The sequence below is a fragment of the Vibrio sp. D173a genome (assembly GCF_030248475.1).
The window spans coordinates 1-57671 of sequence record NZ_JAHGAH010000108.1 but is presented as its reverse complement, the minus strand read 5'-3'; the positions used below and the strand labels follow the sequence as shown (position 1 = coordinate 57671).

Here is a 57671-nt window from a genome sequence, read left to right as displayed (position 1 = left end):
GTCTCTCTGATTTTGTGGTTACTTTTACATCATGACGGTTGATGCTTAACCTGTTAATGTATTTGTGTTAGGCATGTTTTGGTGATTTCTCTACCAAAGTTTTTCTAGTTTAGTTAGAGCTAATTATCTGAGGTTTTGCACAAACTCTCAGTGATACTTTAGGTTTTTCTGAATATAAAAATCGAGACTGTGGGTAAGAGAGGAATATAATTTCCCTTTTATTCAGAGTCTAACCGCTGCTTTTCATCTTATAAGGTTCTCCATACTACGTAATTTATAGAACCCTACGACTTACTAGGGATTTTCTATTCCCTCATGAAACAAAGTGAATGAGTGTCAGAACGTATTGTTGGAGAACGTAAATAACGTGACCCTTTATTTGAAAACCACTATGAAAATATTATTCGCAATTGCTCCACTCTTTTTATCAATGTCCGTTGAGGCATCGGTTTATTTTGGCCCTCCCGATGGGGAGAATATTATTGATATAGGTAGTAAAGATGGCTACCTATTTAAGGTCGAAAATGGAATCTATGTACAAGCTCATTCGGAGGAGTTCGTTCTCGGAATTGCAACTCTATTTGAAAACTTAAAGCAGACTCGTACAGGGAGAGCCATTATCAACCAAAACTCTCACTATGCCCCTATTGCACTGCCAAACAAAGAGCGTGCTTTAGCGTTCCATACCGAAGGTCTAGTTGATGGTACTATAGAAAAGATTCACGTTGTAATAAGGCCACCTAGGGGCGGAAAGCAGTTTGTCACAGAACCTCTAATCGCATCCCCTGAATTTGTTAATTATCAATCAAATGGGCTTGGTGTTCCTGCAGTAATCTATTTTGACATCGATAATGCAGTTTTAATACCAGGTAACTCAACCATTATTGAACCTTCAATAGCACTCGGGCATGAACTTATACATGCTCGTGACTATTTAACTGGCGGCTTGCCGACGGGTACGCAACGAATTCGTCATCGTGCTCCTGTCGCTGGTACAACTCATAATGGAGAAGAGTTTACAGAGGGAGAGGTGGTTGAATTTAACTTAATGAAACGTGAGATAGAAGCGACAGGCCTCTCCTACCAAAAAGGGAGTACAAGGTTAAAAACACTCACTACTACACGCCAATCGTCTATCGAAAGAAGAGAAAGCGTGATGAATGTTTGGGAAGAAGCATTAAAGAATAAATCGGTATCTAAGGCTGATTACGCTCGAGTTAAAACTAATATTCAACGTTTGAAATCTGAAGTGCCAGTATCCGAATACCATTTATCTAAAGAGTTTGGAAATCAAGCTCGTGACATGTATTGGCCGGGCTCTATGATTGAATACTCATCAACTCCGACTGATATAACGTTAAAAAGCGTAAAACAAACTACCTCCGGAGTATTGAGCTCAACAGCACTCAGTACGACAAAAGTAAGTGAAGCACTCCATAGTAGCCCTCAATCTCTTCTACTAATAAGCACAAGCTTAATTGAACGAAAAAATGGCTTCCCAAAACTCGATAAAGTGTTACGTACCGCCCTTGAATTAGCCATCAAGGCGGATCGCAAAGTTATACTTCTCGAAGGTGATAATTTTTCATCGTTAACAGAAGTAGAAAAGCGCCTAATAGTAGCAACGATTGAAAAGGCCGCGGATAGTATTAAAAAAGGCAATACGCCATCTTCTGTCATTCAAATAAAAGCTGATGAGATTAGTAATGAGGGGAGAGATTGGTTAACTCAAGCGGATCAAGTGGTCTTGATTTCGACCAATGACGATATTTCCGCGTTGACGATGTCCGAAAATATTGCTGGTAGCTCTCAAAAACTATTAGTCAATCGAATTGTGAGATCAGCTCAACCCAATCCGAGTGTGATATACGCGAACCGTTTGCGCTGGTCTAAGCTCGCAGAAAAAGACAATGTAACGCTGGTAGCGAACTCCACATTACCTAAATCGAAGAAATGTTGGAGCTTATAATGAAGATTAAAAAATTGATACTGTTCGTCGGCCTGTGTGTGAACTTAAATGTGAATGCATTGGAAATGTGCCGTCTTGGCTCTGAAACACTTGAAGAAGAGCACGAGTGGCTGGCTCGGTTGGACTATGAATTTGAGAGTGAACTGACTGATGTTAAAGAAGTTGCAGCATTGGATAAAATTCCAAGTCTAATGCTTCCCATAAGCGAGCAAGGCATGCTTGCTGAACATTGGGCTGGCGTTACAGCGGCCATAGACAGTAAAAATAGTCAGCCCAACAGTGCAAAAAGAATTGCCCAATTGGAGCGTGTTTCTGAGCGTCAAGCTCTGTGGCAGCTAGCTAAAAATGGTGGTAGGGCTTTTTCGAGCGTGTTGGATATTATTTTTTTCGCACCTTGGATTGAAGATTTAACGAGAACCATGTGGGATGACTCTGCCAGTGCTCTGCATCAACTGAGCGTTACTACTGAGCCAATCCCTTTCGTCGGTTTTGCTATCGGCTATTATGATTACCTTTCCACATTGGATAGCCCGGAGAAACGACTCAATCAATGGCTGCAAAATGGGCATTACAGTTACGGGCAAGAGACTGTACTTGAGCGGCTAAATACGACATCTGCAGAGGCTATTGAGCAGCAGCACGAGCAGTTAAAGCTGCATATCGTTGAATTGACCAAAAGGCTTTCTTCTATTCAGTTGCTTCATTTCGACGCAACCTACAGTGCAAAAGTATTGGAGCTGCAGGAAATCATCAATAAGATGTTTTCTGCGATTGACCTCGAATACGCCAATACAATGCTAGAGCTCTATAATCTTCCCCCTCAGGTGGTTCAAAAATTTGGAGAGCAAGCTTGCGTGAATCAAAAGCAAGAGGTCGTAGAAGAGCTTGCTCGTTTAGGTACTGCTTCTAATGGAACTCTGGACGATTTAAGAGCATGTAGCTATCGAATGCTAGTGGCAAATCTCGGAAAACTTTATGGTATTGGAAAGTACTCGCATATCGAGGAAACGCGTCAGAAGGTTTTCGAGCATAAACAAAATATCATTGAAAATGCACAGAGACATATTCTTGACTGGCGAAGAAAAATACTTGAAATTCAGAGCAGTAGTATTGAAAAGCTTGTTCTAGAAACAATCAATAATGACAATGTTCGTCTTTATCGACAGTATTTATATCAGCACGCCCGCCGCATTGCGATAGACAACTTTTCTTTGTCGATTTTACAGCGACGTGCTACCGAAGAGGAGCAGCGAACAGGGCGATTTCTTTTTGGGGCAGGAGAGCTGAGCTGCGGACTATACTCTTGCCAGGTTTATGAAGGCAGAGAAGTCTTTTTTGATGAAGACTCTGATCCACTTTTACAAAAGCTGTCTGAGCCCTTGGACAACATCGATTTGAGCAGTTACATCAACGAGCGTGTTAGGGGTGGATGGACAAACGTTGAGCTTGATGAGCCTTATATAAATCTTTGGCAACAGTGGCAAAATAGAGAAGATGTAAGTCTGTCAGCTTTGCCTTATAAAGGTAACCCTTCATTGGAAGTGATTAAAAAAGACATGCCAGAGTTGTTTGAGATTTTAGAGAAGATCCCAAGTCACTTATCAGCGGAACAGGCTAAACCTTTTTTGTTTCAATTGATAAGAAATAGGATATTTAAAGAAGATATCCAAACCGCTTGGACGAAACTTGGCGATTTTATATTTCGATTTCAATATGAACAGCGTCAACATCAATCGCTCAACTTCCTACCTTTGCAGTGGCAGCAAGCCATTTGGCCTTCTCAGCCTCAAGGTGTGTTGTTTAGTGCTTTTTTAGACAAAACATACATGTACTACACTCGTCAGCCTTGGGCTCAAGCCTTACCGTATTCGGATGAGAAAAATGCTACCTCTAACTGGACGCTATATCAGGGAGAGGCACATCGCTACTATTTGACCCAGTCGGTGCCCGAGGATGTCTATCTCGGAGACCAATATTGGATAGAGCTAAATGAACAACTCAGTCACGTTTTATCATTGCCCGAAATTCGCTGGCGTCCGTTTGAACAGATGATTCTCATGGATATTTGGTCTCAGATTACTGAGATAGAATCTCTAGTCGAGATATCTAAATCTTAATGTAAGGGAAGCCTTATTTTTTAATACAGAGGATTGTTGGCTAAAAAATCTAGGAAGTCGCTCTCCATGGTGCAGAGCGACTTCCTTGAACTTATGTCACTAACATAGTGATGAAACCTGCACCTTTTAGCCCTAGGGTATATACTCTCCGATTTTAGTGGGCTGACTAACGTGAAACATATTATTCGATTGCTAATTGTTGCTGCAACAGCGTTGTTGATGTGGATGGATTTCAAAATCTCAGCCGTAAGTCGAATAGATACACTTATTGATTTCTCTCAATCGATCAGAAACTTCACGTCGATGCCTAACTATTCTTCTACCACACAGTTTCCTTTCAACGTTCCTAGTTACGTGACAGTGCACATGACTAAAGAGCTCAATGCACTTTCTGACATAGCCAATTATAAAGAAGTGAGCCTCAACCCAACTAACCGTGAAAACCTTGCGAATAAACGGGAGACTTCTGTCTTAGAGAGTGATGAGATATCAAGGGTCTATCGTGTATATCTTGAAAATAGTAATGTTTATCTTACGCGTTATGATCCGATCGTCGTAGAGCCATCATGTGTTCAGTGCCATGGGTCTGTAGATACGGCGATGGCGGAACAAATCGAGATGTATGGTCGTGACGACGGTTTCAATTACAAAGTTTGGGATATCTATGGGCTAAAGGTCGCTTCAATTGACATCACCTGGTTCTTGCTAAGATACGTTGGTCTGGCCGTATTGTTTGGAGTGCCAGTGGCTATTTTGGTCAGCAGATATAATCGAAAGCTTAATGCTGCAATGAACATCGATGCGCTTTCTGGTGCGTTCAACAAAAACTATTACCTGAAGACCAAACATACTTTTGGTTCGGGCTATTTTCTTCTTTTTGATATTGATGACTTCAAGCAAATCAATGATACCCATGGGCACCAATATGGCGATATGGTGATCAGTCAAGTTTGTCAGCTCTTAAAATCATACTGTCGAGACTCGGACCAACTGTTCCGTTTTGGTGGTGAGGAGTTTGCTTTGTTTATGCAAGGGGACGCGTCTAAGCTGCGAGTTGAAGATTTCTTAAAAAGTACACTCAATGAAATAAGGCAGACATCGTTTGGCGACGAGCAGGTTAAGCTTCGAGTTACTGTTTCTATTGGGGTTTGCCACAAAGTGGAAGAACAGCATATCGATGACGTGATGTCGAAATCAGATAAGGCGCTATATCAGGTCAAATGCACTGGTAAAGACAACTTCCTCTTTTATGATGAATGATCGTCGACGAAGCATTGATAGTCTTTTCTATATGATATCTAAACCTCGATAAAGCGCCTAATAAACGATGACAACTTATTTAAAAGTGGATACGGTTTCTTTTAAAAATATCGTTTATTAGGCGAAACTGGTCGATTGGTAACGGCGTTCATTTGGCTGTTTGAAAAATCAATAAATTATTGAAATAGATTAGGTTTACTCTATTTTAATATTCAAGCTTTGCCGCATTTCTATTAACTATTTCCGATTTATCAACGGGTTTCATTAAATAGTTCATTGCAGTAATGAAAAACAAGAGTACCGCGAATGCCAAATACGTCGTTTCAGTCGTCCCCGATATTGAAGCGAGTATCCCTCCGAAAAAACCTGATACGCCCCATGCAGAGTAGAGTATGCCGAAGTTAGTGCCGTATGACTTCAAGCCATAGTCAATTGCCGTGACCGGAGGGAAAACACCAAATAAAGCACCGTAAGACATTGCGCCAACTGAGATTCCAATCATCAGTGGGATTGTGGTTTCTATCGTTGTGAAAAAGATCATGTTCACTGCTTGCAATAGGAAGATCAAACCTAACGTGTGAGCACGTCCTATCTTATCGAAAACGACCCCACCAATGACTCGACCTGCGGTGTTGAAGATGGCAAGCAAAATGATACTCAGCGCGATTTCTTCCGATGTTAATCCTATCGATTTACTGACGTTACCAATAGAACCTATTAGCATGATACCGGCTGCCGATGAGACCATGAACATCAACCATATCTGATAAAACTGTGGTGTTTTAAGCATGTCTAGCCACTGAATGTTCACATCGACGCAGGATTCTGCGGTTTCTTCCTTTGGCTCATCGGCCACATAACCCTGCGGTGGATCAACGAGTAGTGATGCCATTGGTATCATAAAGAGTAAGCCTATGCCGAGAATCTTAAACGTATCTAATATGCCAAAGTGCTCGATAAGGATGGTTGATAGAGGCGCTAAATACAGCGCCGCCATTGCAAAGCCGCCAGCGGTGAGGCCGCTGACAAGTCCCTTCCTGTTCTCTGGCCACCATTTCATGGTGCAAGGGCCGATACAGGCATAAGCAAATCCCATTCCTGCGCCAACCATGCACCCAAATGTAACCTGCAGTTCCATCAATGTTGAGGCATAACCCGAAGCCAAAAGTCCTGCTCCGACAAGGAAAACACCAAGGATTGTTACTATTCTCGGTCCTACTTTGTCTTGCCATACACCGGCCAAAAATAGACTGACTGAGAAGGTAAAAACAGACGTCTGATATGGCCCATCTACGTGCTTTGCATCAACACCCAGCGCTTCAGCTAAAGGTTCACTGAAAACACCCCATACGTATAAGATACCGATTGATAGGTTAACTATTAAACCTATCAATAGGATTTTAAATGGTTTATTAATCAACTTAGCCTCAACATATTTTTACTATGAACAATCGTTAGAAATAATGACCTTTAATGACTCATGGTCGGAGGCATGAGTAAATGTTGAATAGGCTTCTTCAGCTTCCGATAATTTAAATTGATGGCTAATCAGATCTTTAGGATTAAAGTAACCCGCTCTAATTTGTTTGATTAACATTGGAATAGTATGGGTATGGACCATGCCTGCCGTCATGGTGAAATTGCGTTTCCACATGTCTTCGAGGTTAATGGTTGCTGGCTTACCGTGCACACCAAGTACTGCGATGTTACCTCCTGGGCAAACCAACTTTTGTGACATATCCCAGCCAGCAGGGATACCAATGGCTTCAATAACGACGTCTACGCCCACATCATCGGTCATGTCTAAAATTTTCTGTACTGCTGTGCCATCTGAGTTATCAATTGCGTGTGTTGCACCTAGATCTTTAGCGACTTGAAGGCGGTGAGGGTTATTGTCGATCGCGTAGATTTCGCTTGGAGAGAAGAACTTAGAAGTCATTAATGCCGCAAGGCCAACCGGACCACAGCCAATCACCGCCACAGAGCAGCCAGGTTGGACTTGGCCATCAAGGACGCCCACTTCATATCCCGTTGGGAAGATGTCACTCAGCAGAACCAAACAATCGGTATCGATGTCATCAGGAACAAGATGCAAACTAGTGTCACCATATGGAACGCGAACATATTCAGCTTGGCATCCGTCAATCTCATTGCCGAGCAACCAGCCGCCATCCAAACACTGGCCAAACTTAGATACTTTGCACATTTTGCAGCTACCGCAAGAGGTAATGCATGAAACAATGACTCGATCGCCTGGTCTAAAGTTATTAACGCGATCACCACAAGACTCTACTATTCCGACGCCTTCATGACCCATAATGGTGCCAGGTTTAAACGTTGCTACATTATTTCTTAAAATATGTAAGTCAGTCCCACAAATGGTTGTCTTTTCGATTTTAACGATGACATCACTTTGATTAATAATTTCAGGCTTTTCTCGCTCGACTAATTTAGCGGTGTCTTTTCCGTCAAATACATATGCTTTCATTGGGGGTCCTTAATTCACATTATTGTTATGGAAACACCAAAATATAATATAGGTGGAATTTATAAATTAACGTGACCCATTCAGCATTTAACAATTGATTAACAGATAATAAACATAATTCAAGTTTCTAATAATTTAAAAGAGTCAGTAATATAAAAATAAAATAATATTATTAAATAAAGTTAATAATATTGTTTTAAATAAATCATTTTTGCGTGGTGATTTTAAATAATTTGCCATAAATAGATAAACGATGATTTCTCACTTTATTAAAGGGGTTATATATTCGGTATGAGGTCTAAGCCTGTGACGGAGTGACATAAATTGTTGGATTGAAGAGAATACGGCATTTGGGTAGCGAACCAGAACGATTTGAGTTCGAACCGCAACCTTATGCGCTCTAATCATTGACTTATCAGTTACATAAAATGTGGAGATAATTTCCAAATTTGGCAGGTAAACATAGATTTCATAGCGCGAGCTAACCCAATTCTGTCATTCGTTTGTTAATACTGCATGCAATAAACACGACCTGATGAACGTGTTTATTTACCTAACCATGAATACAAAAGGAAATGAAAATGAGAAAGTCACTGACAGCACTTGGTTTAGCATTAGTATTTGCAGGCTCAGCAAACGCAGCAAACTGGGGATATGAGGGAGAACACGGCCCAGCGAATTGGGGGGAGTTTGCTTCTGAATGTGCTAAAGGTCAGAACCAAAGCCCGATTGACATTCAATCAACGACAGAAGCGAAGCTAGATAAGTTGAACTTCGATTATGAAGGCAAGGTAATGTCGCTGCTCAATAATGGCCACACGCTGCAAACCAGTTTAGAAGGCAACAATACGCTAACGGTTGACGGCAAAGAATTCACACTGAAGCAATTTCACTTCCACACACCTTCCGAAAACCACGTTGATGGTAAAGAGTACCCATTGGAAGCGCACTTTGTTCATGCGGATAAGGCGGGCCACCTAGCGGTTGTGGCAGTGTTCTTTAAATTGGGTGACGCGAACCCAGATCTCGCGAAGCTGCTGGCCAACGTTCCAAATAAAGATCAGGACGTAGCGATTAAAGTCCCATTTGATGCGGATGCCTTAATTCCAAGTGATAAAGAGTACTACCGTTTTAATGGCTCTCTAACGACACCGCCATGTTCTGAAGGGGTTCGTTGGTTGGTGATCAAAGAGACGCAAACTATCTCTCCAGAACAAGTAAAAGCCTTTGCGAAAGCAATGGGTCACAACAATCGACCAATTCAGCCACTGAACGCGCGTATGATCCTAGCGCAGCAGTAAGTTCGAAAAACAATTAACGAAAAAGCCCGCTTATAAAAAGCGGGCTTTATGATTTCTCTGGCTGTGTTCAGAAGCCATTGTCTTCTTGTGCTTGAGCTTTTGCCATTTGAAGTGGGTCGAGCTTGAGCGTTTGTGTTGGGAACGCGATATCCGCCTCGTGCTTCTTAATGATCGCCATCACTTCGAGCAATACATCTTGCTTCACCTCGTGGTAGCGAACCCAGTTCACTGTTTTGGTGAAGGTATAGATAAAGAAGTTAAGGGATGACGCTCCAAACGCATCAAAGTTCACGATGAGGGTCTGGCGTGTATCGATGTCTTTGTGATTTTTTAGCATTTCACGCACTTCATCAATGATCACTGGCACTTTGCCCGCATCGTCGTAACGTAGGCCAATCGTTTCAAAGATTCGACGGTTCAACATGCGTGATGGGTTTTCTACTACGATGTTACTGAAGACAGAGTTTGGTACGTACAAAGGACGCTTATCGAAGGTGCGAATGCTGGTCATACGCCAGCCGATACGCTCCACCGTGCCCTCAATTTGACGGTCAGGAGAGCGGATCCAATCTCCAACTTTAAACGGGCGGTCAAAGTAAATCATCAACCCCCCAAAGAAGTTAGAAAGCAGATCCTTTGCGGCCAAACCGACAATCAAACCACCGACACCACCGAAAGTCAGTAAGCCAGACAGGCTAAGGCCAAATGCCTGCATTACCGTAAGAACGCCAATAACGATAAAGAACAGACGTGCAACTTTCGCCACGGCTTGTACTGTGGTCTCGTCACGGGTTTTCTGTTCGAGAACGTAATCTTCGACGTTGGTGATGAGGCGCATCACGACCCAAACTAAGATGCTGATCACGAGGATGAGTTTGAGGGTACTGAGCCAGTTGAACTCATTACCTAACTCACTTTGCAGTACGATGCCAAGCGAGACCGTTGCTGGCCAACACCAGATCAAAGTACTGATTGGCGTTTTGAGTGCTTCGAGTAAAAGATCATCCCAATGGAAAGAGGTTTTCTTAAATAAAATCTCGAGACGAGAATAGAGGATGCGCCAAGTAACCCAAGCAAAAAAGCTCGCGATTGTTATGAACAGTACGCTGCTGCTCCAATCTTGATGGTTCGCCATGACGTAAGTTTGAAGTTCTGTAAACCACTGTGGCATAAGTAAAGTTTCATTTTTTAGAACAATGGGTGAAAGGTAGCAGAGTTTGAGTTTTCGCCCTAGTAAAATGATGTGATCCGAAAAATCAACGTTCATCTTTTAAGTACGAAAAAGTAAAGGATGAGTGTTTAGTTAAGTGTTAATGATTTTTGTGTAAATACAAGTTAATGACAGGAAAGGTGAAATGCAAATTATGTGTCGCTCGGTTAGTCCCGTGTGATGAAACTCGAAGTTTGAAAGATAAGCGCTATTATTCGAACCATCAATTGTAGGTTCTTTGACTCATCGCTAACATTTATCAAGTTCAATTATGAGACTTTAAGGTTAATTTGATATGCGGAGATGAACCATGGAATTTACAGAGCTAGATAGAAATGCGCTCTACGACATTTGGATGTCGCAAAAAGCAAAAATGCACCTTACCCAAATGGAAATGGCAAAACGTCTAGGTATTAGTCTGCATGAGTTCTCTTCTTTGTTACGCGGCAATGCTCCGCTAACTCTGGGTTTTGTTAAACAGCTATGTGAGCAATTACACGTTCGCCCTGGACAAGTTATTCCATCCTTGACTGAACGAGATATCTCCGGTTCTGGTTCGGTATATTTGCAAAACCGCATTACTGTCGACGGTGAAATCCGCAACGTGTTTGTTGAAGGCAATCAGGTTGTGATTGAGTACGAGCACCACGTAAGCTGATACGAATGAACAGACAAAAAAGCGAGCTTGAAGGCTCGCTTTTTTATTTTCATGCTGCTGGCAGGAAGTTATTTAAGCTTATGGCATTTTTACCAGTGAATCACGCGATAGGTCAGAGATGGTTTTCGCTCCTGTAAGTGTCATTGCTACGCGCATCTCTTTGTCATATAGGTCGAGCAAGTTTTCCACGCCAGCACCACCTTGAGCTGCTAGAGCGTAAACAAAAGAGCGACCAAGTAGCGTACAGTCTGCGCCAAGTGCCAGCATACGAACGACATCCAAGCCAGTGCGTATACCTGAATCGACGAAAATCTTCAGGTCACCTTTTACGGCATCTGCAATGCTTGGCAGCGCTTTTGCTGTAGAAAGCACACCGTCCAGCTGGCGACCACCGTGGTTTGAAACGATAATACCATCCGCACCAAAGCGAACCGCGTCTTTGGCATCTTCTTCATCCAAAATACCTTTGATGACCATCGGACCATCCCAAAAGTCACGAATCCACTCTAGATCTTTCCAAGAGATTGAAGGATCGAAGTTTGCGCCCAGCCAGCCAATGTAGTCTTCCAACTTGGTCGGCTCGCCACGGTAAGTGGAGATATTACCTAAGTCGTGAGGTTTACCCAGCACGCCGACATCCAGTGCCCAGCTAGGATGAAGCATAGATTGGAATACACGGCGCATCGCCGCATTTGGACCACTCATACCGGAGTGCATGTCACGGTAACGCGCGCCTGGCACTGGCATATCCACAGTGAAGACCAGCGTTGTTACGCCAGCGGCTTTCGCGCGCTCAAGTACGTTCTTCATAAAGCCACGGTCTTTTAGAACATACAGTTGGAACCACATTGGGCGTTCAATCGCAGGTGCCACTTCTTCAATTGGACAAACGGAGACGGTCGACATAGTGAAAGGAATGCCTTTCTTTTCTGCCGCTTTTGCTGCTTGAACCTCACCACGTCGAGCGTACATACCGGTCAGGCCAACAGGCGCTAGAGCAATAGGTATCGCCAGCTTTTCACCGAAGATTTCCGTTTCTAAGCTTAGCTCACTCATATCACGCAGAACACGTTGGCGTAGTGCTACGTCACCTAGGTCATCGGTGTTGCGCTTCAATGTGCGCTCATCGTATGAACCGCCATCAATGTAATGGAAAAGGAATGGAGGCAGCTTGGCTTTCGCAGCAGCGCGGTAATCTGTAGAAGCAGAGATAATCATATTCGTGTGTCCTGGCTGTTATTCTAAGATTGCGTCCTGAGTCAATGAGCACCTGCTCTGTCAGTGTTTCACTGACTGCCATACTTTCGGCAGTCGACATCAGAATAGAGTATAGATAAGTGATTGAGCTGTGAGACATTCCATACACGGAACAATCAATTATCTGCACTGAAAAAGACTGGCACATCGGTCGGGGGATTGATGCAGCAAGCCACACCAAAAGTCGGGGTAGTAGTGCTGACCGCTGTGCCAGAGAAAGTGCAGGGCGGGGGAGACCCTGCGTAAGTGTTACTTCATTAAAGCGTCGGTGATTTGGAATCCGTAAATCAGAATCAGACCGATGATGCCTGCGCCCACCAAGTAGTAGAACGTTGGGATAATGGTCTTGCGAAGCGTTGCGCCTTCTCGTCCTAGCAGGCCAACTGTTGCAGAGGCCGCCACAACGTTGTGGATGGCAATCATGTTACCGGCAGCCGCACCAACCGCTTGAAGGGCCACCACAATGGCACTTGAGATAGTCAGTGTCTGCGCCACTTCGAACTGGAACTGGCTGAACATCATGTTCGACACAGTATTAGAGCCGGAGATGAATGCACCAAGGGCACCAACAGTAGCACTCAACGCCGGGAATGCTGAGCCAACGAGGTCTGCTGCAAAGTTCGCCGTAGTGACTGGCATACTTGCTAGCTCGGCTCCGTTAACACCTGAGTTAATAAAGATGCGAACCATAGGGATGGTGAACACAAGAACGAAACCTGCACCTATCAGTGTCTTGCTTGATTCGCCAAATGCTTTGCCTAGTGACTTAGCGCCGCCACCTTGTAGAAGAACCGCAAGTAACGCTACGAAGACTAAGATGCCACCCGGAAGGTATAAAGGTTGAATTGCTGTGCTGATGCCTGTTTCGCCAAGAATATTACCAAACGATAGGCTTACGCTCTTGAGTAGACCTTTAAACTCAGGGCATACGCGACTTGCCACTAGGATAACCGCTAGCATTACGTAAGGTGCCCAAGCCTTGGTTAGGCTCATTGGTTTACCTGGGGTGTCATCCAGATTGATCTTTATAGAACCGAGCCATTCTGCTGGCCATTTATCTTCGCTCTCGAAGTCCCACTTGGTTTTTGGAACGAGAAAACCTTTTTTCGCGGCTGTGACTACAATCGCCAGACCAACTAGACCACCGATTAATGATGGGAACTCAGCACCTAGGAACACACCTGTCAGTGCATAAGGAACGGTAAAGGCAACGCCTGCGAATAGCGCGAAAGGTAGGATGTCTAGGCCTTCACTCCAGCTTTTGTTCTTACCAAAGAAGCGAGTCAGCATCATTGCCATGAGTACAGGAATGAGAGTACCAACCGTTGCGTGAATCATGGCTACGCTTGCGGTGATTTGCTGTAGGTACGCGTCCCATGTTGAGCCATGAGCAACCAGTGCTTCACCAATGTTGTGCGTATCTAAACCTTTGTTCACTCCTACGATGATTGGTGTTCCAACCGCACCGAAAGATACTGGCGTAGATTGGATCATCATGCCCATCAGTACCGCTGCAAGCGCAGGGAAGCCAATGGCGACCAATAGAGGAGCGGCGATAGCAGCAGGTGTACCGAAGCCAGATGCACCCTCAATGAATGAGCCGAAACACCAAGCGATGATGATGGCTTGAACGCGACGGTCGGCTGAAATATCAGTAAACCCATTGCGAATCGTGGTGATCGCGCCAGTGTGTTTTAAAGTGTTGAGCAAGAAGATGGCACCAAACACGATCCATAGAACAGAGACGGTAATGCCTAATCCTTGAAAGACAGACGCCAGTACGCGAGTAGCTGACATATCCCAAAACATTAGGGCGATAGCGACGGTTAGACCGAACGCAATAGGCATGGCTTTTTTAGCAGGCCAGTTGAGACCAACCAATAATATGGCGGCGACAACTATTGGCGAAAACGCCATAAGGGCAAGTAGGGTTTCACTCATTGGTACATCCTCGTACGCTGACTTCTCGAACCGCTTTATGCTGTTGAGATGATTTTTGTTGTAATGGTTTTGTTAATTTGGCGTGAATTTACCCCTATATTTTTTGTAGATATAGGGAAATAATGAAATTGATTTATTCCAAAAGTGACATAATAGAATGCGTGCAGATGATCTAATCCTGTTCTCACAGGTGATAGAAATGGGCAGTTTTAGTAAGGTGGCTGAAGAAAATAACCTTACAAATTAAGTAGTTAGTAAAAGAATTGCGCGGCTAGAAGAAGAGATAGGTGCTCAGCTATTATATCGAACAACGCGTAAATTGACCCTGACCGAAGCAGGGAAGGTTTTGTTACACAGTGCTAAAAATGTGAAGCAAGCCACTCAGGAGGCTATGGATGCAGTTTCAGGCTTTGGTGAGAATGTCAGCGGTCATATCAAAATGTCGGTGCCGACTATCTCGGGTGACTTGATCTTGGCGGACGCCGTTGCCGAGTTTTGTAATATGCATCCAGGTTTAACCGTCGATATGTCGCTTGATAATCGCTTTGTTGACTTGGTTGCTGGTGGCTTTGACTTGGTGATTCGAACTGGTTATCTAGAAGATTCCAGCTTGATTGCGCGTCATATTCTTGATTCACAATGGGTGGTTTGTGCCTCGCCTTCTTATATTGTCAAAAATGGCAAACCGATTGAGCCCATCGACTTAACCACGCACAACTGTTTGCAATACGCCTATCAAACTACCGGTGCTACCGATTGGCAGTTCAAAGGCAAACAGGGTGACTACATCGTCAAAGTGTCGGGCAGCTTCTCTACGGATAACGCTACCGCATTAAGAAAAGCAGCACTGGGTGGGCATGGTATCGCCTACGTACCGCGTTGCTTGGTTTATCACGACATTCGTAGTGGTGAGCTGGTGGATATTTTCCCTGAGTTGGTCGGCAAAAAGCTCGGTATCTACGCGGTTTATCCTTTTACTCGTCAGCCTCCAAACAAAGTAAAGCTCTTGATTGAGCACATTCGAGAACGATACCTAACTATCTCGCATTACTTTTAGGCAGTTCATAAATACAAGAAATGTTTCAATCTATTGGTTGAAATTCTATACCTGAGCCCTAAGGTAGGTATTGAGAATAAATCTCAACAAAATAATAAAACAAAACACTCAACTTCAAACGGAGTAACACGGACGTTATGCATTACCCAAAAACTCATAAAGATTCTGTCGTCGACACTTATTTTGGTCACGACATCGCAGATCCATATCGCTGGTTAGAAGACGATATGAGCCAAGAAACCTCAGAATGGGTTTCGGGGCAAAACTCAGTGACCTTCGATTACTTAGGTCAAATCCCTTTCCGCCAACAAATTCGCGATTTAGTGGCGAACAGTCAGAACTATGAAAAGTACTCTCAACCTTTTGTTCATGGTGAATACACTTACTTCTATAAAAATGATGGTTTGCAGAACCAGAGCGTTTTATACCGTCGCAAAGGAGAGGAGGAGGCGGAAATCTTTCTCGATCCGAATACTTTTTCAGAAGAAGGAACGACATCGCTTGGCGAAGTGAAGTTCTCTAAAGACGACACACTTGTGGCTTATTCCATTTCTGAAGGTGGTAGCGATTGGCGTAAGATCTTCGTCATTGATGTCGAAACTAAAGAGCAGCTTGAGCCTGAAATTGTCGACGCCAAGTTCACCACTATTTCTTGGCTTGGTAACAAAGGTTTTTACTACGCAAGCTATGATAAACCACAGGGCAGTGAGCTTTCGGCTCGTACTGAGCAGCACAAGCTTTACTACCATGAGTTAGGTACTCCGCAAAGTGAAGACAAAGTGGTCTTTGGTGCGTTGGAGCCACAAAAGCATCGTTATGTAGGGGGAGTGACCACCAAAGACGATCGTTTCTTGATTATCACTGGTGCGGAATCTACATCAGGAAACCGACTGTTTTATGTGGATCTCACTTCAGAAGAGCAAGACGTTATCACGCTTCGAGATACAACCGATGGTGATACTTATTTGATTGATAACCAAGATGACACTTTAATCTTCTACACCAACTTGGATGCGCCTAACGGCAAAGTGGTTGGCTACAACATTCAAACTCAACAATGGACAGAGATCATTGCTTAACAGGAGCAACCACTGGATATCAGCAAAGGTGGTGGTTACTTGTTCGCGACTTACATGGTCGATGTTTTGTCTAAAGTTCAGCAGTTTACTTATCAAGGCGAGTTAGTACGTGAAGTGACTTTACCTGACCAAGGCACCGTATATGGCTTGCAAGGCAAAGCAGAAGATAAGACGCTTTACTACTCTTTTACCAACTACGTGACGCCACCAACCATTTTCTCTTTTGATGTAGAAAGTGGTGAGCCAACGCTTTATCAGGAATCGAAAGCACCGTTCGACCGTAAAGAATACGAATCTCAACAAGTGTTCTATACCTCGAAAGACGGTACAAAGGTTCCGATGATCATCTCATATAAAAAAGGCACCAAACTCGATGGCAGCGCACCAACCATGCTTTATGGCTATGGTGGCTTCAATATCAGCTTGACGCCGATGTTCTCAGGGAATGTCGCGAACTGGTTAGAACTTGGTGGCATCTACGCAGTCGCTAACATGCGTGGCGGCGGTGAATATGGTAAAGCTTGGCACAACGCGGGTACTCAACAACAAAAGCAAAACGTATTTGATGACTTCATTGCCGCGGCGGAATACTTGATTGAACACGACTACACCAGCTCAGAGCGCCTTGCGATTCGTGGCGGCTCAAATGGCGGTTTATTGGTCGGTGCGTGCATGACTCAACGACCAGAGATGTTTAAAGTGGCTATTCCTGCGGTTGGTGTATTGGATATGCTTCGCTACCACACCTTTACTTCTGGTGAAGGTTGGAAATACGATTTTGGTACTTCTGAGCAAACCGAGGCGATGTTCCAATATCTACTTGGGTATTCACCAGTGCATAACGTGAGAGAGGGAGTCTCGTACCCTGCTACGCTTGTCACGACAGCAGACCATGATGACCGTGTGGTACCTGCCCACTCATACAAGTTCATCGCGGAGTTGCAAGACAAGCATCAGGGAGACAATCCTGTGCTGATCCGTATTGACGTGAACGCAGGTCATGGTGCGGGGATGCCGCTGAGCAAACAAATCGACCTAACTACCGATGTTTATGCGTTTGCTCTGCACAACATGGGTATCGAGAAGCTCGATATTTAATGAACGTATTCTGTTACTGATAGCGAAATGCCAGTTAACAGAACCGCAATAAAAAATGCCGCGATATCCATCGCGGCATTTTTCATGGCTGGGGGAACTCAATTTGATCGCTAGGGTGACTAAGCCTAACGTTGAACCAACCAGTCTCGGCGGCCAAACCGAATGGCAGCTATACCATTTTCGTAGTTATGGCGAAAAATTCGCCATACTTTAATCCTAGTTTATGAATATGAAATTGTGATGAATCTAGGCTGCATCATGTTGATTTTCATTGTTTTCAAGATCAAATGAGGCATCAATCAGCTTTATCGTGTAATCGCTTTTTGGATTATGGAAGATCTCTTCCGCCGTACCTTGTTCCATCACTTCACCCTTTTGCATGACTAACACACGATCAGACAGTGCTTTCACAACAGAGAGATCGTGGCTGATGAACAAGTAGCCGATGTTATGCTTCTTCTGCAGATCTTTCAGAAGATCAATTACGGTCAGTTGAACGGAGCGGTCCAGTGCCGACGTGGGTTCATCAAGCAGAATGAAAGAGGGTTCCAGAATCAACGCGCGCGCGATCGCAATACGTTGGCGTTGACCGCCAGAAAACTCGTGTGGGTAACGGTTAATAGATGCTGGGTCTAAGCGCACCTCTCGCAGAACATCACGTGCTTTTTGCATTCGTTCTGCTTTACTCATTTGAGGTTGATGCACGGTGAGAGCTTCCGTGATGATGTCACCAACGGTCATTCTTGGTGAAAGTGAACCGTATGGGTCTTGGAAGACCATTTGTACGTCTTTCTTCAGTTCGAAACGTTCTTTGTCCGTCAGAAGTGCTAGATCTTGCCCTTTAAACTGAATTTTCCCGGTTGAGGGCAACAATCCGATCAAGGCTCGGCCAAGCGTTGATTTGCCTGAACCAGATTCACCCACGATACCTAGCGTTTCACCCTGTTTTAGTTCTAAAGAGATACCTTTTACGGCCTCAAAGTATTCGTTCTTACTTGCGATAAAGTGAGGCTTAATAAGAAATTTAACGCGAATATCATCGGCTTTAAGCAGTTCAGTTGCCCCTTCTTTAATGGGATCTTTACTGCCTTTTGGAATCGAGTTAATCAGCATCTTAGTGTAATCATGCTGAGGATCAGAAAAGAGTGTTTCTGTGATGCCTTCTTCGACCACTTTACCTTTACACATCACCAAGACTCGGTCAGCAAAGTGTTTCACCACACCTAAGTCATGAGTAATGAAGAGAATCGCCATGCCCATTTTCGCTTGGATCTCTTTGATCAAATAAAGCACTTCAGCTTGAACGGTCACGTCGAGCGCCGTTGTTGGTTCATCGGCGATCAGAATGTCGGGCTCGTTAATCAAAGCCATGGCAATCATGATGCGTTGCAACTGACCGCCGGAGAATTCATGTGGATACTTGTCGTAAGCTTGTTGCGGGTTTGGTAAGTGCACTAAATCGAACAACTCGAGAACTTTTTGCTTCGCTTGTTTTTTGCTCACTGGACGATGGCACATGATGGCTTCGGCCACTTGAATACCCACACGCATGTATGGATTTAGCGAAGTCATGGGTTCTTGGAAAATCATACCAATACGATCGCCGCGGATACTCTGCATTTGGCGTTCGGATTTATCTAGGATTGATTCGCCTTCAAAGACGATAGAGGAATCGGCGTGCAAAATGGCATTATCTGGCAGCAACCTCATCAACGCATTGGTCGATACCGATTTTCCTGAACCAGATTCGCCTACGATAGACAGCGTTTCACCAGCTTTAAGATCAAAGCTAACATTCTTTACTGCATCGACGATACCATCGTTTGTCGTAAAGCTGACAGACAGGTTGTTCACCGAAAGAATGGTTTGTGTGGACATCACGTTTCCTTGTGTATCGAGTTGTTATTACTGTTACTGCCTTTCACGTTGGCAGAAACCTATACCGGGTTATCCCTGCCTAGTTATACAAATGAGACGTCCCAGCTTCTGCTGCAGTCATTGCTTGCAGATACAAGAATTGCTCATGAGCACGAGTGACATGGTCGAGTTCGATCATCCACTGAGCATTGCGCTGCGCCGAGCAAAATGCGGCCATGTGCGCGAGTAAATCTTCACTTTGCTTACTCAATAACTGGCTAACTCGGCCAATCAAATCATGGCTTTCGAGTTGTAAGAACTGGAACAGAGCGTACGATTGGTTAAGGGCTGAAAACGCCTCCTGCTGCATTCCAAGTTTATTGAGAATTTCAGATTGGGCTACGCTGGCATCGCGCAAACCGCTGATGAGACATACAAACTGGCATGGCTTGGTAAGGTCGTTTTCGAGTGCGGAGTGAATGTGATTTGGCAAATGGCTGAGAACATCTTCATACAAGCGATGAGCTTCTGGCCAATGGCCTTGTTCCATCAGCTGTTCTGCTTTTAAGTAGCGCATCCAGCATTGCTCAATATTCATCTTCATCTCCACAAAATTCGATTTGAACAGATATTAAATGAAATTAATTATCAATTGCAAGTGCGACTTGTTTTCACTTTAAATGGCGTACAGCTGTTCGTAAAATGTCCAAACGAACCAGTGTGGAAGATAAATCACTTAAATTTAAACAAATAATCTCTACACTGAGGTAAAGACAATAAGAAAAAGGAGGCGAGTATGGCAGTACAAAGATTGGAACCTAAACAGCTGTATTCTGTAGCTGAGTTAGAGAATATGCCATGTAAGTCGACCAAGGAATTACCTCCGATTGACGAGATTGTTGGGCAAGAACGCGCACAAAAAGCGGTTGAGTTCGCTATGTCAATCAAGGAGAAAGGGTACAACATCTACGCCATTGGTCAGAATGGTCTGGGCAAGCGCACCATGATTTTGCGCTACTTAAACCGCCATCAGCATGATGATGCGGCTCTGTTTGATTGGTGTTATGTCGCGAACTTTGAAGACACGCGCACACCAAAAGTACTGAAACTGCCTTGCGGTATCGGCAACAAGCTTAAAGTCGATATCGAAAAACTGATGGGCAAGCTACTGAATGCACTGCCTCTCGCTTTCGATAACGAGATGTACTACAGCCGTGCCGATCGCCTAAAAAACCAATTGGCGAACAAGCAACAGTCAGAATTGGATACCATCAGTAAAGAAGCCAAAGAGAAGGGCATTAGCCTAACGATCACTGCGCAAGGTGATTATCAATTTGTGGCTATGAATGGTGAAGAACTGCATACCGAAGAGTCTTTCGATGAGCTAAGCAAGAAAGAGCAGGAATACTTCGGCAGTAGCATTGATGAGCTGGAAGTGAGCTTACGTAACATGGTACGTGAGTTAACCGAGTGGGAAGACTCGTTCAGTGAGAAGATCAAAAAGCTTAACGATGATGTGACGTTGGATGTGATCACTCACTTCATCAAGCAGTTGAAAGTGGATTACGCTGAGTACCCAGAAATCAAAACTTACCTAACCGATCTACAAAAAGACATTGTTGAAAACGCTGAGATCTTCTTAGAGCAGAGTGGTGAGCAAGGTGAGATTGCGACCGCTTCTCTGGATAAGAAATTGCCACGTCGTTACAAAGTCAATGTGCTGGTGAATCGCAAAAACAGTGAGTTCCCTATCGTGGTAGAAGAGAATCCGAACTACCACTCGCTGTTTGGTTCGATTGAAACCGCAACCTTCAAAGGTACGGTATTCACCGATTTCTCTTTGATTCGAGCGGGTAGCTTGCACAAGGCGAACGGTGGTGTGCTATTGATGGATGCACAAAAGGTACTAGAACAGCCTTACGTGTGGGACGGATTGAAGCGTGCTTTACGCTCTCGTCAGTTGAGCTTCACGTCACTAGAGAAAGAAGTAACGCTGACTGGTGCCGTTTCGCTTGACCCTGAGCCGATTCCATTGGATATCAAGATCATCTTGTTTGGTGATTACCGTACATACCAATTGCTGCAACACTACGATCCGGAGTTTGGTGAGCTGTTCCGAGTAACGGCGGATTTCGAAGACGAAATGAAGCGTACGCCGGATTCAGAGCTGCAATACGCACGCTTTATCTCTAGTGTGGTGAACGACAACAACATGCTGCACTGCGATAAGAAAGCCATTGCGCGCATTATCGAGTACAGCTCACGCTTGTCTGGTGACCAAACCAAGCTTTCGTTGCATTCTGCCAACATCGCTAACCTATTACGTGAGTCTAACTACGTTGCTCGCCAAGCGAATTCCAACATGATCCGTATCGGACACGTGGAAGAGGCTTTGAGCAACCAAGAAATGCGAGTTAGTCGTTTGCAAGATAGCGTGATGGAAACATTCGTCAATGGCACAACCTTGATTCACACTGATGGTTCTGCTGTTGGCCAAGTCAATGCTCTCTCGGTACTGAGCACCAGTGATCACATGTTTGGTGCGCCAAACCGAATTACTGCGACGACGTGTTACGGCGATGGAGACGTGATTGATATCGAACGAAGTGTCGACCTTGGCGGCAGCATCCACTCTAAAGGTGTGATGATTCTGTCTGCTTACTTGTCGTCTGTGTTCGGTAAGACTGCACGTGTGCCACTAACCACCACAATTACCTTTGAGCAATCGTACGGTGGTGTTGATGGCGATAGCGCAAGTATGGCTGAGTTCTGTGCTGTGGTATCTGCGTTCTCGAAACAGCCAAACCGTCAGGATATTGCGATTACCGGTTCAATGAACCAATTCGGTGAAGCGCAACCTATTGGCGGTGTGAACGAGAAGATCGAAGGCTTCTATGATGTGTGTGAAATCAAAGGGCGTCATGCGGGGCAAGGGGTGATCATCCCACGTTCCAACGTGCATAATCTAATGCTTCGTCCTGACATTGTGAAAGCAGTAGAGAAGGGGGATTTCCACATCTGGGCAATCGATCACGTCACCGAGGCTGTTGAGCTATTTACCGGTAAAGCGGCGGGCGAAGCAACAGAAGAAGGAACTTACCCAATCGACACCATTTTTGGGTTGGCACAAGCTAAGTTAAATGCGCTGAGAAAATAAGCGATCGTTGACTTAAAAGTTTATAGAAAGACGTATAAGCTTTCATAACTTGTCACAACGACAATATCCTGACGTAAAGTCGGGATATTGTCGTTAAAGCCATGAAATTGATGGCTTTTTACTCTGGACAAAAATGTGATCTACCTCTAGTATTTGCCTCCTTGTCTATTCGTCTGGGAATAATCCCATCGCAAGGAAGCCAACACTCAAATACCTGAGGTTACTCATGCAGCTATCACTGAAAAACTTGTCGGTACGAACGCAAGTTTTGGTTCCAGTTCTATTCACCGCGATCACTCTGTTTATTACATTGTGGATCACTCAAAACAACCTAGAAGCAGAGCAAGAATTGGTTGCTTCTAACTCCGATTCTCTCGTGTTTTACAAAGACACGCTGGCTCAAATTGATGACCAAGTTTACCCATTACGCATAAGCGCGGTTTACGCGATCTACGATGCTGCTCGTCGTGATGCGTTTCTTACTGAACTGAAAGCGGGCGCAAAAGCCATTGATACAGACCTTGATCTTATCGATGCACGCGGTACGTTCAGCAAAGACGCGGAGAAGGTTCGTCAAAGTATCGATGCTTACATTGACTACTCGACTCGTGCTGTTGAATTCTTTAACCGCCATGACCGTGGTTTAGTGTCGGATAACGAATACACAAACTTCATCTCAGGTTACCGCCGTGTGGGCAACGAAATGGTTGCAACCATCAACGCACTATCACAGCGTGTGAATGAGATTGCTACGGAAGCAACTGCAGCAAGCGCACGCCAGCATACTCGCGTACAAAACAATGCCATGATGTCAGTGATTGCGGTATTTGCATTTTCTTTACTAGGCGCTTGGTTCCTATCTGGCATGATCGTAACGCCAATCCAAAAACTGCAAGAAGTGATGCGTAAGCTAGCAGGTGGTGACCTGTCGGTACGTGCAGACATTGATGGCGACAACGAAATTTCTCAGCTAAGCAAAGACGTAAACCAAACAGCGAAACAGCTTCACGATACGGTTGATCAATTGATGCGCATCAGTGAAGAAGTCGCTTCTGCTTCAACTGAGCTTGCAGCAGTAATGACGCAAGCAGAAGCAAATGCTCAGCAAGAGCTAGCGGAAATCGAGCAAGTTGCGTCGGCAGTCAATGAGCTAGCGAGCACGGCTAATAACGTAAGTGATAACGCGACATCTGCAGATGCAACAGCACGTGAAGCTGACGGCCTAGCGCAATCTGGCTTAGCGATCTTCCAAGAGAGTGCACAAGCAAGCGAGCAAATGTCTCAAGCACTGAACGATGCTGCGCAAGTGGTTCTGCGTCTAAAAGAGCAATCCGTTCAAATCAACGACGTTATCGAAGTGATTCGTGGCGTATCTGAGCAAACGAACCTTCTAGCGCTAAATGCCGCGATTGAAGCCGCGCGTGCTGGTGAATCTGGCCGTGGATTTGCCGTGGTAGCTGATGAAGTGCGTATGCTGGCTGCTCGTACACAAGACTCTACGCAAGAAATCTCATCTATCATTGAAGAGCTTCAAGCGCAGTCTGGTCTAGCCAACGACAGCATGCAGGTGAGCCTAGAGATGCTTAACCGCAACAACGAGTTGACTCAACAAGCGAACGACGCACTGATCGGCATTACAGAGTCGGTAGCGAATATCAACGACTCGAACACGCAAGTGGCGACTGCGGCGGAAGAGCAGTCTCAAGTAACACAAGACATCAACCGCAATGTCGTTAACATGTCTGAGCTTGTGAACCAAAACGTAGCGGGCATTAGCCAAAGTGCGAGTGCAAGTACGGAGCTTTCTCACCTTGCAGAGAAACAAAAAGAACAGTTGAGCTTCTTCAAGCTATAAGCATTAAGTAGAAACCTTAAGCAATACAAACTGACGGAATATAACCAGAATCCCTGAGCCTTGGCCTGGGGATTTTTTTATGAAAAGTGAAGTAATGACTCAATTAACAGTAATTAAAACAGTCAGTTAATAAAAATAATGCGTGACTCAAGTCACATTTATAAATGTTAAACCAGACTTTCCAGCGTCAAATGTTTTTTAACGCGCACACATTTTTCTAACTATCCGACAACTTGATGGTTTTGACATATTCATATCGTCACCACTAATGGTGTTTTGTTCAATTTAGGCTGTGTATTCAACTTGTTGCGCTAAAAAGCGCAGCTGCTACTATGCCGCCCGTTTTCTCGTTGGTACAGAAAAGTCCTGTTTTCTGGTGAGAAAATAATGACAAAACAAAGATATGGAAAACTATAAATGAAATTGAAAACTTTAGCTGTAGCAGTGGCACTGTTAGCATCTGGATCTCAAGTTGTCGCTTCAGAACTGTACAACCAAGATGGCACTTCACTAGAAATGGGCGGCCGTGCTGAAGCTCGTCTATCTATGATGGATGGCAAAGCAGAAGACCGTTCTCGCATCCGTCTTAACTTCCTAGGCAAACAGGAAATCAGCGATAGCCTATACGGTGTTGGTTTCTGGGAAGGTGAGTTTGAAACATTCGAAAACGGCGGTGTAGACGGTAACAGCGATCTTGAAACTCGTTACGCTTACGCAGGTCTTGGCGGTAAGTACGGTGAAATCACTTATGGTAAAAACGACGGTGCACTAGCTGTTATCACTGGCTTCACTGATATCATGGCTTACCACGGCAACACTGCAGCACTAAAACTGCCAGTTGCTGACCGTACAGATAACATGGTTTCTTACTCTGGCCAGTTCGAGCAACTAGCAGTACGCGCAAGCTACCGTTTTGCTGATCGCACAACAGATGTGAACGGTTTTGACGACAACGAGCAAGATGGCTTCTCTCTATCTGGTATTTACGCATTCGCTGACACTGGCTTTGAGCTAGGTGCTGGCTTTGCTAACCAAAATGACTTTGATCAGTACATGCTAGCGGCTTCTTACACTGTAGGTAACTTCTACGTTGCTGGTAACTACACAGGTATCGAGAAAGATTCTGACGATTACAAAGGCTACGAACTAGCAGCTGCATACACAATGGGCCAAACAGTGTTCACTTCTACTTACAACAAGGGTGAAGAAGAGAGCGAAGAAACTGTAGAAAACCTAGCGGTTGACGTAACTTACTACTTCAAGCCTAACTTCCGTGGCTACGCGTCATACAACTTCGATCTAATGGACAACGAAGGTTCTAACGAGCAAGACGAACTAGCACTAGGTCTACGTTATGACTTCTAAGTCGATAATGACTGAAAATATACTGCCTTATTCTTAGTCATTTAAAACCCCTTGCCAGATGGTAAGGGGTTTTTCCGTTACAGCGGTAAAATGCAGAAAAGCCGTGTCGCGTTAGCCTTTCAGCTTTAGCTTGGTACCATCGAATTTGAGGTGGCTTAACAGGTTCTTAGCGTTGGCTTTGCCGAAATCATCAAACTCCACGCCGTAACGGGCGTAATGAACCGATTTCTGCAAGTTACAAATTCTCCCCTTCAATGGCGCAAGCATACGACCATTACCTGGCATGGTAATGTCGAGCGTCACCAGATCGCCAACTTGCAATGTTCTGCTCATTGGTGACGTCACGAATCGACAACCGCTTTTAGAGAGATCACGTATCTCACACTCTGCTCGGTATTGCTCAAACTGAAGGCGAGAGCGCAGATTCACTTCGTATCGCACTTCTTTTCTCAGCTGATATACCTGCATGGTATTAGGAAGGTTTAGTACCAATAGTGGGTAGGGGTCGCCTAAACGGTGTTTGAGCTGTGCTCGGAAAGGAATGACGGCACCTTCGCCACGATGGGAGTAAGCTTTTACGTTGATCCAAAAGCCTTCTTGAAAGTAAAACTTCAAATCCTCATCGGAGATATTTGGGATTTCAATCAGCGCGGTATTGTTAGAATGACAGCCCATAAATGTGCTGGTGGTGATGAACTTGGTACCAACGGGCGTGGTGACGTTGAGAGTCACCTCACTGCCGTGTTCTACCATTGCCATTGCATCGGTGCTGTTGAGTGTGCTTGCCTGACGTTCTGGAGCGTTTCTGCTTTGTGGAGATGTTCTCTTATCTCCGGCGCTCGCGGTCATATTTCTCATTATTATTGTCGTGCCTGATGTGAGAAGGTGTTACGCGCTATTATTAGTACGAAGTGACTAGATGATTCGTGGGTATCATTCTAGGCAGTCATATAGTTGGTTTCAATAAAGTGAAAGGGAAAAGTGGGGAGCTGATAATGCAGAAAGTGACACAAGACACAATAAACCAAACTTTTTGGGTCGATTTAGAGAGTAACCACAAAGCGAAGGTGGTTTATAAGCTGGATGGACAGGCGATGCAAATCACGTCGACTTTGATTCCTGAAGAGTTACGGGGTAAAGGTTACGGCAAAGTGATGATGGAGGCCGTCTTGCCAGAAATAGAGGCACAAGGTTATCGCGTTGTACCTGTTTGTCCTTACGTGGTTAAATACATAGCAAGACACCCAGAATGGGCACATTTACTCGCATAATGGAGCCAATGATTAATCCACTATATCAAAGCATCGGTGATGAACTCGAACTTGGTTCGCTTGAACGCATTGATGTCATTCAATCGCTATGGGGTGGTTATGGTGAACTCGTTCGGCTGACTTTCCCATCTCACTCTATCATCGTTAAACACGTTCAACTTCCTAAGCCCTCCGAACACCCTCGAGGCTGGAATACCGATCGCTCGCACCAACGTAAACTGCATTCTTACCAAGTGGAAGTGAGTTGGTATCAGTACTTTAGTCAACGGGTTGATGAACACTGTCGAATCCCTAAAGGGTTAAAGTGTTTTCAGAATGAAAATGAATGGCTGATTGTCATGGAAGATCTCGCTCAGGCTGGCTATCCAAACGTGGTAAAAGACGCGAGTAAAGGGCACTTAAAAGCCTGCTTGACTTGGTTGGCAAACTTTCATGCCCGCTACCTTGGCGTGTGTGATGAAACCTTATGGCAAACAGGCACCTATTGGCATTTAGCCACAAGACCCGATGAACTATCGGTACTGAAGGACGATAGGCTTAAGAATAATGCTGAATTGATTGATCGCACTTTACGTCAGGCGCGTTTTAAAACTTTGGTTCATGGGGACGCTAAACTGGCCAATTTTTGCTTTGACGATGAAGGCTCAGCCGTTGCAGCAGTAGATTTCCAATATGTGGGACATGGCTGTGCGATGAAAGATGTGGCACTGTTTATGAGCAGCGCTGTTGGACCTAGCCAGTGTGCTGAGATGGAAGCTTGGGTACTGGACACCTACTTCAATGCGTTAGCTAAGGCACTTAAACACTATCAACCTGAGCTTGACGTTTCTGTGGTTGAGCAAGAATGGCGACCATTATTTGCTGTTGCGTGGGCTGATTTTCAGCGCTTTGTGAAAGGGTGGAGCCCGGAACACTGGAAGATTAACTCATATACGGAAGCGTTAACTCTGCGAGCACTGGATTACTTAGATTCACTTTATAGCTAAGACGTAAGACATCGTTATTAATTTGATTCTTAGGATATAAGTAGAAAAGAAAACCTCCCATGATGTTTCTGTAAGGAATCGTGGGAGGTTTTTTGTTTGGTGTGGGTTTAGTTTTTCGGTTTTCGAATGCGAGCTAGGCTGTAGGTATTGATAAACTCTCCGTCTCGGAAAGAGGCATCAACTAACTCACCTTCGATCTCAAAACCGTGTTTTTTGTATAAACCAATCGCCGCTTCGTTATCAGTATTCACTTCAATTTGGATGCGTCTTACATTCAGCCAGTTATCTGCTAGTTCCGTCACTGTGCTTATCAGCGCACTGCCAACCCCTAAACCGTGGTACTTATCATGAACACCAATACCAAATGATGCGGTGTGCGAAGTTCTTGGACGTTGTGAGTGATGGAACCCAATGTTTCCTACCACCTTGCCATCGATTTCTGCGACATAGCTATATACACCAGCTGGCATGTTGGATAACCGGTCGACCCACATGGTGACGGATGGCTTCGGGAGTTGCAGGGTTTCACGTTGTGCTTTTGGTTGCGAATAAATTTCGACTAGCGCAGCAGCGTCTTCAACAGTGGTTGGACGAACGATAATTTCCATGCTTCTCTCCTTTGTAGTTATTTGGAATTAAATTCAATCTAACGAGAGAAAGTTACTTTGAATAGTCTTTTTTATCTTTACGCTTCAAATGGCTTTTAAATTAGTATTTTACGCATCTATAACTTTCACTTTTTATAGTGAATTATCATTGGAAATACCAATGAGAGTGATTTTTTGTTGAATTTTTGTGCTAAAGAAATTCACCTTTATGGAGAATAATGGTGAAGTTGTATTAATCAAAATAAACCTATTTTTATCAGAGCTTTAAGCTGCCATATGTAATTAGTTGCTTTTTGTTTTGCTGGGTTAATTCCAAACCATAGAATTGACGAGATCATGACAAGGAGACACTGCTTCCAATAAAAATTTTATGCAGTGCCTCGAGGGGTTGAGAGGTAAATAAAAGAGAGCTAAGCGATTATTGCTCGTTGTTTTGCGCGGCTTTTAAACGTGACTTTTCTGCGTTGATTATGCCTGGGTTCCCAATGCGAACGGTTTGGAGTAAATGTTTAATCCACATAGGCAAAGATGGGGATAAGCGGTAATGAATCCAAAGACCATGTCGGGTATCTTTCAAGAATGTAGTGTCTCTTAGTAAAGCTAGGTGGCGAGAGACTTTTGGCTGGCTTTCATTCAAAGCGTTTTTCAAATCGGTTACGGTTAGATCTTGTTCATCTTCTAACAGCATCAATATCTTGAGTCGCAGCGGATCGCTCATCAGCTTAAAGAAATTGCTCGGATCCACTTGTGTGCGGTTTTCTTCACTGTTGAGGAGTAGAAATAGACTGATTCTCTCAATCAATTCTTTTGCCGTATTGTGGAAAGGTTCGACACCTTCAAGCGGTTTTGGGTCGACGAGGTTCCAATGTAATTGGTCGATGTCTTGGTCGAAGATCACGCATTCATCTTTGGCGTTATCACACAATGTAATGACGAAGTCATAGTGATTCTTTTCCACTTCTGCGTAGTCTTTCGAGCGAAGTCCTTCATGACTTATTTGATGCGCTTTCAATACATCAAACACTCTTGTGTCGACATCACTTGGGTGGACTCCTGCGCTTTCGGCATGGAACATTTCACCTGCCATATGGTTGAAGATCGCTTCGGCAAGTTGTGAACGAGCGGAGTTACCGGTGCAAAGAAACAGGACTTGTTTTTTCATCATATCAAACTATGGATTTCAGAGGCTTGCGTCAAAATGACCATTGATACGCAACAGTATAACCTTCTGAGAGTTGAACAAGAAGCACGTACCTTTCCTTGGTCTATGAGCGGTCAGGCTACGATTCATACGAAGGAATGCGGTCATAATTTTCAACTTGTAAAAATTGTTTTAATTATCATCAAATAAAATGGACGGTAGTGAATTTTTTCTGTGCCATTTTTTCACCTAACCTGATGAAATTAAAAGAAAGTACTAAAAAGGGTTAAATTATAATGATATTGCGAATTTGTTACATTTGGCGGTATGATGGCGGCTTCATATCCTAAGGACTCATCATGAATACGCCACAGAAAAGCTGGAGAACGCCACAAAACTTTCTTCTGCTGATTTCCATTATTGTTCCTATTGCCTTCTCCACTTGGATGGCGCTACTGAACAACTTCGTTATCGAAAAAGCCAACTTTGATGGAGCCGATATCGGTTTACTGCAAAGTGTGCGTGAGATTCCCGGTTTTCTTGCTTTCACTGTTGTGTTTGTTTTGCTGTTTATCCGTGAGCAACGTTTTATGTTGGTCTCGCTCGCCATGCTGACACTAGGCACGGCAATCACAGGTTACTTCCCATCTTTGTTTGGACTTCTTTTTACCACCTTGTTGATGTCGACTGGCTTCCATTATTTCGAAACACTGAAGCAATCTTTGTCCTTGCAATGGCTTTCTAAGGAAGAAGCGCCGGAAATGCTGGGTAAGTTCATTTCGGTTGGAGCCTTAGCCTCACTGTTCACATACGGTGCAATTTGGGTGCTGTTGGAGAAGTTGAAACTGGAATTCAAAACCGTCTACTTATTGGCTGGTGGTATTGGTTTTGTGTTGATTATGATCATGGCGTTTGCCTTCCCAGAATTCAAAACGGAAGTACCACAAAATAAGAAGCTTGTTCTGCGTAAGCGTTACTGGCTGTACTACGCCTTGACCTTTATGAGCGGTGCACGACGTCAAATCTTTACGGTTTTTGCTGGGTTCTTGATGGTTGAGAAGTTTGGCTATTCGGCTGCAGACATTACGCTTCTCTTCTTAATCAACTACTTGTTTAACTTTCTTTTCGCTAAGCGTATTGGACGTTTCATCGGTGTCGTAGGTGAGCGCAAAGCCTTGATGTTTGAATATGTGGGACTGATTTTTGTCTTCGTCGGTTACGGTTTAGTACAAACCGCGGAGTGGGCGGCAGCACTGTACGTGGTCGATCATCTGTTCTTCGCTTTGGCACTTGCAATCAAAACCTACTTCCAGAAGATAGCCGATCCGGCAGACATGGCATCAACGGCGGGTGTGGCGTTTACCATCAACCACATTGCGGCTGTCGTGATTCCAGTAACCTTTGGTGTGATTTGGCTGGTTTCGCCTTCAAGCGTGTTTTACATTGGTGCCGCTATGGCCGCAGTGAGTTTGCTGCTTTCTTTGAACATTCCTGCCAAGCCGGAAGAGGGAAATGAGACTCGTGTGTTGAGATGGAACTAAGTTAGTACTTACTACTCAATAGCTTGGCGCGAAAGCTGGTTATAAAAATGGGATGCAGAGGCATCCCATTTTTATATTCGGTTTTCAACGTGAGACTGGTTTGTTGTAAGACTGGTTCGCTTAGAACGGATACCAAAACAGCTGAGTGTCTATAACGCGTTTGCTAATCGCTGCGGCAACAATCACGACGATGCCTGCCATACACACCATATCGGCTTTGGTCAGCGGCTTTAGGCTGTACCAAGTACGAGAAGAATGATGGCCAAAACCACGCAATGTCATCGCGTTAGAGATTTGGTCAGCGCGATCTAGGCTAGAGAAAATCAAAGGGCCTAAGATCTTAGAAACGTTCTTCATACGGGTATACAACGGCGCTTTCTTACTCAGTTCAACACCGCGAGCTTGTTGAGCATGCATGATGTTGACGAAGTCTTTCTTCACTTCTGGCAAGTAACGCAAGGTCAAACTTACTGCATAGGCGATTTTGTAAGGCACACCCATGCGGTTCAAACTTGCTGCAAACTCAGTAGGGTGCGTAGTAAACACAAAAACCAAGGCAATTGGGAACATACTGAAGTATTTCAGTGTCACGGTGACCAGATAGAACAAGGTCTCTTGGGTGAGTGAGTAATTACCCGGTAACGACAACAATACTGTTGTTGAGCCCATGTATTCACCGCCTTGTTGCGGTGCTAATGCGAACATAAACAGAGCATTAATCAACAAAACGCTGCCTGTACCGATCAGTAAAGGCTTGTACACATGGAAAGGTACCTTGGTCATTTTTAACAAACCAAGACCTACAACGATCAGTAGAGCAATGATGCGCAAATCAAAGGTCGTAAGTACCACCGTTACCCATGCAATGAACATCAAAAACTTGGTGATGCCATTGAGTTTGTGCAGTGGCGATTGGGTATCGATGTAGTTGATACCAAACTTCATCTTGTTGTCTTTCATGCCACTACTTTCTTAATGTTTTTAGCATCATTGATTTGTGAATCTTGAGCTTCTGAAGTTTGTAAATCGGCTTTGTTTTCACGCTCTCGACGTGCTTTTTCAACGTCAATAAAGTGCTGCATAAAGTCGTTCGTGTTCTCAATGCCTAACTCAGTCGCCAGTTCATACAAGCTAGTTGTCGCCAAGTTCGCTTGGTCTAACAGTGCTGGGGAACTAAACACTTCGGTCATTGGTGCGTCGGCAATCAACTTGCTGTCGGCAATCACGATGGAACGAGTGGTGTATTCCAAAACCAAGTGCATGTCATGAGAGATGATCATCACCGTGATGCCAAGTTCACGATTAAGCTTCTCAATAAAGCTCAGCATCGATGTGTAGTTACGGTAATCTTGACCGGCAGTAGGCTCGTCCAGAATCAAAAGCTCAGGCTCTAGGGCAAGAATCGATGCAATCGTCACACGCTTCTTCTGACCGTAGCTTAAGGCCTCAATTGGCCAATGGCGGTATTTGCTCAAACCACACAGCTCGAGGGCTTCCAATACCTTCGCTTCGACTTGTTTCTCTTCAACACCACGGTTACGCAGGCCGAAAGCCACTTCGTCGAAAATCATGTGATGCGAAATCATATGATTTGGGTTTTGCATTACCACGCCAACCTTTTGGCTGCGCTCGAAAATGGTTAGCTCGTTTAAGTCTTGGCCGTTCAAGATCATCGAACCTTGGTCTGGTTCAATCACGCCCATCACAAGCTTAGTGATGGTGGATTTGCCGGAACCGTTTTTACCCAAAACCGAAATGAACTCGCCGCGTTTTACATCGAAGCTAACGTCTTCAAGCGCGTTTTTCTCATCATCGTAGGAATAGGTAAGGTTACGAATAGCCAAAAGAGTCTCGGCTTGCTTTTCAACGTTGGTCGCTTTTGAGGCTTCAAACCATGTGCTGACGGCGGTTTGGTATTGCGCCAATGGCAATGTGTTTAAGCTTGATGGTTTTGCATCGCCTTCAATCGCGCAGCCTGCTTCTTTCAACGCGGAAAGGTAAAGTGGCTCACGAATACCGTATTCCTCGAGAAGAGGGGATGCCAATATCTCATCCGGTGTGGTATCTGCGATGATTTCACCGCTTTCCATTAGAATGATGCGGTCAACAGAGCGGTGCAGAACATCCTCAAGACGGTGCTCGATAATAATGATGGTTTTACCCGTTTCACGGTGCAGCTCATCGATAATCTCGATGGTCTTCTTACCCGTCCTCGGATCAAGGGCAGCGAGTGGTTCGTCGAACAATAAGATGTCAACGTCATCGACTAAAATACCTGCCAAAGAAACGCGCTGTTTTTGACCACCGGATAAATCATGTGGGGAGCGCTCTAACATCTGTTCCAAGTCGACCATTTTGGCTGTAGCTTTGACCAAAGGGTACATGTCGATGTTAGACATCAATTGGTTTTCCAACGCGAATGCGATGTCTTCACCAATACTCAACCCAACAAATTGGCTGTCCGTATCTTGCAGTACGGTACCAACTTGTTCGGTGAATTGGTGCATGTCAAAAGGGGCGGTGTCTTGACCATTGATGGTCAGTTTGCCACTAGTTTCCCCTTTGATAGCGTGTGGGATCAGTCCGTTAAGACATTGGCCAAGGGTAGATTTACCACTACCACTTGGACCGATAATGACGATTTTCTCTCCTTTCTCTATCCTTAGATTGATATTTTTTAGCGTCGGTTTGTCCAGCGACTCATATCTAAAAGAGAAGTTAGAAAATTCGATTGTCATTCGACATTAAGCCTCTGTTAAGTTGCGGCTTTGCTTGTTACGTTTTGCGACAGACTTAAGAATGAAGAAGCCCACAATAGCAATAAGAATAGTGTTACCCAGCGCGATGATCGACAACTGTGTGAATACCTTAGTGAACGGTTCTGCGTACAAAATGGTGTCTAGGAAGGCTGAACAGCCATAACCGAATACGTTGCCCAACAGCGCAAGCACCACGAACAACGCGAAGTCTTTCATATTGAAGTCACCTTTCTCTAAGCGGTTGCGTGTTAGAGAAGGGAAAAGACCGATAATTAAACCGACAATGCCTGAACCAAGTACCCAAGTGAGCCATACGCCCCAGCCTGCAAATAGGTCGGTAACCCAGTGGCCGATAAAGCCAACCAAGAAGCCTACCAGAGGGCCGAATAATACTGAGAACAATGCCAATACCGCCATTGCTGGTTTCAGCGTCGTGTTTGCAAACACAGGGATGCCAAACATTGGCAAACCGCCGATGCCGTATAGTGCAGCACCGATTGCAATAACCACCACGGTTTTAGCAGAAAGATTCATAGATAACCTCAGTTCAATTGTCGATTTTAAAGAACGTTCACTTGCTTTGTTTTGCAGCGCTGATTGTGTAACAAAGTTTGGAAACAACCAAGCTGCTTATTGTTTGCTCTATTTTTCTTCAAGAAATGTGTGACTGAATTCACGCACCTCATTGACTGGCTTAGTTTTTCAGCAAGCATCAAAAATAAGGCGCGCATTATACAGAATATTGATAAAAGTGGGAATGCTATCTGTCTGGATGGCTAGAATGAAAACAGGGGCTGACTGTCAGCCCCTGATTACACCTTGTGATGGTTTTTTCACCTATAAATTAATGGTCTAGGTATAGGTAGTTTTGCCAGCTCTTCATACGAATAAGGACTTTGCGCATGATAGATACGTGGGTAAAGCTATCTGAGTAAACGGCGACTTCAACCGCTGTACCCATCGGCAGATGATACTCTTCTAAGTCATCCGTGATTTTTAATGTCACGAAAACGCGACCGCTGGTGCGCAGAGCTTCTGTTCCAAGCAGTGAGCCTCGAGCTTGGAATTGGCTCTCACCAATGGCTGGCAGCACTTCGACCACTTGACCTTTAAACACCTTGCCCGGTAGTGCACGGAACATAAACTCCGCTTCAAACCCAGCCTCTAGACGTTGCAATGAGTTCTGGCGAAACGCTGCCGTATAAAGCTTGTCTTCGGTATGGACAAAGGTCATTACTGGTGCGAGCGGCAAAGGTACAGCCATCACACCTGGACGCAGTGCCAATTGCGTTACATAGCCATCCGTTGGTGCGGTTACGACGGTTTGCTCTAAATTGAACTCAGCTTTTCTTAACTCGGCCAATAGTGACGCGACTTGCGTGTTTTCTCCACCCACTTCAGAATCGAGCGCGATTTGCGCCTGTTCTTGCTTTGATTGCGCCACTTCTAATGCTGCTTGCGCGGCCTTGAACGCTTGGCGACGAGTATCTAATTGTTGCTCGGTGAAGGCGCCACGATCGAAACCACGTTGGTAACGATCAAATTCGCGTTGCGCTTTATCACGTTCTGCAAGCGCTTTGATGACCGCAGCTTCTGCTTCTTGAACGCTAGACTCAAGACCAAGTGCGCCCTGGCTTGCTTCTTTTACTTTTGCTCTTAGCTTGTCTACTTCCGCTTGGTATGGAATTGGGTCTATACGGAAAAGTACATCACCTTTTTGCAGCGGTTGGTTTGGTTGAACCGGAACTTCAATGACTCGACCACGAACGCCCGAAACAACGGGGGTGGTTGAGAACACTTGGTTACCGATCTGACTAAAAGGGTGATTATAGTTCATCAATAAGATAAGTGTACCGACCAACACCACACCACCGAGTACCGCTGTTGGCACTGTCCACTTGTTAAGTGGGATATTAAAGATTTTGAAAATCGCGATACATAGCGCGGCGTAAGTCAGAACCAGTAGTAAATCCATTATTGTTCCTCCTTACCTTGTTCTTTTTGTGCTGGAGTGCTCGGTGCTGGCTTTTCGCCTTTTAGCGTAGAGACTTCTTTTCTCAATTCATTGACTTCATTAATTAGCTCTTCAAGGCGATGATGGATATCATGTGTTTCTTGTTCGAGTTGCTTGAAGCCCCAGCCTCGCTCTTTGCGCCACAATGCTGCCCATATCCATAGGAATGGCCAAAGTGCATGAAGTGTGAAAAGGCTCACCCAGCCTGCGTAGTGTATTGCGTCTTGGTGAGGGTGTTCACGCTGTTTTGCTATTTCATAAGGAATATCGTGAATCACGATGATTCCGTAGAAGATAACTAAAGCAACGAAAATGAGTAACCCAAGTGCAAAATAGTCTAAAAACATCTTACTTCCCTGTGCTTGTTGCTAAATAGAAAATAATTCGTAAATTAGTTGTTTAAGTATTTGATGAAACAATAAGTGTATCAAGTTATTTATAGCTCAATTCACAGTTATTGAGAGATACGGCATGGAATACGAAGGAGTAAACAGTGCTATATTCTGGTGAGATTGCCGCGATCAGCGCCGCAATTGTTTGGGCATGTGCGACTTGGATATACAGTCAATTCAGCCATCGTTTTTCTGCCATGCAAATTAACATTGTTAAAGGGGTGATCGCCTCGATGATGATGTTGGTCGTGATTCCTTTTCTCCCCCAAGGTCTGCCAAGCCAAATCGAACCTATTCACCTTGCTGTATTAGCAGTGTCCGGTGTCATTGGTATTGCCATTGGTGATAGCGCTTACTTTTCCGCGCTAAAACGTATCGGGCCAAATAAAACGTTATTGTTGGAGTCCCTTGCTCCACCGTTATCAGGCGTGCTTGCGTTGGTGTTTCTTGGCTCGGAGCTGACGCTACAAAGTTGGCTTGGTGTGGTAGTGACGACCGCTGCAGTCACTTTTGTTGTCTTTCAGCCCTCTTCAACAGGTGAAGAAACCAATTGGAGTGGTATCGGATTTGGTCTGTTGGCGAGTGTATGCCAAGCAACGGGTGTGGTGATTTCTCACTATGCATTGGTGGCAGGGGATCTTCCACCTTTGTTGGGGGCATTAATCAGACTCAGCATTGGTGTGGTTGCGGTTTGTTTGGTGATTAAAGTCGTTGAGCCAGCTCCGTTTAAAGGCATCAAGCAGCACATTCAAGAGATGGGTAATAAGGCGATGGGATGGCTGTTATTGGCGATTTTCGTCGGTACTTTCCTCGCGCTTTGGCTACAACAAATCGCTTTGAAATACGCCAACCCAGCGATTGCACAAACCTTAATCGCCACTAGCCCGCTGTTTATCTTGGTGATTTACGCTATGAAAGGTGAAAAGGTAGGAGCGAAGAGCGTGATTGGAACATTGGTCGCGCTCGGTGGCATTTCGCTGTTCTTTCTTTAAAGCATTCTCTTAGTTAGTTGAAGCAATATACAAAAACGCCCCAGTTTGAGCTGGGGCGTTTTTTATAGATTGAAAATCTGGCTTATAGCTCAGTACACACTTGGTTTCGACCACTGGCTTTCGCGCGGTATAGAGCTTTGTCGGCACGGTAGAAGGTGCGCTGAGTATTCTCACCCTCCCGATGTAAGGTAATGCCGATGGAGACGGTCAAGCCACGCTCGCCTAAGATTTCATGCCAACCAAACTGGTAAATGCGCTCGCGGTAGTTTTCGGCGTGCATTTCTGCCTTGGCAACCTCGGTGTTTTCTAGAATCACCAAGAACTCTTCACCACCGAAACGTACACACGATGAACCACGGAACTTGAAGTACCCAGAAAGCTCCTTGGAGACGTTCACAATGGCTTTGTCGCCCACTAAGTGGCTAAGCTCATCATTGATGGATTTAAAGTGGTCAATGTCGATCACCATTAGGGCAAATGGCGTATCGTGCAGCAACAAGTCTTTCAGCTTCACTTCTAGCCAACGACGGTTGTGGAGTGACGTTAACGGGTCGGTAAAGACATCTTGTTGAAGCTGAGCAACGGTGTTTTTGTGTTGTTTAGTGGTTTCTTTGAGCTCTTTGTTCTCAATCTCTGAAAGGATCAACTTGAGCTGTAATTCAAATCGACTTAGGCGACGCAGCTGAGTTGGGCCAAGTTCACAGATCGGAATATGTTTCACTAAATCAGATTCGACTCGGAAGGCTTTTTTCTCGTAGTTGAGCGCTTCTTTGAACAAGCCTTGAGACGCACACACTTGGCTCATCGCGTTATAAAAACGATTCGCGATCAAAGGCGATGTTTGCTCATTGATACGCTTCCCCGTAGAAGCTAACAATAGATTTGATAATGATTGATGACCAACTTCATTCAAACAGTAAGCCGTCTCGATCTTTACCATGGTCGAGAGCCAAACAGTATGTTGCTTGCCTGTTGCGTATTGAATCTGAGAGATAGCAAGTAGTGCTTTGTTGTACTCTTTTTGCAGTCGAAGCAACTTAGCTCGGTATAAATGAATTTGTCCTGTCAGATTTTTATCGCTGACGAGGATACTGAGCTCTTCGCACTCGCTTAAGAGGTCCGTCGCCGCGCCTATACGTTGCAAACTGATATAACAAGCTAGCATGTACAGCTTATAGCGTAATCTCAATGAACGGCTGCCGACGGCATGGTCAATCGCATCGATTTTTTGGTAGTAACGAAGAGCGCGGTTGTGGTCGCCATACGCGTCACAAAGGTTGCCCATGCCGATGATTGCCATAACATACTCATCGATATAACCGTATTCGACGGCAATGTTGGTGGAAGCAATGTACTCGGTGAGTGCAGAGTTATAATCGCCTTTTTCTACCAATCGGTCACTCAAGCTGGATTTGACAGAGAGGATATCCTCAACGTCTTCTGGCAGTTTAAGTAAATCGAGTGCATGACGCAGTTCTTCAATGCTCTCTTGTAGCTGTTTAATCTTACTTCGATATTCCGCGCTGATGATGTAGCAGTGCGCCTTCTCTTGATTGGTCGAGGCGATATGCAGACGGATGTGTTCCCATAGGATTAGCGCTTCTTCACCGGCAACGGAAGAGGGATCCATGCCAGCATCAGTCACCTTACTAAGCAGTTGTTCCATTCTTCATTACCTCAATGTGGCTCTCTTCCAACTGCTCTAAGGTGAACGGGAAGGTTAGGATGTCCTGTAGATAAAGTGTTGGCTTAGGGCCCGTTAAACCACGGCGTTTCCATGGATAGATGTCTAACATAGCGCAAATGGTGCGGTAGAGTTCTTCGGCTGCTTGGTCCTTTTCTGCAATCAACATCGCTAAGCGGTCACTGCTTAAGCGAGAGATAAGATCGCTAGATGTAGTGAGCGAATGGACCAACTCAGTACAGATGTCTAGGAAGGCCGGATCTGAGTGACGGATCATGATCACAGCATGGTTGGAGTGTTTTAGCTCGGTCTTGAATAGAACCAGTTGCTCCCACCAGTAAGTCTCTGACACCACGTTTGAGAACTGTTTCTCTGGATCGTATTCATGTTGGGCACGAATACGGTTAATGAGTTTTCGCGCGCGTTGTTCGAGTTGGCGTTTAGAGCCTCGCGCTTTGTCCATACTGACACGATGAGTTTGCTCTTTGAGCATCTTAAGTGCGTGTCGACGGTATTTTTGGAACGCTTGGAAAGCAAGCTCGTAATCGCCTTGCTCTTCGGCTACACGTGATTGTTGGAAACAAATTTGGCTGAGCAGTTCGCCGTTATCGAACGCGAGTGCTGATTGCTCGGCTAATTGCAGCAACCTTGCTGCACTCTCTGTGTTTTTACGCAGCAATTCCAGTCTTGCACGGCTGATAAAGGAATGCGCTTTCATCCACGTCAGGTCTTGCTCTATCGCAAGCTGTTGAGCTTTTTGTGTGGCTTCTTCTGCCGCATCAAGTCGCTCTAATCCTAGTAAAGCAAGGCCTTTGAAATCCCAGATCTCTGCTTGCCAAGTGCTGTCGTCGTGATCTCTGAGTACTTCTGTTGCACCATCAAGCACACTCAACATCTCAACGAAATTGTTCAGCAAGTAGTAATCCCATGCGAGCAGGATTCGGGCTTTGCCTTCTAGCCAAGCAATACGGACATTGTTTGCCACTTTCACTGCGAGTTCATGCGTAGAGGCGGCAAGCTTGTGTTCGTTGGTGATTCGCCAAACATTACCTAAGCCAATTAATGCTTCGATTTGGATCTCGATATCGTCGACCAAAGCCGATTGCTCTAGGGCATTAATCCAGTATTGTTGTGCAGAGTAATATTTGGCTTGTCCCCAATACTGCAGGGCAAATAAATGAAGGATCTTTGGAAGGTGATCGTCAGTATCAAGTTGAATTTGGAGGTTGTAAGCATCTTTGACCAGCTTTAAGCCATGTCGATAATCCATGCTACACCAGCAAGCATTAGACATTGCGATAAGCGCTCGAATCTCACCATCTACAAATAGAATTTGCTCTGAACGAATACGGCATTGCTCCGCGATTCGAAATGCTCGCTCAGGATCAGATTTTATCTGGCCTTCAAGGGCGTTGAGCTCGGCTTCGAGCTGAATTTGGCTTTTATCCAACGTTCACATCCATGACTATCGAACTGGAATTTACACCTAAAAACAAGTGGTTAGATGCGTATATCATTGCGGTGTAGAAAACAGTCACACCAATAAGGTATCGGATTCCGTAATGTATACCGCGCTCCGCGCTTATTTACCACTTCTAAATGAGTAAACTGTTAAATAATCATGATAACAATTGTTTGATCGTGAGTGGTGCGTCGGTGACTTTGAGCCTTTGAGCAGCAGTAAGTCCTTGCTTATCCTGATAGCACAAATTATGCCAAGCTCTGAATATATCTAAAAGAGGCAATATACCTGCAGGACGCAATTTGCGACGTGGCTCGTTGATAAAGCTTTCAAACAGCAGTTGAAAACGATTTTGATAGAATTGGATATGTCGAGTTGTGGCCACATTGAACCACGATTCCGGCTCATTTCTGTCGCCAGCTAAATAACAGATACCCTTATTGCACTCGTATTGGCTGGAGATCGCCCAGCGGTCACGCCACCAACTCATGTAGGCAATATCCACTTTACCAAATGGCGCGTTCATGTCCCAAATCGCGTCTTCTTCGACATACATCAGATCGACGCTTTTCTCTTTAATGCGAGATAAACAAACGCTCAACGCAGCAGAGCGGAGCAGGGGATCTTGAGGCATGTAGATAGAAACACGCTTTTCAGGGCAACACATATCCAACACATGGAGGTAGTGTGCATAAGAGGTGTAAGGCGGACGAATCAATGCGCCTTTTGATGGGTAGTGGAAGACAGAAAGGTTCCCCAATGGGTCTTCTACGTTGCAACGGGCCAAGATAGTTTGGTACTTCTGATCGATGCGTTCACGTAGCTTCTTAGATGGCGTTGGTGGCGGTTCGCTTGCTTCTGCAGTGTATTCTTGCGAAACGAAACGAGACACCTCATCGTATGGGTTGTGATCCATAGCAGCGATTGGCTCATCATCAGAAGAGTAGTTCACATGCTGACACAGAATGTAGCCTGAATGCGCTTCACCCGAAGCAATCCAATACACGCCATTGTTGCTGTTTGGTTGCAGGGCGACGTAGTTTGATGCCAGTTCATAATGCTTTGCATGGTTAACCCAACGAGCATCTATCGTCGCCAATTTACGGCGGCAACGGCTAGCAATATGGTCAACATGGTCGTAAAAGGTTTTTGGGTTGATGCTGAGTTTACGGCAGATTTCTCGAACGGAATAACCAGTAAACAATAAGCCCATCAAATTCTCTTGGAATTGAAGCTTTTTGTTGGCACCAGACCATTTATCGACAAAGGTACTTTGACACACTTTACAGCGGTAACGTTGGCGATCGCCACTGTAACCGAAAGCGTGATAGAGGTGTTTGTGCGTGTGGACAGAAAGTCCGAAGTTGTCGCAATCATCATTACGACAAGCAGGTAACCCGTCACTATGAACGTGACGCAGACGATGAAGTTCGTTCACTACATCGCGGTTATTAAGTAAGGGGGGGAAAGCTCCACATTCACGGCATACCATCGCCGGACGTTTAGGGTTAGCATGCTGCAAAACGTACCGCTTCGCATCACTCAATCCAAAGTTGTCACACGCCAATGTTTTACAAAAGTTGAGTTGTAACCCATCTGCGTCCCTTGGCAGTTCGCCGTTAGACACAATCGCCCCCTCGGGATAATTCGTGCAGCCGGTCAGGCTCCGGCTGCAATTTACTACTTAGAAGTTTCTTAGATGTTGATTGCTGTTTCTAATGCAACTTTCATCATGTCGTTGAACGACTTTTGACGCTCTTCTGAGCTTAGTTTTTCACCACGAATGATGTGGTCAGAGACCGTTAGGATAGTTAGTGCTTTCGCGCCTAGGTCTGCAGCCACACCGTAGATACCAGCCGCTTCCATATCTACACCTAGGATGCCTAGTTTTTCCATCTTCTCGAAGATGTCTGCTTCTGGTGTATAGAACAGGTCTGCAGAGAATACGTTACCAACTTTTACTGGAACTTCTTGAGCACGCGCTTGGTTTACCGCTTCTTCTAGAAGGCCGTAGTCAGCGATTGCCGCGAAGTCGTGGTTGTTGAAACGGATACGATTTACTTTTGAGTCTGTAGATGCACCCATGCCAATAACAACGTCCATTAGTTTCACGTCGTCACGTACTGCACCACAGCTACCTACACGGATAACGTTTTTCACGCCGTACTCAGCGATTAGCTCGTGTGTGTAGATACAGGCTGATGGGATACCCATACCGTGGCCCATTACAGAAACTTTTTTGCCTTTGTAAGTGCCAGTAAAGCCGAACATGTTGCGAACGTCACAAACTTGTGTCACATCTTCTAGGAACGTTTCTGCGATGTATTTAGCGCGCAACGGGTCGCCTGGCATTAGAACTGTTTCAGCGAAATCACCTGGTTGTGCGTTAATGTGTGGGGTTGCCATAAGTGCTCTCCAAAGTTTTGTTCAGGTAAAACGCATCAATTATAGATGCTATTACCAATTCTGTTGAACTTGTTCGTTTTCGTTGAGGCCATAATATCGGGACAGGGTAAGGGGACTTGAGAGTTAAGTCACAAAACGGTCGGTTCTAGTGTTTAAATAATCTTTTGATAACCAAATCTGTTGAAAGCAAAAAGGCAATCGATTTGCTTTTGAGCAGTTTGTCGATTGCGTGCACAAAATCCCTATATCGCCCTCAAATTTTTTCTTCAAATCGTCTGATCTAAATCCTATATGAATGAGTAAAACGATTAAATTGTACAATTTATTTTCTTGTACAATGTTAATTGACTTGCTATAAGTTGTACAACAAAACATTTTGTATAGGATGCTTCGTTATGGAATCTTCAATCAAAGTCGGTATCAGCTCTTGTGTACTTGGAGAACGAGTACGTTTCGATTCGGGACATAAAATCAGCAACTTCGTAACGAAGGAATTAGACGGCTACTTCAGCTTTGTGCCAGTTTGCCCTGAAGTTGGTGTAGGCATGTCTGTGCCGCGTCCTACTATCCGCCTAGTCAGCAATGAAGAACGTATTGCATTGGTCGAGACAAAAAATCCTGACAACGACCACACAGAAAACATGCTCGCTTATTCCGAAAATAAAGTGAACGAACTACAAGGTGAGCAACTGTGCGGTTACATCGTTTGCGCTAAGTCGCCGACTTGCGGTATGGAACGTGTAAAGGTGTACAGCAAAAACAATGCGGCAAAAGAAGGTGTTGGTTTGTACACCAAAACGTTAATGGAAAAAATGCCGTGGTTACCAGTAGAAGAAGACGGTCGCCTGAACGATCCGGTATTAAAAGAGAACTTCATTACGCGTATTTATTGTTTGAATGACTTTTATGAGTCAATGGGTGGAGAGCCAACCCGCGGTAAGATTGTCGAGTTTCACTCGCGCTACAAGCTGACGCTGATGGCGCACCACCCAGAATCGTACCGTTCTCTTGGTCGATTGGTGGCTGATGTAGCGAACTATGAAATCGATGAGTTTTACAGCCAATACCGTCTGGGCTTGATGCAAGCACTACAAAACCGTGCCAGCCGCAAAAATAACACCAATGTGTTGATGCACTTACAAGGCTACTTTAAACGCTCATTAACTTCTGACGAGAAAGCAGAACTTGCGACCGTGATCAGTGACTACCGCACAGGGTTATTACCACTGCTTGCGCCGCTAACGTTAATTAAGCACTATCTCAACGCGTACCCAGATGCGTACTTACAAAAACAGAAATATCTAGAACCATACCCACAGGAGATGAGACTTCGTTATGGATTGTAGCCAAGAAGAAAAACTATACGCGATTCGAGATGTATCTGAGCTAACGGGTGTAAAGCCCGTTACTCTGCGCGCTTGGCAAAGACGCTATAACTTGATCCAACCGCAAAGAACTGATAAAGGGCACCGCCTATATCGTCAGCAAGATTTGGACACAATACGAGAGATTCAAGGTTGGTTGGCTAAGGGCGTTGCTATCGGCAAAGTGAAGGGACTGCTAGGACAAGACTCAGACGTTGATGTGTCAACAGACAACCAGCGTTTGGAAGAAGTTGAAGTGATGTTGAAAGCGTTGTCGGAGCTTAATCGTGGCAAAACGGAAACGCTCCTGTCTAACGTATTAAAAGAATACCCACTTAATATTGTGATTGAACAGCTGATCAATCCGGTGTTTGAAGCATTAGATCTAGTGAAAGTCTCGCTGCGTTCATTGCAACTTGGTTTGTTCCAAACGTGTCTAATCACTCGCCTCGCCCTAGTGGTGGACTCAGAGAATAAAGCCGCGTCTAAAGGGAGATGTCTGCTGGTGAGCTTCGAGCAAGTTCGTGACTCAGAGAGCTGGATTCAAGCCGCAAAACTGTGTGAACAAGGCTACCACATCACCTTAATCGACAAAGTCGAAGATGTGTCTGGTTTGATTGGGCATGATGTACTTGCTCGTTATCAGCAAGTGCATTTCTTCTCGAACAAAGCGCTGCCGATCAAACAGGTGGAAGCGTTAACCGCATTGCAAACACGAGCACCTGAGCAAGTTCAATTTTCTGAAGTCATCGAGAAACTTCATTTCGCTAACTAGCCCAATAATAGGTAAGGAGAGGACATGATTCTGGTTTGGTTTCGACGTGATCTGAGAACGTTAGACCACACAGCGTTAAAGGCTGCCTTGGATACGGGGCAACCTGTTGTGGCTGCTTTTGTTTCGACACCGGAACAATGGCAAGAGCATAATATGGCGCCAATGCAGGCAGACCTGATCGCGCGACGCTTGGTGCATCTCGATGAAGAACTCGCAGACCTCAACATACCGCTTCTATATAAAGAAGTGCCCAAATTTTCTGACGTGACAGGGGTCATCAAAGATTGGGCATTATCGTTAAACGCGAAAAGCGTGATGGCAAACATCCATTATGAGGTCAACGAACAAGCGTTAGACAGGGAAGTAGCGGATGTTTTAGCTAAAAGCCAAGTCACGTTTGAAGCTTTCCACGACAAATGTGTTCATGCGCCTACCACGGTGTTAAACAAGCAAGGTGAATATTTCAAGGTATTCACGCCATTCAAACGCGCTTGGTTGTTGAAATTCCAAATGCCAATGGTGTCGAAACCAGAACCACAAGCTGAGATTCCTCAAGAAGTGATCCAGCCGCTTGAAGCCGATCGCTACCATGCAGACGTACCTTTCACTTACCCGCGTGAATCCAGTGACCAATGGTACGACTCAACTATTGATATTGTGCATCACTTGCGAGAATTCGCTCGAGAGCGCAGCGATGCTTATCAAGAGAAAAGAGATCTTCCTTCTGTTGATGGTACAAGTCAATTGTCTCCATATCTCGCCATTGGTGCCCTGTCGCCAAGACAGTGTATTGCTCGTCTTTATGCAGAGAGCCCACATACTGACCTTACGGACGGGAAAGCGACGTGGCTAAGTGAAATCATCTGGCGCGAATTTTACCAACACTTATTGGTGTTTGAACCAAAACTGGTGAAAGGTAAAGGCTTCATTCCTTGGGAAGATAAGATTGAATGGTCTTATGATGAGGCGGCGTTCGAGCGTTGGAAAACTGGAACAACAGGGTACCCAATTGTTGATGCTGCGATGCGCCAACTAAACACGACGGGTTGGATGCACAACCGCCTACGCATGATAGTGGCAAGCTTCTTAACCAAAGACCTACACATCGACTGGCGTTGGGGTGAGGCGTACTTTATGAGCAAGCTGGTGGATGGAGACTTCGCTGCGAACAACGGTGGTTGGCAATGGTCGGCGTCTACCGGATGTGATGGGCAGCCTTACTTCCGCATTTTTAATCCAATCAGTCAGGGTGAGAAATTTGACTCTGATGGCGCATTTGTTCGCTATTGGGTGCCGGAAATCAAACAGGTACCAAACAAATTTATTCATAACCCATGGCTATGGAGCGGCTTTAATTTACTGGATTATCACAAGCCGATGGTTGATCACAAGGTAGAAAGAGAGATAACCTTACGGCTCTTCAAAAACGCCAAGGAATAGAGAGAGATGCCTAGCAAGAAGCGTCCAATGAGTATCGCTAAACGAACCCTGTTGTCTGTATCGTTGTCTTTAGTGAGTGGTTTGTCATTCGCAAAGATGTATGAATTACCGGAGGATGGGGCTCGTGTAATAGGCCGCATGGAAAATCATGTGGTTGAACAGGGCGAAACCATGGCAAACATTGCTAAGCAGTACGATGTTGGCATGCTGGCGTTAATGGCGGCCAACAAAGGCGTAGACCCTTTTCTACCAAAAGAAGGGCACGTACTGACGATTCCTACTCAGCTTATCCTTCCTGATGTCCCTCACAAAGGCATTGTCATCAACTTGGCTGAATTGCGTCTGTACTACTTCCCAGCAAAAGAAAACGTAGTACACATCTTTCCAGTAGGGATTGGTCGTATTGGCCGTGACACGCCAGAAATGACCACGAGCATCAGTCAAAAGCGCCCAAACCCAACTTGGACACCACCTTCTTCGATTCGAGCAGAGTACAAAGCGAAGGGCATTGATTTGCCTGCAGTAGTACCAGCAGGTCCAGATAACCCGTTAGGTATGTTTGCACTTCGCTTGGCCTATGGCCATGGTGAGTACTTGATCCACGGTACCAACAAAGATTTTGGCATAGGTATGCGCGTTAGTTCGGGCTGTATTCGTATGGATCCTAACGATATCGAATGGTTGTTCGACAAAGTTCGTCGTGGTGAAAAAGTGAAAATCATCAATCAACCTGTAAAAGTGACGCTAGAACCGGATCGCAGTGTGTTTGTTGAAGCGCATGAACCATTGACTCGCAGTAATGGCGAGAAAGATCATCTACAGATCCCGAAAGAGTTGGATTGGTGGCTTGATGAATATGGGATGACGAATGCGAAAGCAAAAGCAGCGATTGCTGCGCAGAATGGTGTTCCAGTAGAAATAACCGCGCCTTAACAAGCGTTAAAGCGCGGAATCACACCTTACTTAGTGTAAGACTGAGCGATGTTGTCGATACGCTCGTTAGCACGTGCAGCTTCTTCTTGAGCTGCCATAGCCGCGTCGTTAGACTTTTGAACGTCAGATTGTAGAGACTGAACGTCTTGGCTTAGTTGGCTAACTTGGTTGCTTAGTTCGTCTAGTTTAGTAGCTGTTGCTGCTTCGTCAGAAGAAGCACAACCTGCTAGTAGAAGTACTGAAGTTGCTGCAGCTGCGATCAACGTTTTGTTCATTTTAGAACTCCTTGCCTGTAGTGAAAGTACTAAGCTATACGTTTTGTGTCATATAGTCATAGTGTTAAATGTGAATACATTCTATCAGTACATGATGTAGCAAAAGTCAAAAAAATCCAAGGATTTCATAGAGTACCTGATACGGACGCTAACATTTAGCTTACATAAGTGAGCGATTACTCACCTGATAACGCCAGTATCAGGTAGTACAGCAGCTCTTTTGCCACTCCCTGATATCAATAATTTAGACGATATTGACATAAATGAAAGTTTCTAAGTGGAATTAGTTTGTGTGATCTCTATCTATACTCCTATGATTTGCGGTATTATACCGGGCTTTTATTTTTTGCTGCGTTAGAGCGGAAACGACACTGAAAAAGCGCTCAGACGCTGATTATTTATTGGAGAATACTTTGCAATTTAAAGATCTAGGCCTAGACAACCGATTGTTGAAGAACCTAAAACACTACGATTTCAAAAAAGCGACTGACATTCAGCAGCAGGCGATTCCTGTTGCGATTGCAGGCAAGGATCTATTGGCATCTTCGAAAACGGGTTCGGGTAAGACTTTGGCGTTTGTATTGCCAATGCTGCACAAGTCGTTAAAGACTAAGTCGTTTTCTGCAAAAGACCCGCGTGCGGTTATTCTTGCACCTACGCGTGAGCTAGCAAAGCAGGTATATGGCGAGCTTCGCTCAATGCTTGGTGGTCTGACTTATGACGCAGCATTGATTCTGGGTGGTGAGAACTTCAACGATCAGGTAAAAGCGCTTCGTCGCTACCCTAAATTCATCGTTGCGACACCAGGACGTCTGGCGGACCACCTAGAACATCGTTCTCTATTCCTTGATGGTTTGGAAACATTAGTTCTTGATGAAGCGGACCGTATGTTGGATCTGGGCTTTGCGCCAGAACTTCGTCGTATTCACAAAGCAGCGAAACACCGCCGTCGTCAAACTCTGATGTTCTCAGCAACACTTGATCACGCAGAAGTGAACGACATTGCATCAGAGATGCTGAATGCGCCGAAGCGTATCGCTATCGGTGTATCTAACGAAGAACACAAAGACATCACTCAGAAATTCTACTTGTGTGATCACCTAGATCACAAAGAAGCGATTCTGGAGCGTGTGCTTGAAGAAGCAGAATACCGTCAGGTGATCATCTTTACAGCGACACGTGATGACACTGAGCGTCTAACGAACAAGCTGAATGAGAAGAAGCTTAAAGCGGTCGCGCTAAGCGGTAACTTGAATCAGACTCAACGTAACACCATCATGAGTCAGTTTGAGCGTGCTGTATTTAAGATCCTAGTAACAACAGACGTTGCATCTCGTGGTCTTGATATCGCAACAGTAACGCACGTTATTAACTTCGATATGCCGAAGCACACAGAAGAGTACGTTCACCGTGTTGGTCGAACTGGTCGTGCGGGTAACAAAGGTGACGCAGTGTCGCTTGTTGGTCCTAAAGACTGGGACAGCTTTAAGCGTGTTGAAACTTACCTACAACAAGATTTGAACTTCTCTGTATTTGAAGACTTGAAAGGTAAATTCAAAGGTTTGAAACCGCGTAAACCTGACTTCCGTAACAAGAAGACAGAAACTAAGAAAGCGCGCCCTCAAGCGAAGAAAACACCGAAGAAACCAGCTAAGCGCGATAAAGGTTTCTACCAAAACATGGCAGTGGGTGACAATGTGTTTATCCCTAAGAAAAAGCCTGCGGCACCAAGCTCTGAAGATTAAGTATTCACTTGGCACCTGACGCGAAACGATTTCAAATCCGAGCTTATAGCTCGGATTTTTTATGCCTGAATTTTGCCTTCAAGACCTCTTATGTTTATCAATCCTAAACATAGGTTAAATAGTCTTTGGTTTTTCTAAACGCCATCTTTGCTTAGCATAAGTATCCAGAAACAGGAGACAAGAATATGTATCAAGAAGAGCAATGGTTAGAACAAGTCGATATGAGTTTGACGGACAAGCAATCTAGAGCATTGGGGTGGGAGAAGCGTAGCGTCTTGGTAGAAATGTTTTCATTCCTATGTATCGCATTGGTGAGTTGTACATTGGTGTTTACCGGAGGCGGTCACCATGATTACTGAGAAATCACAAATGGGGGAGTTGATTAAATCGGTTGTCGTTTCTTCACTCTACTTCTTCGGATTTCTCGCTTTACTCTGGGTTGTGACTAGCCACGTTTTCTAGTTTACCTTTCTTTGTTAAACCCCACGACAAGAGAAGCAAAAGTCGTCACCTTAGTAGGTGGCGTTTTTATACTTAGCCCATTAGTATTTTTCACTACCACACCTTTCTACGAGTCTATCGCTCGGCAAACACTTTTGTCTGTTAACTAAACGTTTGCGCAACAAAAGCCAATAAAATCAATACACAAAATATTAAATGATAATTGATCTCATTTTCATTTAAAGGCAGAATACGCGAAATAATATTAATCCTATAAATAGTTGTGCCGTTTATATGAAATTTAATCATGTTTTTTTTGGGGCTTTTAGCGCTCTCTTTACCCAGTGTCGCCGCGGATAATTTTGATTGGTTGAGAGACGATTCAAGACAAGATGAGCGAGTCCTTTCTTATCTCAAGAAGCAAAACCAGAAAACAGAACAATTTCAGAAAAGCTATGACGAGATCACTCAACACCTGTTGAGCCAATGGGAAGCCATGGTTGCAGAAAAAGGTGACAAGCCTTGGGTGATTAAAAACGGCCAAGAGTGGAATCTAACTCGCCGACAAGGCAACTTCGTTTTGTTGTCACGAGCAGATAAAAATGCGCAAGACAACGTGGTTTACGATTTCTCTTCTCGCCAAGAAGAACGTCAATACTTCCAAATTGGTCAATGGCGTATTCAAGACGATTCTTTGTTGTTTACAGAAGATATTGATGGCAGCGAGCTGTACCATGCTGTGCTGGTGGAGCTCAATAATGGCAGAGTGCACAAACTGATTAGCAATGTGGACAATGGTGTTCTGCTCTCACCAAATGGCAAATTTGCTTTCGTCGTCTCAAAAGAAGCGAAAACTCAACGTCCTTACCAAATCGTGCGAATTAACACTCAGACCAATGAGCAGAAAGTACTTTGGCAAGAAGACAAGACCGATTGGCTCATGTCGTTCTATGCCGCAGCCGACCCGCGTTTCGCACTGGTACAAAGTAACAATGAATCGACCACCGAACAAAAGATCCTAAACCTTGATTCTGGAGAGCTAACGGCCTCGTTACGTAAACCGGAATCCGGTGTGGAGTATTATGCGGATGTTGCTCAAGGCAGAGTCTTTATCAACAGCAATCTTAATGGTCAGTTTGGTTTGTTTGAAACTGAGATGCCAGAGAAAGATGTGAGCACTGTTGAGTCGAATTGGAAGTCTTTCTTACGCTCAGAAAACGGTTTAGAGCAATTCTATTTGTATGAAGCGGGACTTGTGGCATTAACTAAGCAAGACAATCAAACGACAATCTCGGTTTACTCTTACGATGGCAAGGCGAAAAAAACGCTTCCGTTAGAGTCGGACGGGCGAGTTGCTTGGTTGAGCACTCTTGGTGACTACCGCTCTAACAAAATCCGCATTCGTAGTATGTCGATGACGACACCGCCGTTGTGGGAAGAGTTTGATGTTAAAGCACAGATAAAGACAAATCTCTCGCAAGATATCTATCACGGTTTCTCTAGCCAGGATTATGTTTCTCAACGCATTATGGTCAAAAGTCATGGTGTGGAAGTGCCGGTTTCTCTTGCTTACCGCAAAGATAAGCTCAGCGACAACGCTCCTGTTGTACTGTACGGCTATGGTGCTTATGGGTTTACCATGAAACCTTACTTCATGCCTCAAACCGTGAGCTTACTGGAGCAAGGTGTTATCTACGCGATAGCGCATGTTCGTGGTGGTGGATATTTTGGTGCTGACTGGCACGAGCAAGGCCGAGGCGTTCTTAAAGCTAACTCTATCAATGATTTCACGGCGGCTGCGCAAGCGCTTAAACACTTTGATGGTGGTGAACGTGATGTCTACGCGATTGGATCGAGTGCTGGAGGTACTTTGGTCGCCGGCTCCATCAACCAAGCTCCTGATTTATTTGCTGGCGCGGTGATGAAGGTTCCATTTGTCGATGTCGTTGCCAGTATGTCCGATACGACGTTACCACTTACCGCACAACAATATGGAGAATGGGGGAATCCGACACTCCCAGAGCAGCTCAAAGCGATGCAAGCTTATGATCCTATTCTCAATATCCACAAAGACGCTTACCCACCCATGTTGGTTCAAATCGGATTAAACGACCAACGTGTGCCTTATTGGGAAGGTGCAAAGTATCTCGCTCAAATTTTGTCGACCAGTGAATCGACAGGCCCTTATTTGTTGCAAACGGATTTTCACTCTGGCCACCGCATGGACCCAAGACAGACAAGAGAGCAACAAGCGAAGGAATACGCATTTCTACTATCACTCATTAAAACATCTAAAGCGGAGCAGTAAATGAAGCTTACCCCAGAGTCAGCGGCAGTACTTTCGGTACTTGTTGCCAGTCAAGTGCACGCCGAATCTAAGGTTTTCTCAATGGAAGAGGTGGTCGTAACCGCCAATAAAATCGATCAGCCATTGTCAAAACTGGCAGGTAGTGTCGCCGTTATCACAAACGAGCAAATCGAAGAAAGAGGCGAGACCGAGCTTTATGATGTGCTGCGCAACGAACCTGGTGTAAGCGTGACGGGCGGTGCAGGACGTCCGCAGAACATTACCATCCGTGGTATGACGGGTTACCGCATTATGATCGTTCGTGATGGCATTCGTTCTGCGGATGGCTTCGGTGCAAACGACATTAATGATGCAGTTGGGCGAGATACTTTTGATTTATCCAATTTTGAATCACTGCAAATCATTAAAGGGGCAAGCTCTTCTGTCCATGGCTCTGGCGCGATCGGCGGTGTGGTGATTTTAGAATCCAGTCAGCCGGGTGATTTCTTAAAAGACAAAGATTTCTACACCGATGTTTCCGGTACTTACACCGATATCAGCAACAAGTACAAAGGCACGAGTAACCTAGCTTTCCGCTCCGGTGATACAGAGAGTTTGTTTAACGTTTCATACTGGCAAGGGCAAGAGACACGTAACTTTGATGAAGATTTGTATAACCGCGATCTAGATGGTTACAGCGGTGCTTATACGATCAACCACTTTCTCAATGAAGAGGTGATGTTGAAAGCTAAAGCGGAACTCTACACTCAGAATCAAGAGCGTCTGGAGGGTTCACCGTCCATTCAACCTGATGGCATCTGGCATATTGAAGACTTTGCTGAAGATGAAACCTCCGAAGAGTACAGCGCTTACATTGGTGCAGAGGTGACACCAATTAGTCCAACTTGGTTCGAAGAGTTGGACACCAAAGTGTACTGGCGTCACACCGAAGTCGTGGAAGACACCAACCGTTTAATGCGTCAAGTGGATCACAATGGTTTGATCACCAAACGTCGCGAGCTGGAACACAAAACCTTCATTGACGAAACAATAGGCTTCCGTGGTGACTTCACCAATACGATTTATGCAGCAAATGCAGAGCACCAATTGGCTTATGGTGTCGAGCTGTCTACTGACTATTACGAGCGCACAGATAGCGATTCCAAGATTGATTGGAATGGGGTAACGCCTTCGACCAAACAACCTTTCGCTCCTGCTCGTGCTTATAACATTGGTTTGTACGTTCGAGATATGGTCGAACTGGATAAATGGACCATCACAGGTGGCCTACGTTTTGATGCACACCGTCTAACGCCGGACGATGAGGGTGAAGTGGGCGGCTTCCCATTAAAAGACATGGATAGCTCAGAGGTGTCTCCAAGCCTGTCGGTTTCTCGTGAAATGTTTGCTAACAACATCGTGTATGTGTCGTACAACCACGGTTACCGTGCTCCGGAATACGACAAAGCATATGGCTTCGTGAACCATGATTTCGTACCGCTAACGCCTTTTGTTATCGCGCCTAACTTAGAGCTAGAAGCCGAGACTTCGGACTCATTTGAAATCGGTAACAAGTTCGATAACGGTCGTGCGTATGTCTATGCGTCTGTGTTCTACAACAAGTTTGAAAACTTCATCGATGTTGTGACCACAGGCTTTGACTCAAGCACTGGGAATTACATCAAACAGTACCAAAATCTTGATGGCGTAGAGACGTATGGCGCAGAGCTTTCTGCGGGTTACACGCTCACCAAACAATGGGACATCAGCACTAAGTTTGGCTACGTAGATGGCAAAGACGCGGAAGGTGAAAACGTTCGAAGCATTACGCCATTCGAAGGTAACGCTCAACTAAAATACGCCAACCAAGACTTCAACGCTTACGTGGCTTGGAACTGGGCCGCTGCCATGGATCGCGTTCCTAAATGCCAGACCACACTTGGTCTAGCGACAGAGTGTGCGCATACAAGCGCGTGGAATACGTTTGATCTTGGCGCAACTTACCACGTTTCCAAAGACCTTCGTGTTAGCGCAAACATCGTCAACTTGTTCGACAAAGAGTACATCCGATACCAAGACGTAGCGGGTATCGCTGAGGAAAGTAAGCGTTACTCAACTGAGCCTGGGCGCTACTTCACGCTAAATGCAAAATACGAATTCTAGGACGAAATCATGAAGCTAAAACCATTGGCGTTTTCATTGCTTATTGCATGTACCCCTGCGGTGCAGGCTGCAGAGAGGGATTATCCCGCAACGGACTCTGTGGTAACGAATGAAGCGCAAGCGAAAAATTATCTAGACAGCCACTACTCAGAAGCGGGCGAGTTTAAGTTCCGTTACAAAACCCAGTCTCAGCTTGGTGAGCATTACAATTTTGATATTTGGGTAAACGGTGAATATAAAGCACAGCGCACCCTCGTAGTAACAACCGATAAAAATCATCACGTTGTGCGAGTGTTTAAGAGCCTTGAAGATACGATCATTCGCAACGGTAAACCAACGGTTGCAATGGAATTGGAATCACCTCGCCAACTGCAAGCACAAGAGCCACCTGCTTTGAGCTCTGGAAGTCTGGTTAATGTTGAGGTTTCTTTATTCAACCCAGATCTTCGCACCATGCAACAGCAAGCGGCACCAGAATCTACGTGGTCAGCACTGTCCGATTACCCTCAGCCGATCGAGTACGTCACCAAGTCGATTGAGGTTTTAAAGTCGGGCGGTAAGTTCTATCTCTCTAACCCAAGATTAAAGCAAGTGGATGCGACGGGCTTATTTGCAGCCCCAGCACCTGGTGAAGCGCCTGTACTCGATACGTTGGACTTCCTCAGCGCAGAAGGGGTTCAAGCATTTGACAGTGTTGATGAGATGCAAAGCACCGAGTTTGGTGACAATGCGTTCCCACAGTTGATGGCTTTTTATCATCTTGATAGCTCGATCCAATATCTGACAAGCCTGACTTACGACTTGTTTGACGAACCGCTTCGTTTTGATGCTCGCGGTTTATCAAAAGATAACTCTACTTACTATTACGGTCCGAAAGCTCTCATGCTGGGTGTCGGTGGTGTTTCTCCGGATGCAGTCGATGCTGATGTCGTGATACATGAGCTTGGGCATGGCATTCATTACCAAATCGTACCGGATTGGGCGTACGGTCACACTGGTGCTATCGCAGAAGGTTTTGCTGATTACTGGGCGGGCAGCGCGAGCTACCGCACTCAATATTTGGATGCTTCGCGTCGTGGTCAAGAATTCGAGTTAGATACGGTGTTCAACTGGGACGGTGTGTTCGGAACACGCAAAACAACTCGTAGCTTATGGAACCAAAGAGCGCGTTACTTCGAGGGCTCAGAGTATCCAGCGCACGTTAGTGTGGGCGGTGAGCTCGGTGACGAGCTATGGTCAACGCCACTATTCCAAGCGCTTAAAGCATCGGTTGAACGATACGGTGATGATACCGATAGCGTGTTCCGCGAGTTTGACGCCATTGTTCTTGAAGGTATGTATGGCATTGGTCGTGGCGTGAAAATGCATGATCTGGCGGAATCGACCGTGTTTGCCGCAAACACCTTGTTCCCAAATAAAGATTACGCCCAATTCCTGACGGACAGCTTCAACAAACACAACTTACTTAAAGCGCCTCTTCGCGTTCGCTATAACGCTCGATACATCGCACAAGGTCAAGACGTGGGTGTGAGCCTGAGCCAAACTGGCCGCGAAGCGAGCATCAAAGGGCAATGGCAGCTAAACAACGCATCCGTTTTCGACTTTGATGAAACGCTTTCTGACTCGACCTCAATGAAGGTAGCGTTACCAAGCGGTCTGACATGCGGAACGCAATTCGATTCCTCTATTTCATTGGATTACCAATTTGCAGAAGGCTTAAAGACTCATCAGTGGAGTGAAAAGGTGATGCTGGTTAATGGTACGCCAGAGCTCGATATCCAGCCTCAATCAGTGAATTCTGCTTTGCCGGAGCAGGGCGACAGACTGTTCTCTCAGACGCTATCGGATAAGTCACTCACGATTGATGATTCGTTTGCGGTTTACCTGAACATCGAACATGACTCACTGCAAGATCTGCAAGTGACGCTTGTGTCTCCACAAGGCAAATCGGTCGTGCTACTTGGCCATCAATCGAGCAATACCAATGGATTTAAAGGTTACTTCACAGCTCAGTATGACGAGGAGTTACAAGCACTTGTCGGTCAACCGAGTTGGGGAACTTGGCGTCTCGAAGTGTCTGACCGCGTGTCAGGGAACTCTGGGGTGTTGAAAGAGTGGGGTGTGAGTCACTTTGCTCAGTATCAGTGTAGTGCTGATACCACTAAAGAAAGCAGTGGTGGTGGTTCAGGTGGCAGTGGCTCGCCTTGGACCTTGTTAGGACTTCTCCTGCTTTCAATGGTGAGAGTGATTCGCTCTCGTTAATTAAAATCAAAAGAAGATAAAATCTATGAAGTTTCAATATTCTTTCGTTGCTATGTCACTAGCTCTAGCAGGCTGTGGCGGTGGTTCTGGTGGTGATACGTCGGCACCAACCTATGATGTAGCTGGCACCATCGTTTCTGCAGGTACACTTCTTGATACGCCAGTGTGCATCGATTTAAACCAAAACTACGTTTGTGATACCACTGAACCGAGTGCTAAAACGGATAATGCCGGTAAATTTAGCCTGACTTCAAGCAACAAAAACGTATTAACCAGCACCATTCTTGCTCAAGTTGATCAAGGTTCAAACCAAACGTTGCGTCTTGCGGCTCCTGGCCAAAACTTAGCAACGGGCAACACGGTCAATGGTGTAACAACGTTGCTCGCAGGTCTTGTAATTGACGGTAAAACCGTTGCTCAAGCTGAAGAGATCGTAAAAGCGCAACTCACCGATGCCAGCGTTTCTTTGTCTGGTACGGTAATGTCTAACGCACAAGCCAGCGAGCTAGACAAGCTAGAGCAAAACACGGTTGCGCTATTAGCTGCGATGCAACCACAACAAATGACCAAAGGCGTAGCACTACTTGCTCAAAGCCTTAGCTTCCAAGGTAAATCGTTGGCTTCTGATCTTCTGTCTGAAGCGGAAGTGAGTGCATTTGCTGAAGAAATTGCAGCGGTTGCTGAACAAACGGTTGGCAGCAACGATACGGGCGCCGTTCTTCATTTTGCTGAGGGCGCAGCAGACGTAGCAGAGGTTCAAGCTTCTTACCCTGGTCAAGATGCGGAATACGGTTTCGACAAAGAGGACAAGCAAACGTCGACAGGCGCCTGTCTCTTATACACAAATCCCCAAGCTTATAGCTTGGGGATTTTTTTGAACTCTTTCAAGTGTGTGTGATCTGATCACTTAGCAATCATTACTGAAACACTAAGATGACACACTCAGACGCTAAACTTTGGGCACAAGAACAATTTGGACAAGCACAACTTAAAGACCCTCGAAGAACACACCGCCTCATCAGCTTAGCGACTTCTATTGCTAATCAACCAGGAGTCTCCGT

The 57671-nt window shown here is 45.1% G+C and carries 43 protein-coding genes and 3 pseudogenes; 26 read left to right on the top strand and 20 right to left on the bottom strand.

Going from position 1 to position 57671, the window contains the following annotated elements; genetic code table 11:
* The first annotated feature begins 391 nt into the window (after positions 1-391).
* From KIV40_RS12170 to KIV40_RS12160, 3 genes are all read left to right on the top strand, one after another.
* A complete protein-coding gene (locus KIV40_RS12170; protein ID WP_204244107.1) occupies positions 392-1969 on the top strand; it encodes a hypothetical protein in 1578 nt (525 codons plus the stop codon).
* Entirely contained in the window at positions 1969-4086 is a 2118-nt protein-coding gene (locus tag KIV40_RS12165; RefSeq protein ID WP_285349425.1) for a hypothetical protein, read from the top strand. Before KIV40_RS12170 ends, KIV40_RS12165 begins: the two co-directional genes overlap by 1 nt.
* Positions 4087-4305: 219 nt before the next feature.
* Positions 4306-5346 carry a diguanylate cyclase gene (locus KIV40_RS12160; protein ID WP_285349431.1) on the top strand — a complete coding sequence of 347 codons (1041 nt, stop codon included), beginning with the start codon at positions 4306-4308 and terminating at the stop codon, positions 5344-5346.
* 205 nt (positions 5347-5551) lie between these two features.
* Here the strand turns inward: KIV40_RS12160 and KIV40_RS12155 are convergent, their stop codons facing one another.
* Both KIV40_RS12155 and KIV40_RS12150 read right to left on the bottom strand, forming a co-directional pair.
* A complete protein-coding gene (locus tag KIV40_RS12155; protein WP_285349424.1) occupies positions 5552-6766 on the bottom strand; it encodes an OFA family MFS transporter in 1215 nt (404 codons plus the stop codon).
* A gap of 21 nt (positions 6767-6787) precedes the next feature.
* The gene (locus KIV40_RS12150) at positions 6788-7834 is read right to left on the bottom strand and encodes an alcohol dehydrogenase catalytic domain-containing protein (protein ID WP_255904431.1); all 1047 of its coding nucleotides are present in this window, start codon (positions 7832-7834) and stop codon (positions 6788-6790) included.
* Positions 7835-8415: 581 nt separating this feature from the next.
* Here KIV40_RS12150 and KIV40_RS12145 point away from each other — a divergent pair.
* Positions 8416-9135, top strand: a complete 720-nt coding sequence (locus KIV40_RS12145; RefSeq protein WP_038891499.1) for a carbonic anhydrase — start codon at positions 8416-8418, stop codon at positions 9133-9135.
* A gap of 67 nt (positions 9136-9202) precedes the next feature.
* Here the strand turns inward: KIV40_RS12145 and KIV40_RS12140 are convergent, their stop codons facing one another.
* Positions 9203-10306, bottom strand: a complete 1104-nt coding sequence (locus KIV40_RS12140; protein WP_285349423.1) for a mechanosensitive ion channel family protein — start codon at positions 10304-10306, stop codon at positions 9203-9205.
* A 349-nt stretch (positions 10307-10655) separates the two neighbouring features.
* Between KIV40_RS12140 and KIV40_RS12135 the strand changes: the two genes are divergently transcribed.
* Entirely contained in the window at positions 10656-11003 is a 348-nt protein-coding gene (locus tag KIV40_RS12135; RefSeq protein ID WP_005432247.1) for a helix-turn-helix transcriptional regulator, read from the top strand.
* A 78-nt stretch (positions 11004-11081) separates the two neighbouring features.
* Here the strand turns inward: KIV40_RS12135 and lldD are convergent, their stop codons facing one another.
* The gene (gene lldD / locus KIV40_RS12130; protein ID WP_285349420.1) at positions 11082-12221 is read right to left on the bottom strand and encodes an FMN-dependent L-lactate dehydrogenase LldD; all 1140 of its coding nucleotides are present in this window, start codon (positions 12219-12221) and stop codon (positions 11082-11084) included.
* Positions 12222-12344: 123 nt separating this feature from the next.
* Here lldD and KIV40_RS12125 point away from each other — a divergent pair, with 123 nt between their 5' ends.
* Positions 12345-12506, top strand: a complete 162-nt coding sequence (locus KIV40_RS12125; protein WP_255986021.1) for a hypothetical protein — start codon at positions 12345-12347, stop codon at positions 12504-12506.
* 3 nt (positions 12507-12509) lie between these two features.
* Here the strand turns inward: KIV40_RS12125 and KIV40_RS12120 are convergent, their stop codons facing one another.
* Positions 12510-14201 (bottom strand): L-lactate permease, encoded by a 1692-nt coding sequence (locus KIV40_RS12120; RefSeq protein ID WP_285349417.1) that lies wholly within the window; start codon positions 14199-14201, stop codon positions 12510-12512.
* 157 nt (positions 14202-14358) lie between these two features.
* Here KIV40_RS12120 and KIV40_RS12115 point away from each other — a divergent pair.
* A pseudogene (locus tag KIV40_RS12115) lies at positions 14359-15258 on the top strand (LysR family transcriptional regulator).
* 137 nt (positions 15259-15395) lie between these two features.
* Positions 15396-17435 (top strand): annotated as a pseudogene (locus KIV40_RS12110) (prolyl oligopeptidase family protein).
* A gap of 246 nt (positions 17436-17681) precedes the next feature.
* Here the strand turns inward: KIV40_RS12110 and KIV40_RS12105 are convergent.
* On the bottom strand, positions 17682-19313 hold the full coding sequence (locus tag KIV40_RS12105) for an ABC transporter ATP-binding protein (RefSeq protein ID WP_285349415.1): 1632 nt from the start codon (positions 19311-19313) through the stop codon (positions 17682-17684).
* Between the two features lie 79 nt (positions 19314-19392).
* Positions 19393-19890 carry a hypothetical protein gene (locus tag KIV40_RS12100; RefSeq protein ID WP_005432238.1) on the bottom strand — a complete coding sequence of 166 codons (498 nt, stop codon included), beginning with the start codon at positions 19888-19890 and terminating at the stop codon, positions 19393-19395.
* Between the two features lie 198 nt (positions 19891-20088).
* On the opposite strand from KIV40_RS12100, the gene KIV40_RS12095 reads away from it, so the two are divergent.
* The 3 genes from KIV40_RS12095 (at position 20089) to KIV40_RS12085 (ending at position 25669) form a co-directional block, all read left to right on the top strand.
* Entirely contained in the window at positions 20089-22449 is a 2361-nt protein-coding gene (locus KIV40_RS12095) for an ATP-binding protein (protein WP_285349413.1), read from the top strand.
* Positions 22450-22675: 226 nt separating this feature from the next.
* On the top strand, positions 22676-24304 hold the full coding sequence (locus KIV40_RS12090; protein WP_103413918.1) for a methyl-accepting chemotaxis protein: 1629 nt from the start codon (positions 22676-22678) through the stop codon (positions 24302-24304).
* Between the two features lie 417 nt (positions 24305-24721).
* Positions 24722-25669 (top strand): porin, encoded by a 948-nt coding sequence (locus KIV40_RS12085; protein WP_285349411.1) that lies wholly within the window; start codon positions 24722-24724, stop codon positions 25667-25669.
* Between the two features lie 111 nt (positions 25670-25780).
* On the opposite strand, the gene KIV40_RS12080 is transcribed toward KIV40_RS12085, so the two are convergent.
* A complete protein-coding gene (locus KIV40_RS12080) occupies positions 25781-26518 on the bottom strand; it encodes a flagellar brake protein (RefSeq protein WP_375164827.1) in 738 nt (245 codons plus the stop codon).
* 146 nt (positions 26519-26664) lie between these two features.
* Here KIV40_RS12080 and KIV40_RS12075 point away from each other — a divergent pair, with 146 nt between their 5' ends.
* Both KIV40_RS12075 and KIV40_RS12070 read left to right on the top strand, forming a co-directional pair.
* Entirely contained in the window at positions 26665-26940 is a 276-nt protein-coding gene (locus KIV40_RS12075; protein WP_134976153.1) for a GNAT family N-acetyltransferase, read from the top strand.
* On the top strand, positions 26940-27926 hold the full coding sequence (locus tag KIV40_RS12070) for a phosphotransferase (RefSeq protein ID WP_285349429.1): 987 nt from the start codon (positions 26940-26942) through the stop codon (positions 27924-27926). Before KIV40_RS12075 ends, KIV40_RS12070 begins: the two co-directional genes overlap by 1 nt.
* 107 nt (positions 27927-28033) lie before the next feature.
* Here the strand turns inward: KIV40_RS12070 and KIV40_RS12065 are convergent, their stop codons facing one another.
* Positions 28034-28534 carry a GNAT family N-acetyltransferase gene (locus KIV40_RS12065; RefSeq protein WP_010645171.1) on the bottom strand — a complete coding sequence of 167 codons (501 nt, stop codon included), beginning with the start codon at positions 28532-28534 and terminating at the stop codon, positions 28034-28036.
* A 418-nt stretch (positions 28535-28952) separates the two neighbouring features.
* The gene (locus KIV40_RS12060) at positions 28953-29699 is read right to left on the bottom strand and encodes a metalloregulator ArsR/SmtB family transcription factor (RefSeq protein ID WP_285349407.1); all 747 of its coding nucleotides are present in this window, start codon (positions 29697-29699) and stop codon (positions 28953-28955) included.
* Positions 29700-30034: 335 nt separating this feature from the next.
* On the opposite strand from KIV40_RS12060, the gene KIV40_RS12055 reads away from it, so the two are divergent.
* Positions 30035-31216, top strand: a complete 1182-nt coding sequence (locus KIV40_RS12055) for an MFS transporter (protein ID WP_285349406.1) — start codon at positions 30035-30037, stop codon at positions 31214-31216.
* A 120-nt stretch (positions 31217-31336) separates the two neighbouring features.
* On the opposite strand, the gene KIV40_RS12050 is transcribed toward KIV40_RS12055, so the two are convergent.
* The 5 genes from KIV40_RS12050 to KIV40_RS12030 all read right to left on the bottom strand — a co-directional run bounded on the left by KIV40_RS12050 (position 31337) and on the right by KIV40_RS12030 (position 36336).
* Positions 31337-32176: an energy-coupling factor transporter transmembrane component T gene (locus KIV40_RS12050; RefSeq protein WP_285349405.1), complete on the bottom strand. Its 840-nt coding sequence runs from the start codon at positions 32174-32176 to the stop codon at positions 31337-31339.
* Entirely contained in the window at positions 32173-33954 is a 1782-nt protein-coding gene (locus KIV40_RS12045) for a DUF3744 domain-containing protein (RefSeq protein ID WP_285349404.1), read from the bottom strand. The genes KIV40_RS12050 and KIV40_RS12045 overlap by 4 nt, the downstream gene beginning before the upstream one ends.
* A gap of 6 nt (positions 33955-33960) precedes the next feature.
* Positions 33961-34509, bottom strand: coding sequence for an ECF-type riboflavin transporter substrate-binding protein (locus tag KIV40_RS12040; protein ID WP_005432209.1), 549 nt, complete (start codon positions 34507-34509; stop codon positions 33961-33963).
* Positions 34510-34819: 310 nt separating this feature from the next.
* On the bottom strand, positions 34820-35950 hold the full coding sequence (locus tag KIV40_RS12035) for an HlyD family secretion protein (RefSeq protein WP_285349403.1): 1131 nt from the start codon (positions 35948-35950) through the stop codon (positions 34820-34822).
* Positions 35950-36336 (bottom strand): DUF3302 domain-containing protein, encoded by a 387-nt coding sequence (locus KIV40_RS12030; RefSeq protein ID WP_285349402.1) that lies wholly within the window; start codon positions 36334-36336, stop codon positions 35950-35952. The genes KIV40_RS12035 and KIV40_RS12030 overlap by 1 nt, the downstream gene beginning before the upstream one ends.
* Before the next feature lie 146 nt (positions 36337-36482).
* Here KIV40_RS12030 and KIV40_RS12025 point away from each other — a divergent pair, with 146 nt between their 5' ends.
* The gene (locus tag KIV40_RS12025; RefSeq protein WP_285349401.1) at positions 36483-37373 is read left to right on the top strand and encodes a DMT family transporter; all 891 of its coding nucleotides are present in this window, start codon (positions 36483-36485) and stop codon (positions 37371-37373) included.
* Positions 37374-37455: 82 nt separating this feature from the next.
* Here the strand turns inward: KIV40_RS12025 and KIV40_RS12020 are convergent, their stop codons facing one another.
* From KIV40_RS12020 to deoD, 4 genes are all read right to left on the bottom strand, one after another.
* Positions 37456-39039 carry a diguanylate cyclase gene (locus KIV40_RS12020; protein ID WP_285349400.1) on the bottom strand — a complete coding sequence of 528 codons (1584 nt, stop codon included), beginning with the start codon at positions 39037-39039 and terminating at the stop codon, positions 37456-37458.
* Entirely contained in the window at positions 39023-40507 is a 1485-nt protein-coding gene (locus KIV40_RS12015) for a hypothetical protein (RefSeq protein WP_285349399.1), read from the bottom strand. The genes KIV40_RS12020 and KIV40_RS12015 overlap by 17 nt, the downstream gene beginning before the upstream one ends.
* Positions 40508-40676: 169 nt before the next feature.
* A complete protein-coding gene (locus KIV40_RS12010; RefSeq protein WP_011999378.1) occupies positions 40677-42146 on the bottom strand; it encodes a hypothetical protein in 1470 nt (489 codons plus the stop codon).
* A gap of 68 nt (positions 42147-42214) precedes the next feature.
* On the bottom strand, positions 42215-42925 hold the full coding sequence (gene deoD / locus KIV40_RS12005) for a purine-nucleoside phosphorylase (protein WP_285349398.1): 711 nt from the start codon (positions 42923-42925) through the stop codon (positions 42215-42217).
* Between the two features lie 395 nt (positions 42926-43320).
* Here deoD and KIV40_RS12000 point away from each other — a divergent pair, with 395 nt between their 5' ends.
* Genes KIV40_RS12000 through KIV40_RS11985 form a run of 4 tightly spaced genes read left to right on the top strand, consistent with a single transcriptional unit; the run spans position 43321 to position 47437 of the window.
* Positions 43321-44271 (top strand): DUF523 and DUF1722 domain-containing protein, encoded by a 951-nt coding sequence (locus tag KIV40_RS12000; RefSeq protein WP_011999381.1) that lies wholly within the window; start codon positions 43321-43323, stop codon positions 44269-44271.
* Entirely contained in the window at positions 44261-45064 is an 804-nt protein-coding gene (locus KIV40_RS11995) for a MerR family transcriptional regulator (protein ID WP_285349397.1), read from the top strand. The genes KIV40_RS12000 and KIV40_RS11995 overlap by 11 nt, the downstream gene beginning before the upstream one ends.
* Positions 45065-45088: 24 nt before the next feature.
* Entirely contained in the window at positions 45089-46504 is a 1416-nt protein-coding gene (gene phrB / locus KIV40_RS11990; RefSeq protein WP_285349395.1) for a deoxyribodipyrimidine photo-lyase, read from the top strand.
* A gap of 6 nt (positions 46505-46510) precedes the next feature.
* On the top strand, positions 46511-47437 hold the full coding sequence (locus KIV40_RS11985) for a L,D-transpeptidase family protein (RefSeq protein ID WP_005535211.1): 927 nt from the start codon (positions 46511-46513) through the stop codon (positions 47435-47437).
* 26 nt (positions 47438-47463) lie between these two features.
* On the opposite strand, the gene KIV40_RS11980 is transcribed toward KIV40_RS11985, so the two are convergent.
* The gene (locus tag KIV40_RS11980; RefSeq protein WP_005441096.1) at positions 47464-47712 is read right to left on the bottom strand and encodes an Lpp/OprI family alanine-zipper lipoprotein; all 249 of its coding nucleotides are present in this window, start codon (positions 47710-47712) and stop codon (positions 47464-47466) included.
* A 401-nt stretch (positions 47713-48113) separates the two neighbouring features.
* On the opposite strand from KIV40_RS11980, the gene KIV40_RS11975 reads away from it, so the two are divergent.
* From KIV40_RS11975 to KIV40_RS11945, 7 genes and pseudogenes are all read left to right on the top strand, one after another.
* Positions 48114-49457, top strand: coding sequence for a DEAD/DEAH box helicase (locus tag KIV40_RS11975; RefSeq protein WP_285349393.1), 1344 nt, complete (start codon positions 48114-48116; stop codon positions 49455-49457).
* Between the two features lie 185 nt (positions 49458-49642).
* Positions 49643-49816 carry a hypothetical protein gene (locus tag KIV40_RS11970; protein ID WP_162999046.1) on the top strand — a complete coding sequence of 58 codons (174 nt, stop codon included), beginning with the start codon at positions 49643-49645 and terminating at the stop codon, positions 49814-49816.
* 389 nt (positions 49817-50205) lie between these two features.
* A complete protein-coding gene (locus KIV40_RS11965) occupies positions 50206-52206 on the top strand; it encodes a prolyl oligopeptidase family serine peptidase (RefSeq protein WP_285349389.1) in 2001 nt (666 codons plus the stop codon).
* A complete protein-coding gene (locus KIV40_RS11960) occupies positions 52207-54348 on the top strand; it encodes a TonB-dependent hemoglobin/transferrin/lactoferrin family receptor (protein WP_285349388.1) in 2142 nt (713 codons plus the stop codon).
* A gap of 9 nt (positions 54349-54357) precedes the next feature.
* Positions 54358-56610, top strand: a complete 2253-nt coding sequence (locus KIV40_RS11955) for a proprotein convertase P-domain-containing protein (protein ID WP_285349386.1) — start codon at positions 54358-54360, stop codon at positions 56608-56610.
* A gap of 25 nt (positions 56611-56635) precedes the next feature.
* Positions 56636-57439: pseudogene (locus KIV40_RS11950) on the top strand (DUF1566 domain-containing protein); the annotation flags it as partial.
* A 104-nt stretch (positions 57440-57543) separates the two neighbouring features.
* Positions 57544-57671: transposase DNA-binding-containing protein (locus tag KIV40_RS11945; RefSeq protein WP_285349428.1), on the top strand; the 128-nt coding region annotated here is incomplete at its 3' end.

Coding starts and splice junctions, on each gene's coding strand:
- phrB (WP_285349395.1), top strand. CDS start 45,089: ATGATTCTGGTTTGGTTTCGACGTGATCTGAGAACGTTAGACCACACA.
- KIV40_RS11960 (WP_285349388.1), top strand. CDS start 52,207: ATGAAGCTTACCCCAGAGTCAGCGGCAGTACTTTCGGTACTTGTTGCC.
- KIV40_RS12055 (WP_285349406.1), top strand. CDS start 30,035: ATGAATACGCCACAGAAAAGCTGGAGAACGCCACAAAACTTTCTTCTG.
- KIV40_RS12030 (WP_285349402.1), bottom strand. CDS start 36,336: ATGTTTTTAGACTATTTTGCACTTGGGTTACTCATTTTCGTTGCTTTA.
- KIV40_RS12140 (WP_285349423.1), bottom strand. CDS start 10,306: ATGCCACAGTGGTTTACAGAACTTCAAACTTACGTCATGGCGAACCAT.
- KIV40_RS12135 (WP_005432247.1), top strand. CDS start 10,656: ATGGAATTTACAGAGCTAGATAGAAATGCGCTCTACGACATTTGGATG.
- KIV40_RS12035 (WP_285349403.1), bottom strand. CDS start 35,950: ATGGATTTACTACTGGTTCTGACTTACGCCGCGCTATGTATCGCGATT.
- KIV40_RS12040 (WP_005432209.1), bottom strand. CDS start 34,509: ATGAATCTTTCTGCTAAAACCGTGGTGGTTATTGCAATCGGTGCTGCA.
- KIV40_RS12120 (WP_285349417.1), bottom strand. CDS start 14,201: ATGAGTGAAACCCTACTTGCCCTTATGGCGTTTTCGCCAATAGTTGTC.
- KIV40_RS12045 (WP_285349404.1), bottom strand. CDS start 33,954: ATGACAATCGAATTTTCTAACTTCTCTTTTAGATATGAGTCGCTGGAC.
- KIV40_RS12075 (WP_134976153.1), top strand. CDS start 26,665: ATGCAGAAAGTGACACAAGACACAATAAACCAAACTTTTTGGGTCGAT.
- KIV40_RS12070 (WP_285349429.1), top strand. CDS start 26,940: ATGGAGCCAATGATTAATCCACTATATCAAAGCATCGGTGATGAACTC.
- KIV40_RS12060 (WP_285349407.1), bottom strand. CDS start 29,699: ATGATGAAAAAACAAGTCCTGTTTCTTTGCACCGGTAACTCCGCTCGT.
- KIV40_RS11970 (WP_162999046.1), top strand. CDS start 49,643: ATGTATCAAGAAGAGCAATGGTTAGAACAAGTCGATATGAGTTTGACG.
- KIV40_RS12145 (WP_038891499.1), top strand. CDS start 8,416: ATGAGAAAGTCACTGACAGCACTTGGTTTAGCATTAGTATTTGCAGGC.
- KIV40_RS12095 (WP_285349413.1), top strand. CDS start 20,089: ATGGCAGTACAAAGATTGGAACCTAAACAGCTGTATTCTGTAGCTGAG.
- KIV40_RS12000 (WP_011999381.1), top strand. CDS start 43,321: ATGGAATCTTCAATCAAAGTCGGTATCAGCTCTTGTGTACTTGGAGAA.
- KIV40_RS12080 (WP_375164827.1), bottom strand. CDS start 26,518: ATGACCGCGAGCGCCGGAGATAAGAGAACATCTCCACAAAGCAGAAAC.
- KIV40_RS11955 (WP_285349386.1), top strand. CDS start 54,358: ATGAAGCTAAAACCATTGGCGTTTTCATTGCTTATTGCATGTACCCCT.
- KIV40_RS12020 (WP_285349400.1), bottom strand. CDS start 39,039: ATGGAACAACTGCTTAGTAAGGTGACTGATGCTGGCATGGATCCCTCT.
- KIV40_RS12105 (WP_285349415.1), bottom strand. CDS start 19,313: ATGTCCACACAAACCATTCTTTCGGTGAACAACCTGTCTGTCAGCTTT.
- KIV40_RS12100 (WP_005432238.1), bottom strand. CDS start 19,890: ATGAATATTGAGCAATGCTGGATGCGCTACTTAAAAGCAGAACAGCTG.
- KIV40_RS11985 (WP_005535211.1), top strand. CDS start 46,511: ATGCCTAGCAAGAAGCGTCCAATGAGTATCGCTAAACGAACCCTGTTG.
- KIV40_RS12085 (WP_285349411.1), top strand. CDS start 24,722: ATGAAATTGAAAACTTTAGCTGTAGCAGTGGCACTGTTAGCATCTGGA.
- KIV40_RS12050 (WP_285349405.1), bottom strand. CDS start 32,176: ATGAAAGACAACAAGATGAAGTTTGGTATCAACTACATCGATACCCAA.
- KIV40_RS12150 (WP_255904431.1), bottom strand. CDS start 7,834: ATGAAAGCATATGTATTTGACGGAAAAGACACCGCTAAATTAGTCGAG.
- deoD (WP_285349398.1), bottom strand. CDS start 42,925: ATGGCAACCCCACACATTAACGCACAACCAGGTGATTTCGCTGAAACA.
- KIV40_RS12160 (WP_285349431.1), top strand. CDS start 4,306: ATGTGGATGGATTTCAAAATCTCAGCCGTAAGTCGAATAGATACACTT.
- KIV40_RS12165 (WP_285349425.1), top strand. CDS start 1,969: ATGAAGATTAAAAAATTGATACTGTTCGTCGGCCTGTGTGTGAACTTA.
- lldD (WP_285349420.1), bottom strand. CDS start 12,221: ATGATTATCTCTGCTTCTACAGATTACCGCGCTGCTGCGAAAGCCAAG.
- KIV40_RS12065 (WP_010645171.1), bottom strand. CDS start 28,534: ATGGAAATTATCGTTCGTCCAACCACTGTTGAAGACGCTGCTGCGCTA.
- KIV40_RS12090 (WP_103413918.1), top strand. CDS start 22,676: ATGCAGCTATCACTGAAAAACTTGTCGGTACGAACGCAAGTTTTGGTT.
- KIV40_RS11980 (WP_005441096.1), bottom strand. CDS start 47,712: ATGAACAAAACGTTGATCGCAGCTGCAGCAACTTCAGTACTTCTACTA.
- KIV40_RS11995 (WP_285349397.1), top strand. CDS start 44,261: ATGGATTGTAGCCAAGAAGAAAAACTATACGCGATTCGAGATGTATCT.
- KIV40_RS11965 (WP_285349389.1), top strand. CDS start 50,206: ATGTTTTTTTTGGGGCTTTTAGCGCTCTCTTTACCCAGTGTCGCCGCG.
- KIV40_RS12170 (WP_204244107.1), top strand. CDS start 392: ATGAAAATATTATTCGCAATTGCTCCACTCTTTTTATCAATGTCCGTT.